Source organism: Streptomyces sp. NPDC059092 (assembly GCF_042756365.1).
In the GTDB taxonomy this organism is placed as follows: Bacteria; Actinomycetota; Actinomycetes; order Streptomycetales; family Streptomycetaceae; genus Streptomyces.
Window position 1 is genome coordinate 1 of the sequence record NZ_JBHZEJ010000075.1, and the last position, 42,036, is coordinate 42,036.

Genomic DNA, 42,036 nt, shown 5'->3' on the forward strand with positions numbered 1-42,036 from the left:
GGGCCGCCGGCGGCGCAGCCGGCCGAGACGGCGACGGCCGCGGCCCGCGACAAGGGCCACACACCGGCCTCGTAGGAACTCGTAGGAACTCGTAGCACGGTTGCGGGGCACGCCGTACGGAGGGAAACGGCGTGTCCCACCTCCGTCCGCGCGGCCCTACCCCTCCTGCCGAGGCGCGGGCCTGATGACGGCGAAGCGCGCGCCGAAGGGGTCGGCGAGGTGCGCGATGCGGCCGACGTCGGGCACATCGGCGGCGGGCAGGACGACGGAGCCGCCGTGGTCCCGTACCGCCGACACCAGCGCGTCGGTGTCGTCGACGCCGAAGTACGGCAGCCAGCGCGTCCCCTCCTCGCCCTCGGCCGCGACGACCCCGCCGAACGTGGCGTCCTCCTGGTCGCCCTCACCGGTGGCGAGCACGGTGTACGTCATGCCGGGCACCGGAAGCTCCTGGAAGCGCCAGCCGAAGACGGCCCGATAGAAGGCGAGCGCGCCCGCGGCGTCGGCCGTGTGCAGTTCGGTCCAGCAGAGGGCGCCGCGCTCGGAGGTGATTTCGAGCCCGCGCACGGAGACGGGCTGCCAGACGGCGAAGTCCGCGCCCTGGGGGTCGGTGAAGCACGCCATGCGTCCCGCGTCCATCACGTCCGCCGGGGGGACGCGTACGGTGCCGCCGTGGACGATGACGGAGCGGGCGGTGGAGTCGGCGTCCTGGCTCTTGAAATACACGGACCAGGCGGGGTCGGCGGCGCTGTCGGTGAGAGGCCCGAGGGCAGCGACCGTCCTGCCGTCCTGCTGGAAGAAGCCGTAGCCTCCCGCGTCCGGCCCGGCGGACCGGAAGGTCCAGCCGAAGACGGCGGTGTAGAAGGCGGCCGAGGCGTCGATGTCGGGTCCCGCGACGTCGAGCCAGTTGGGGGAGCCGGTCACGAAGTCGGTGCTGAGCACGTCGTGCACCCTGCCTTTCCTGCGTTCCTTTGTTCCGCACTCCGGAACTCCGGTACTCCGGAACTCCGGTATTCCTGGGGGTGAGGCCAGAGAATACGGCGGAACGGCCCGGAAAGGTGCCGCCGAAACGCCAGGGAGCCAGGTCGGGGCGGAGACCTCACGGATGCCTCTCAAGGGAGGGGTCTCTTGACGCCCGAAAGAAAGGTGTCGAATACACCGGCGCGGAAAACGAGTACGGGACCTTCGACGCTCTTGCTGTCACGAAGAGGGACGGATCCGGGGATACCGAGGCCTATTTCCACGCAGTTTCCGCCGTTGTTGCTGCTGTAACTGCTCTTGACCCACGCCGCCGCCGTCACATCGCGGTTCCTCATGGTGGCCATACCCTTCCATCGCGTCACGGATCAGCGCGGCAGAGTCGGAAGCGGACAACGCATCCGCCCTGAGCACATCATAGGACTGCGCATGACGGGCGGTAACCGCCGGATCGTCACTGAAGTGGCCGCGGTCGAGCGATTCCGAGTACACCCAGAACTGGCCGTCGGGCAGGGTGATGAGCGACATCGACGTACTGGGACGTACGACACCCCGGGAGCTGGCCGGGACGACTTGCACACGAATGTTGGGCAGCTTTCCCACCCGCAGCAGATGTGCGCACTGATTGCGCATGACGGTGTCGCTGAAGACCGCGTTCCGGATACAGCTTTCGTCCAGGACGGCGATGAGAAGCGGCCCTCCGGTCGAAAGGAACCGGTGCTGCCGGCTGAGGCGCGCGCGGACCATCTCCTCCAATTCTTCGCCGGTGGCGACCTGGCCGAAAAGGTCGCGCGCGTAGTCCTCGGTCTGCAACAGTCCGGGCATCACCTGGTTCTGGTACTCCCGCAGGGCGACCGCCTGGGCATCCATCGCGGCGCGGCGCTTGAACCAGTCCGGGTGCTCCACCTCCGGATACCAGTCGATCCTTTCCCAGAGCTTGCGCAGGATCCCGCCGGTCCGCAGCACCACGTCACACGTGTCGGTGAACTTGTCGTCGGGAACGCGCGTCCCCGCCTCCACCCGTGCTACGAACGATCTGTCACATGGGACTCGCTCCGCGAGCCCTGCCTGGGTGAGGCCAATGGAGTCCCGTGAATGCTTCAGCACTTCACCGAATACGGCCGCCGTACCGGCCGTCTTCTCCCCGCCTTCCGCATTGCGCCGCCCCATTGGGCCTTCCTTCCTCAGGTGACAGATCCCGTCTGGCACGCACACGCCGTTGCGCGCACGCCTGGCGCAGAGCAACGCTGGTCACACGCAATGTAGTTGTATCGCCCCGAGGACGACAATGCGCAGTGATTCGAACTCAATCCCTATCCCCACGCCGGAATTGGGCCCTGCCGCGGCGAAGCCGCTCGTGCCTCTCCCGCCCCTTCACGCCTCCGGCACCTCCCCCGGCGTCCCGGCCGCCCCCACGGCCCGCACCGCCCCTCTCTGACCGTTCGGACCGTTCGGGCCCCTTCACGTTCGGGCCGCTTTACGAAATACCGTTTCTTCGGAAACGGTACGAACTCCGTCGAGGAAAGGGGACCCTCTTGCCCAGGGCGACCGTGTTGCTGTCGAAAATGGATTGCTGGTACTGCGAGGCCTGCTGGAGAAACAGCGTCGAGGCGGTACGCACCACACCGGACGGCACACGAGATCTTCTCTGCCTCGAATGCGCGCAGGGGAACTATCCGAGACGGGTCGACCTGTTTCCGCCGCTGGGAATCTACGGGCTCATGCCACGCCGGGTGAGAGTGAAAGTGCCGGCGCGTGACGGCAGACACGGCCGCCCGGGCCGCCCGCCCCTCTCCCCGCACCCGGGCCCGCACCTTCCGCCCCACCCGCACCGCCAGTCCCCGCCGGGCACACCGCCGGTCTAGGACTCGACGGCGGACGCCACTGTCCGGATCTCCACGACAGGTCTCCACGGTGGGCCTCCACGGCGAGGCGGACCCGGCGCGCCCGGGAAGCGGGCCGGAGGGACCGATTCCGCTCTGGCTTCGCTCCCCCTTTGGCGTTGAATGCGACCTTTGCGCTCCTGCGCCATGGCTGCGCCCGGAGCCGCTTGCCCGGTAGGCTTTCCGTGTGATCTTCAAGCGCATCGGTAACGGAAAGCCGTATCCCGACCACGGCCGGGAAAGCACCCGGCAGTGGGCGGACGTCGCGCCGCGCCCGGTCCGCCTCGATCAGCTCGTGACGACGAAGGGTCAGCTCGACCTGGAGACGCTGCTCGCCGAGGACTCCACCTTCTACGGGGACCTGTTCGCGCATGTCGTGAAGTGGCAGGGCGACCTCTACCTGGAGGACGGTCTGCACCGCGCCGTACGCGCCGCGCTCCAGCAGCGTCAGGTGCTGCACGCGCGCGTGCTGGAGCTGGACATGGGCTGACAGGGGGCCGAGTGCCGTACCCCCTGGCGCGGCCCGCGCTGAGCCTTTCGGGCCCTTTCCCGCCCCTTGATCGCCCAAACGGTTGATCATTTAGTAGGAAACGCTCACGGCGCGCACTACGCTGCGCCCATGAGCATGCTCACTCCCCCCGGCATGGGCGGAAAGTACCGCATCACGGGGTCCAAGTACCCACGTATGCGCCGCCCCCGTCACCGCCGCAGGATCGTGCTCGCGGCCGTCGCCGCCGTCGTCGCCCTCGGCCTGGCCGGCTGGGGAACACTCCAGCTCATCGACGTCTTCTCCGGTGACAGCACGAAGAACACGACCGCCGGCGAGCGGAACAGACCCGACTGCGAGCCGTCCCCCTCCCCCACCGCGCCCGCGCACGCGCTCCCCAAGCCGGGCGAGATCACGGTCAACGTCTACAACGCGACCCCGCAGGACGGACTCGCCAAGACCACCGCCGACGAGCTGAGGAAACGCGGCTTCGCCATCGGCAAGGTGGGCAACGCCCCGGAGACGTACGACAAGAAGGTCCCGGGCGCCGGGATACTCCTCGGCGCGACGAGCGCCTCGGACAGTGCGCTCACCGTCCTCGGGACCCAGCTCAGGGGCGCCACGCCGAAGGCCGACACCCGTACGACGAAGGACGTCGACCTGATCATCGGCTCGGCCTTCAAGGCCCTGGACGTCCAGAAGGACGCGGACCTGGCGCTGGCCACGCTGAGCGCCCCGGCGGCCCCGTCCTGCTGACCCCGTGATCGTGCCCTCCCCCGGGGGAGGGCACGACCCGGACACCATCCTGTGGAACGGTCCTAGTCGACGGTGCCGTACATCCGGTCGCCCGCGTCGCCCAGACCGGGAACGATGTAGCCGTTCTCGTTGAGCCGCTCGTCGACCGCCGCCGTCACCACCGTCACCGGCGTGCCCGCCAGCTCGCGCTCCATCACTTCGACGCCCTCGGGCGCCGCGAGCAGCACCACCGCGGTCACATCGTCGGCGCCGCGCTTGATCAGCTCCCGGATCGCCGCGACGAGCGTGCCGCCGGTCGCGAGCATCGGGTCCAGCACGTACACCTGACGGCCGGAGAGGTCCTCGGGCATCCGGGTCGCGTACGTGGACGCCTGGAGCGTCTGCTCGTCGCGGATCATCCCGAGGAAGCCCACCTCCGCGGTCGGGAGCAGCCGCACCATGCCGTCCAGCATGCCGAGACCGGCCCGGAGGATCGGCACGACCAGCGGACGCGGGTACGAGAGCTTCACCCCCGTCGTCCGCGTCACCGGGGTCTCGATGTCGACCTGTTCGGTCCGTACGTCCCTGGTGGCCTCGTACGCGAGCAGGGTGACCAGCTCGTCGGCGAGCCGCCGGAAGGTCGGTGAGTCGGTGCGCCGGTCGCGCAGGGTGGTGAGTTTGTGCGCGACCAGAGGGTGGTCGACGACGTGAATCCGCATGGCGTCCACAGTAACCGGGGGCCAAGGCGTTACGCGCTGCCAGGAACGTACGGAATGCCGGGAACGGGCGGGAACCGGCAGGAACCGGCTGGCATCAACCCCCGGGAGCGCGGGAAGGTAGAAGGGCCCAGGACACGGCCTTGAGGCGGTGAGGCATCGATGAGTTCCGAGTCACCCCCGGATCGGGAGCCCGAGGGCACGGGCGACGGCGAGAGCGAGACCGAGGCGGCCCGCCGCCGGCGCCGTGCGCAGTTCCTGCGGGAGCTGAACGAGGCCAAGGCTCTGCGCGAGCGGGTGAAACCCCGGCAGGCGCGCGCGGCACGGATGCGCCAGCAGATGCGGATGCGCACGTTCCGCTGGTAGCCGCACCGGCACCCCGGTAGCCCGCGGCACCCCGGTCGGCCGCACCGGCACCCCGGCGGCCGCGCGGAGCCACGCCCGGCCCTCCGGGAGCCACGCCCGGCCACGACACCGGATCCCGACGGCCCCCGGGCAGCCCCTGAGCCCGGAGGAAGCCATCCCGCGAACGGGTCCGAACAGGGGCCCAATAAAATGGCGCCACGACGCAACGGCGGAAGACCTCTCGCGAAGCGCCGGTTTCTGCCACGATTCCGAGTAGGCGGCGCCGAGCAGCGCACCGCCGGACCGTCACACCTCTGACCAGTGGGAGAGTCACGGTGTACTTCGCCGCACTGCTCGCGCGCACCGAAGACGGGTGGGAAGCGAGCGATACAGAGCTCGACGACGTGGAGACCTTGTCGGACCTCACCGACCTGGCCCGCGAAGCCTCGGTGGACGAGGACACGGTGCTCGTCTTCATCGAGCAGGAGGACGCCTGGTTCGGCATCCTCCGCGTGGAGGGCGAGGAAGATCCTCGTATCTACGTCTCCGACGCGGCCGCGGCCGCACGCTCCTCGTACGGGGAGATCCTCATGGACGAACTGCTCGGCAGGGACGACGACGACCCGGCCGACGACCTCGACACGCTGGACCTCGACGGTACGGAGGACGGCGAACCGGACGAGTACGAAGGAACCGATACCGATACCGACACCGACCCCTCCGCCAAGGCCGCGGACACCGTGCCCACGGGCGCCGTCGGCGACCGCGAGATCCTGACCGACCTGGGCCTCTCCGAGGCCGATCTGCTGGCGCTGGACACCGACGCGATGGCCGAGATCGCGGAGGCCCTGGGCGCCGCCGAGGTACTGGAGACCGTGCGCTAGATGCTGTCCCCGCACGATCCGCACCAGCACGATCAGCCCGACCCGGTACGCGCACCGTGGCCGGCGCCCATGCGCCTCGCGCTGGACGAGGCCGTACGGGCGGGCAGGTCCGGTGACGTACCGGTCGGCGCCGTCGTGCTGTCCCCGGACGGCACGACGCTGGCCACGGCCCACAACGAACGTGAGGCGACGGGCGACCCGACGGCCCACGCGGAGATCCTGGCGATCCGCAGGGCCGCCGGACAGCTCGGCGCGTGGCGTCTGACGGGCTGCACGCTGGTGGTGACGCTGGAACCCTGCACGATGTGCGCGGGCGCCATCGTCCAGTCGCGGCTGGACCGGGTGGTGTTCGGCGCGCTCGACGAGAAGGCGGGCGCGGCCGGCTCCCTCTGGGACGTCGTACGCGACCGCCGCCTGAACCACCGCCCGGAAGTGATCCACGGCGTACTCGCCGAGGAGTGCGCCACGCTCCTGACCACCTTCTTCCGTACCCGCTGACCCCCGACCGCCTATCGATTTCAAAGCACGGCCCACTGTGGGCTAAGCTCTCTCTCGGTAGCGTGTCCGAGCGGCCGAAGGAGCTCGCCTCGAAAGCGAGTGTGGGGAAACTCACCGAGGGTTCAAATCCCTCCGCTACCGCTCTCACACCCTTCTGAACTGCGGAAACGTGGTCAGGAGGGTGTTTTGCGTGCGGACGCGTCCGCCGCACCGTCCTTCGGAGGGGTTCATCGGTAACGAGCAGGTGCTCGCCAACTGGACCGCGATCTTCAGCCGCCTCCCCGACATACGGGGCCGGGTGCTGCACCGTGCCACCGCGGGCCCGGAATTCTGGGCGGAGTTCGAGTATGTGGGTACCGGACCGGACGGCGCGACCGCTGTGCTGGCCGGGCCCGCCATCATGTGGGCCCAGGACGGACTGATCTCCCGGTCACGGTTCCACCTGGCTCCGGTCACGGCTCCGGAGCCCGCGCCGACGGCGGGCTGATCGACGGCGCGGGTGTCCGTGTCCGAACACGGCAACCCCGCGACGATGCCCCGGGCTGCGGCATCGCCTACCCGAACCTGATCCGGCACGTGCTGCTGTCCGCGTTCACCGAACCGGCCTGTTCCGGGTCAAGGCCCATGGCGAACCGGCAGACAGCCCCGAAGGCTCCGGTCGAACGCATCAACAGATGACTTGGGTCTGTCAGGGCAGACGGCTCGACGGGGTGATTTTCCTCAGGTGGTAGTAGTCGGCGACGCAGCGGGCCGGCCAGTTCTTTTTCCCGTGGTGGGCAAATGGTTCTCCCATGCCGCTGACCGACAGGGACTTGTAGGGAAGCACCCGTGCCCCGCTCGCCGACCGGGTGCGCAGCCACTGGTCCTGGCGGTCCCAGTCCCGCGCCCGTGCGCTCATGCTCTCCCCGAGGTGGGCGAGGGGTAGAGCGAGCCCGAGGCAACAGGCGGCGCATACGGCCGCGCTGGTCACCTTCGCCGCGCCGACAGGCCGGGCACGCCGGCGCAGTACGCGTCCCAGGAGGGCGCCGGCGCCGACGAGCAGAACGATGTACAGGAAGCGGTAGTCGTTCCACATCCGCGAGACCGTCGCCACCCGTGAGCCGAAGACGGGATACGCGACGACGGTGCAGAGGTAGCCGGAGACGAAGAAGGCGAAAGCGCCTGTAGCGGCGAGGAGCGCCCGGTGGGTCAGTACCACCGTCGTCGGCCGCGTCCCGCTGTTCCGGACCAGGAGGCCCAGCAGGATCCCCGTCGCCACCGCTCCGAGGTACTGCCATGTCGTGAGGAGGGTGATCAGGATGTGTGCGAAGGCCCGTAGTGAGCCGATCAGCGTCTCGGGTTCGAACATGAACGCGGTCCGAGCGCCGTACCGCTCACGCCGGATGTGTGAGCCCGGAGAGGTGAACAGCACGAGTGTTCCGATCCCGATGCCGGCGATGCCCGCCAGGCACCAGAACCGCGCGTAGGCGCGCCGGCGTTCGGCGAACATCCAGCGGCTGAGCACAAGGACACAGAGGAGAACGACGAGGCTGACCAGCGACGTCTCTTCGGACAGCGTGCCCATGAAGCATCCGGCCACGCCCACGGTGACCAGCGCGGTCGTCCTCCCCGCGCGTGTCCGCGCCAGCAGCAGTGGTACGACCGCGACGCATGCCAGCACCGGAGCCACGGTGTGCGACACGGATGAGGCGGGCCAGTAGAACGTCTTATAGATGTTGGGCGTCGCGAAGAGGAAGACGACCGTCACCATGGACGCCACGAACAACGGGACTCCGCGCGGCGCTCTCAGACCCGCCTTGCCCAGCGCCAGGGCGGTCACCGCCCAGAGGGCCCCCAGAATGAGAAGGGCGCTGAACACACCGAACCATTGGTGCCCCGCGACCCCGAACCTCGCGTACACCCCGACCAGCAGGGCATTCGCGATCCGTCCGTTGTCCTGGAAATAGAACTTCCCGATCAGCCCGGTCATGCCGTCGTCACGCGTGACAGGCAGGAAGCACCAGTCGTCCCCGCTGGGCCGGACATGCCGCCCGATCCACGCGGCCGCCCCGAGAAGGCCGAGAGGCACCAGGGAGAGCGTCACCGTCCAGAAGGCCGGCCACGGTGGTCCGGCTCGCTTCTCATCGTCACCGCGGCCGGGCCGTGTTCCTTCGCCCGCCGGCTCCGGAGAGCCCGCCCCCGACGAGTTGACAGTCATACGCGCCTCCGCCTTTCGCCTCCGCCAGGCCTTTCCGCCGAGGTCAGTCCCGCTGTCGGACGGTGTCGGGTTCATCCGCCGGGAGCCCGGGAGGGTTCGCGCTCGTCGGCGCGTACGGCGACGACGCGACGGCGCCTGAGGTGATGGCCCACCGGGCAAGCAGGAAGGAGAGCGGCGTGACGAGGACTCCGGCCCCCAGCGCGGCGACATTCTTGTTCACGCCGAGGACGCTGACCGCGAGGTAGAGAAGGCCTCCGGCTGCCACCAGGCCGGACAGGCTCGACAGCGGGTACCGGACAAAGGCCCGCCAGGTCGGCTTCGTCCGGCACGTGATGTACGAGTTGAGGAGGAACGATCCGACCACACTGACCGTGTAGCCCAGGACATGGGCTGTCAGGTACGGAATCCACCTGTTCAGGGAAGCGTAGACGGCGAGGTAGACGGCCGTGTTGACGAGTCCGATCACCGCGAAAACGGCGAACTGGCGGACGCTCCGGGGCCTGTCCCGGCCGATCGCGCTGGAACTGGGCACGCTCGCGGGAAGGCCCGCGGGGAGGCCGGCGTGGGTTTCGCTCGTTGCGCGCACTACGTAGTGAGGGCGGTTTTTCGCTTCGTGGTAGGTGCGCCCCACGTATTCGCCGATGACACCGAGAGTGATCAGCTGGATTCCGCTGAGCGCCACCATGGCGGTGAGCAAGGAGGTGTATCCGGGGACGTCGGCGCCATGCAGTGCCGCACGCAGAACAACCCACAGCGCGTAGGCCACCGCGGCCAGAAAGAGCGAAAGGCCGGCATAGATGGCCAGGCGCAGTGGGCGGCTGTTGAAGGAGATCACTCCGTCGATTCCGTAGTTGAGCAGATTCCTGCCGCCCCACTTCGACTTCCCCGCCGCGCGCGGGATGTTCTCGTAGGTGAAGCTCACGGTCGCGAAGCCGATCCAGGAGAATATTCCCTTGGAGAATCGGTTGCTCTCGGGCAGTGCCAGTACGCTGTCCACCGCCCGGCGTGACAGCAGTCTGAAGTCGCCCGCCCCGTCGACGACAGCGACATCCATGCAGTGCCCCATCGCCCGGTAGTAGGCCGCGCTGACAGCGGCGCGCAGGACACCTTCGCCCCTGCGGTCGCGCCGTGCGACCACCTGGTCGTATCCGCGTCGTCGCAACTCCAGCATTCTGGGGAGGAGTTCCGGCGGGTGCTGGAGGTCGGCGTCCATGAGGACCACCACATCCCCCCGGGTCATGCGCAGTCCGGCGAGCATGGCCGCCTCCTTGCCGAAGTTCCGGCTGAAGGAGGTGTAGCGCACCCGCCGGTCAGCCTCGGCGAGCGCGGTCAACCGCATCGGCGTGCCGTCACTGCTGCCGTCATCGACATAACAAATTTCAAAGGATTGCCGAGTCGGCACAAGTACGGCGATCAATGCCGCATGAAAAGCTTCAAGCACGTCGGACTCGTTGAAACACGGCACGACCACTGAAATCTGGCACGCTTTCATTTCAGATCCCGAATCATTTTCTCGGCAGGGTGTGACTTCAAGCGCGAAATCTGCATACCGATTTCCATGACCTTCGCCCGGGTCGCCCGGCGGGTACGCACTCCTCTCAGTCATTATTCGTCGCACCCGGTCCGTTCGGCGATCCGAAGCGCGTTCGGCTGCGCCGTTGGGATGAGGCTGCCGGGACGGTGGAACCGCGCGCCGCGCTGTGTCCGTGTGCGGAGGTGGCTACGGACCGGTTCCGTCCGAGGTGTGTCCGTAGACGCTCCGCACGTTGTCGTGCGCCGTCGGCGTGCTTTTCGTGGCAGGGCCGGCCGCGAAGGCGCGGAGTACGTTCTCGGTCGTACGGGTGACGAAGGCTCCGGTGCGCGCGTCCATGCCGTGGTCGCGGCCGTTCTCCCTCGTTCCGGCCATGAGGGCCTCGACCCATCGCATCGTCCCCGAGGCGAAGACGCCCGCGCCGCTCGGCACGGTGTAGTACGCGGAGTCGGAATAGCTGCTCCGGCCCTTGCAGACCAGCGGGGAGTGGGCGACGATCTCGATCGGCCTCGGCGTGGGCGCCCCCGGCATGACACGGTCGTACTCCGTCCCCACGAGGTGGTCGAAGGAGTCCCCCTTCCTCACCCCTGTCCCCGCGAAGATCCAGTGGTCCGCGCCATGGACGAGGTACGGGGCGTCCGTCGGATAGCCCTCGTACAGAACACCGGTCATGGCGGATTCCGGCTGGGCGGCGGGCGGCGATCTGAAGTCGTCGGTCGGCATGGAGGGGTGGTCCGCGAGGTACGGATCGTGCCGGTAGTCGGTTTTGTAGCAGACCACCGTGCGGACGGCACCGGGGCCCGTCGGCTCCAGCCTGACCCGGCGGAAGCAGCTGTTGGCGCCCAGAAACGCCAGGTTGGTCCCCGCGTCGCGCGCCCGGGTGACGTACCGCCGCTGCTCCGGGGTCCAGTACTCGTCGTGGCCGAGCGCGACGGCGGTGGTGGCGTCCCGCAGCACCGACGGGGCGAGGTGGATGTCCACACCCGTGGTGTACGCCAGGGGAATGCGCAGTCGCTCCGCGAGAACCACCGCGGCCCGCTCGTAGACCAGGAACTTCTCGGCGCCGTTCTTGTCGTACGGCCGGTCGAAGGAGACGGCGAGCGAGCGGTTCCCGTACGTTCCGTCCTTGCCCTCGTAGAGGCTGTAGCCGCCCCACCGGTTGTACGCCTGCCAGGTCGCGACGGCGTGCATCAGGAGGGTCGCGCCCGAGGCGCTCGCGGAGCGGACGATCACCGGCACGTACCGCTGGTGGCCGCTCTCCGCGTCCAGCCGCAGCAGATACGCGCCCTCCGGCCAGCCGTCGGTGCGGACCACCGCCGTACGTTCCCAGTCGGCCTGTACGGTCCGGGTGCCGCTTTCCAGGCGCGGCGGGTGCTGGCGCCGGCCCGCCACCCGGCCGGATCTCCAGACGAGCCGGGCCTCAGCACCGCCGTACCAGCCGACCCGGTACGCCGAGACACGGAAGCCGGGCGCGGTGGTCGAGACGTGCAGCCCGAACGCCTCTCCCGGCAGAACGCTCACCTTGTCGGCGTAACCCTCGATCGCGTCGGGAGGACCCACGGACCGGATACGCCAGTCCGGGCTCCCGGGGCGGCGCCTCTCCTCGGCGGCCGACCGCTCGGTCTCGGTGCGGCCGGGCGCGGCGCCGGGACTCACGTCCGTCGTGGAGTCACAGCCGGTCACCCCGCCTGCGGTGAGAGAGACGGCCCCTGCCGCCGCCACCCCGAGGAACCGCCTCCGGTCGAAGTCGCCCGGGGCAGCGCCGCTCCGGTCCCGGCCCGCCACGTCGTCATCCATCGAGTCCGTCCCGTGCTGCCCGCCGTGCTGTCAGGACGATCCTGATGCGGCGCCCTATGCCGGGCGACCGCACGAGGGCCAATCGCGGCCACGGGGCACACGCTCGTCGAAACCGCCTCCGCCCCGGGTGCCGGTGAGTCGCTGGCGGTTTCCCGTGCCCGCCCACCCGGTACGCCACGCACATGCGGGGCGTGCGCCGGGGCACGACAGTGGGAGAGGGGGCCGGCGGCCGTTCCGTGGGAGGCGGGAGACGTGAGCGACGACCTCAGCGGGAAACTGACCACGTACCGGGGCAGGCGTCACTTCGACCGTACGCGTGAACCGCGCGGCGAGGGCGTGGAGGACGGGCGGGAGCCGGTCTTCGTGGTGCAGATCCATGACGCCACCTCGACGCACTTCGACTTCCGGCTGGAGGTCGACGGGGTCCTCAAGTCCTGGTCCGTCCCGAAGGGCCCCTCCGCCGACGCGCACGACAAGAGGCTCGCGGTGCCCACCGAGGACCATCCGCTGGAGTACCGCGCCTTCGAGGGCGTCATCGCCGGTGGCGAGTACGGGGCGGGGACCGTGATCGTCTGGGACGAGGGTACGTACGTACCCCTGGCGGGCAGCACCGACGACAAGGGCCGCACGTTCGCCGAGGCGCTGGAGCACGGCCACGCGACCTTCCGCCTCGACGGGTCCAAACTGCACGGCGCCTACGCGCTCACCCGTTTCCGCGAGGGCGAGGAGTCCGGCGGGCGCGCGTCCTGGCTGCTGGTCAAGAAGAAGGACGACCGTGCCGACGGCAGGCCCGCCCCCGACCCGCGGCGGGCCCGGTCGGTACGCAGCGGCCGGACCCTGCGGCAGGTCGCCGAGGAGGATCGGGAGGGCGCCGGATGAACGAACTGCTCCGGGCCCTGCCCGAGGCCCAGCAGCGGCTGCTGGCCGTCGCGCCGGGCGCGGTCGAGTCGGCGGCCGATCCGATGCTCGCCGTCCTCAGCGACCGGCGCGACTTCGGCTCCGACTGGCTCTTCGAGCGCAAGCTCGACGGGATGCGGGCGCTGGCCACCCGGGACGCGGACCGGGTACGCCTGCTCTCCCGCACCGGCCGTGCCGTGCGCGGGAGTTTCCCGGAGATCGCCGAGGCGCTCGCCACGCAACCGGGCGACGGGTTCACCGTGGACGGCGAGATCGTCGCCTTCGCCCACGGCCGGACCGACTTCGCCCGCCTCCAGCAGCGCATGCAGCTCACCGACCCGCGCCGGGTACGGGCCAGTGAGGTGGCCGTCACCTACTACGTCTTCGACCTGCTCCGGCTGGACGGGATCGACCTGACCCGGCTTCCGCTGCGCACCCGTAAGTCCCTGCTGCGGCGCGCGCTCGACTTCCGGCCGCCCGTGCGCTTCACCCCGCACCGCAACGAGGGCGGGCGGCAACGGCTCGACGAGGCCTGCGCGCACGGCTGGGAAGGACTCATCGCCAAACGCGCCGACAGCCGCTACCTGCGCCGCCGCTCCCCGGACTGGCTCAAGCTCAAGTGCGCGAGCGGCCAGGAACTGGTGATCGGCGGCTTCACGGAACCGGCCGGCGCGCGCACCGGGTTCGGCGCGCTGCTCGTCGGCCACTACGACCACGGGCGCCTCGCCTACGCGGGCAAGGTCGGCACCGGCTTCGACCGCACGACCCTGGTCCGGCTCCGCGCCGGGCTCGACGCGCTGGAGGTCGCCGCCTCCCCCTTCGGCGCACCCGTACGGGAGCCGGGCGTCCACTGGGTCGAGCCCGTCCTCGTGGCGGAGATCGGCTTCACCGAATGGACCCGCGACGGACTGCTGCGCCACCCCCGCTTCCTGGGGCTCCGGCAGGACAAGGCCGCCGCGGATGTCGTACGGGAAGGGTGAGAGCCGTCGTACGGGAGGGGTGAGAGCCTAAGCTGGCGCGGCGGCGCCTGTCCGTTTCCGTACGTCGTCCACCACCGACCTGTCGAGCGCCGCCCGTACCAGGGCCGCCGCGAAGACCGCCAGCTCGGGCGCGGTCACCAGCTTCGCCAGTTCGCCGGCGCTCGTGGGCAGCCCGAGGCGCCGCGCCCCCTGGGCCGCCTTGCCGTCGAGGTAGGGCTCCAGCTCGGGCCAGACCCCCTGGACCTCGCGCAGGAAGATGTCCGCGCCCGCGGGGCCGATCCCGGGCAGCTCCTGGAGGAGGTCCCGCATGCGTCCGGGGTCGCCGGCGGCCTCCTCGCGCAGCCGCCGCAGGTCGCCGCCGTACCGCTCGCGGACGAACGCCGCGCCCTTGCCGAGGGTGGTGGACGTGCTCTCGTCGTAGCGCCGGTAGTGGCCCGCGCCCAGCGCGTCCACCCGCCGCTGCCAGGTGGCGTCCTGCATCCGGCGCGGGGTGCGCAGGTCCGCCTCGAAGAGTTCGTGGGCCGCGTCGACGGCGACCGAGGCGCGGATACGGGCGCTGAGCAGGCAGGCGAGGACGAGCAGTTGGTAGAGCGGCTGAGGAGTGTCCCTGAGCCGGATTCCGGCCTGGGCCGCGTAGGTCTGTCCATGGGTGTCGAGCAGTGCGCGGGCGGTTTCGCGGCGCGTGACCGTGGCGCTCATGGCGTCCTCCCTGAGCCGGTGGGGCGGCGCTTCGGACTCCGTACGACTGAATTGTCCCAAATCGCCTGGACGGGCGCAGAAGCGGAGCCTGGACGGGCGGAGACCGGGCCGTGGAGCTACGCCGACCGCCGGTGGTAGCGGCGTTCATGCCGGCCGCGCCGTAGCGCGGGGACACCTCGACGCTGCCGACCGTCGTCAGGTGTTCGAGGCAGTGGCGGGCGGACCGCACTCTTCTGTTCACCCCTCGGACCCTGTGTTCGGCGCGCGGGCTACGTGTTCGGCGCGCGGGCCGTGCGCCACTCGGGCCATGCGCCGCTCGGGCCGTGCGCCGCTCGGGCCGTGCGTGCGCCGCTCACCCGCGGTCCCGGCGGGTGAGCGGCGTCCCACGGCCCCGGGGGCGTCACGTCCGCGTGCGCATCGCCTCCAGGGGGTGGGCCCGCAGGACGCGGCCCGCCGGGATACGGATGGCCAGGACCGCCGTCAGGACCGTGACCGTCACGATCGCCGCGAAGACCCAGGCCGGGCCGGCCGGGATCGGGTTCGCGGTGAGGCGCAGGGAGAGGACGGCCAGGGGGACGGCCGCCGTGACCGTGCCCAGGAATACCGCCGTCGCCGCCAGGAACGTGGTCTCCGCCGTCAGCATGCGGGCGATCTGGGCGCGGGTGCCGCCCGAGAGGCGGAGCAGGGCGAGTTCGCGGGTCCGGGCCGTCGTGGTGGTGACCAGCGTCGTCGCCGACGAGAGGGCCACGTACCCGAGGATCACCGCGAGCAGCAGGCGGTTCAGCCAGTCCTGGGAGCGGGTCTGCGCGTCCTGGGCCGCCTGGAGTGCCGTACGGTCGCCGACGACCAGGCCCGGGTGGTCCTTCGACAGGGCGCCCAGGGCCGCGGCCACCGCCGCCCGGTCGTTCCCGGTGGAGGCGGCCGTGGCGACGAGGACCGTGTCCGCGAGGCGGTCCGTCGTGTGCGGGAGGACGGTGGCCGCCGGGAGCAGGACGTCGCCGAAGCCCAGGTTGGGGCGGAACACGGCGACCACCCGGGGCTTCACGCGCGTGCCGTCGCCGAGGACGAGGTCCACCCGGTCCCCGACACCCTTGCCCAGCCAGCGCGCCTCCGTGCCGCTCAGCGCGACGGTGTCACCGCGCAGGTCGTCCAGGGTGCCCGAGGCGACCGGCAGGTCCAGCGTGCCGCGGAGGCCCGCCGCGTCGACCCCGTACGCCGTCGAGCGGGACAACGGCTCGTCGAACAGGGTGGGTCCGACCGCCACCACCTCGGTGGCGACCAGCGGGGTCACCGCCGTCACGCCCGGTACGCGGCGGGCCGCCGCCGCGACGTCCGGGGAGACCCCGCCCGCGCCCGTCACCACGTACGGCGCGACCGTCGCCGCCCGCGCCTGGTACCCCGTCGCCTCCGACAGCGTGGTCTGGCTGTAGAACTGGCTGCTCGCGAAGCCGATCGTCAGCGCCAGCGGGGTCACCGCCGCCGCCAGCCGCCGCGAACCCGCCGCGCTGTTGGCCGCCGCGAGGTAGCCCGCCACCCGGAAGTGCCGCAGCAGCCCCGCCCCGGCGATCCGGGCGAGCGCGGCCGTCAGGCGCGGGCCGAGCATCGAGAGGGCGATCAGGGCGAGCATCGAGCAGAGCACGGCGGGCACCGCGGCCAGACTCTGCGGTACGGCCACCACCGCGCCCAGCGACACGACCGCGAGACCCAGCACGGCGTACCCGCCGACGATCCGGCCGCGCCCGATGTCGGGGCGCTCCACCACGGACTCCCGCAGCGCCGCCACCGGACGGATCCGCACCTGCTTACGGGCCGCGGCCCACACCGCGAGCCGCGCCGTACCCAGGCAGAGCAGTACGGCGGCCACCGCGGGCACCGGGCCGACCGACAGCGCGAAGCCCTCCTCGATCACGCCGATCCTGGCGAACCCGTCGCGCAGCGCCTGTGCCGCGAGATATCCCGGCGCCACGCCGAGCAGCGCCGCCGCGCCCGTCACCAGCAGCACCTCGGCCGCGAGCATCCGGTGGATCTGCCGGGGCGTGGCCGCCACCGCGCGCAGCAGGGCGACCTCGCGCCGCCGCTGGTGCACCACCAGCGAGAGCGTGCCTGCCACGACGAGCAGGACGATCATCAGGACGAAGCCGCCGAACGAGCCGGAGACCAGGGTCAGTACGGAGCGCGACCGCGCCGCCCCCAGGAACTCGACCTCGCCGCGCTCCACGCCCGAGCGCACCACCGCCCGGCCGTCGCCGTACCCCTGTTCCTTCAGGGCGTCCGCCACGCGCTGGGCGAGCGTGCCGTCCTCGGACGTGAGCAGCCCGGCCAGGCCGGCCGGCGCGTCCGTCCGTACGCCCGGCTCCGCGAGGATCCCGACCGCCACGACCTCCCGGGGGTGCCCGGACAGGACGCGCGCGCGGTCGTCGGTGAAGAACAGGGCCGACCGGTGCGGCGGTCCGTCGCCCTTCGGCGGCGCCGCCACCCCGGCGACCCGGTACGGTACGGTGCCGTCCGCCGTCGCGATCCTTACCGTCGAGCCGACACCGGCGCCCGCGCGCTCCGCGGTGTCCGCGTCCAGCACCACCTCGCCGGGGCCGCGCGGCGGCGCGCCGGCGCGCAGCGTGTACGGGGTGAGCGCGGCCGAGCCCCAGCCGTGGCCGAGCATCGCGCCGCCGGACGGGGCGGGGACCGTACGGTCGTCCGCGGCCACCAGGGTGACGGGGAAGCTGAGTTCCCCGATCGCCTCGCGGACGCCCTGGACGGCCGCGACCGTCTCCACCAGTCTCACCGGCAGCATCGCCCGCTCCGGCAGCGTCTCCACGAGGTCCGGGCCTTCCTTCACCTCCGCCCTGACCGACTGGGCGGCGCCGACGACGACCGGGGCCGCCGCGTACCGCTGCGGGGCGATCCCGGCGAACAGGCCCGACTGGAGCAGGACCCCGCAGGCCGTCACGAGGATCGCGCCGCCGAGGACCGCGAGGAACGACGCGGTGAACTCGGTGCGCCGGGCGCGGATGGACTGCCGGGCGAAGGCGAGGGCGGAACTCCTGGGGTTCTTCACCTCTCCCCCAGTCGCGTCATCCGGGCCGCCACCGACTCCGGTGTGGGCGCGTCGAGTTCGCCGACGATCCGGCCGTCGGCGAGGAAGACGACGTGGTGCGCGTACGAGGCGGCGACCGGGTCGTGGGTGACCATCACCACCGTCTGGCCGAGCGTGTCGACCAGCCCGCGCAGCAGCCGCAGCACCTGCGCCCCGGTGTTGGTGTCGAGCGCGCCCGTCGGCTCGTCGGCGAAGACGACGTCGGGGCCGGTCACCAGGGCGCGGGCGATGGCCACGCGCTGCTGCTGGCCGCCGGAGAGTTCGTTCGGCCGCCGGTCCAGCAGCCCGTCCAGCCCGACCGCGGAGACGATCTGGGCCAGCCGGGCGGGGTCGGCGGTACGTCCCGCGAAGCGCAGCGGCAGGGTGATGTTGTCGGTGATGCCGAGCGCGGGGATCAGGTTGTACGCCTGGAAGACGAAGCCGATCCGGTCGCGCCGCAGCTCGGTCAGGGCGGTCTCGTTCAGCGTGGACAGGTCGGTGTCGCCGAGCAGCACCCGTCCCGACGCGGGCCGTTCCAGGCCGGCCGCCAGGTGCAGGAACGTGCTCTTGCCCGATCCGGAGGGGCCCATGACGGCGGTGAACGCGCCGCGCCGGATCCCGGCCGTCACCTCGCGCAGCGCGGTGACCTCGGCGGAACCGCCGGAGCCGCCCACGCCCTTCGCACCCCCGGAACCGCCCGTGCGCCCCGTGCGGCCCGAGCCGCGGGAGCCGCCGGAACCACCGGCGCCGCCCCGGCCGTACACCGCCGTCGCCGCCTCCAGCCGTACGGCGAAGTGCGGCCTCGCCTCCGGGGCACGCGCCCCTCCCGGCTCCTTGAGCCACCCCTTCATCCCCATGACCCGACCCTTCACCCGTGCATCCGGCAGTGGAGTCGAGCGCTGGACCGCGTCGACGCCCTGACGGTAGGTCGGAGCCATTGACACGAACCATCCCGCGCGTGCCATGATCGAAGGTAGAGCCAACTCCACCATGCGCGTGCCAGGGAGCAGCCCCGACGTGACCGACCCCGCCCCGGGCCGACAGCGGCCCCGGTTCCAGACGTGGGCGCGGGAGTCATTCCGGCAGCTGAAGTTCCTCGCGATCGGCGCCGGTTCCGGCATCGCCTCCTGGTTCGCCCTCATCGCGCTCGTCCTGAGCGTGGCGCCGCTCGTCACGCTGCCGCTGCTGCCCCGTACCGCCAGGGGCATCCGCCGTCTCGCCGCGTTCGAGCGCCGCCGCACCGGCGACTTCCTCGGTACGCCGGTCCCCCCGCCCGCGCGGGAGGCGGCCGACGACCACGCCGACCTCGCCACCGTACTGACCAGCCCCGGCACCCGCCGCGACATCGGCTGGCTGACCCTCCAGGCCACGCTCGGCACGCTGACCGGCCTGGTGGGCGTCGGGGCGCCGGCGGGCGTGGTGCAGAACGTGGTGGTCGCCGCGCTCTGGCCCGTCATCCCAGGCGCCGAAACCACGCTGGGCGCCCCGGTCGGCTCGTGGGTAGACGCCGGCCTCGCACTGGCCACCGCCGCCGGGTACGGCGCGCTCGGCGTGCTCCTCGCGCCCCCGCTGGCCCGCTGGTACGCGCGGCTCAGCGCGGCGCGGCTCGCGCCCCCGAGGACCACGCTCGTGGAGCGCCTGGCCGAGGTCACCGCCACCCGGGCCGGCGCGCTCGAAGCGCACGGCACCGAGCTGCGGCGCATCGAACGCGACCTCCACGACGGGACGCAGAACCGTCTCGTCGCCGTCGTCATGCACCTCGGCATGGTCGAGCGCGCCCTGCTCCGCGACCCGGCGTCCGCCCTGCCCATGGTGCTCACCGCCCAGAACGCGGCCACCGAGGCGCTCGGCGAGCTGCGTGGGGTGGTCCGCTCCATCTATCCGCCCGTCCTGACCGACCGCGGGCTCTCCGGCGCGGTGGCGGCGCTGGTCTCGCACTGCGCGATCGACTGCACCCTCGACACGGGGGAGCTGCCGCGCGCGCCCGCCGCGGTCGAGGCCGCCGCCTACTTCGTGGTGGCCGAAGCGCTCACCAACGCCGTCAAGCACAGCGGGGCGCGGCGGATCGCCGTATCGCTCCACGCCGAGGACGGCCTGCTCACCGTCGAGGTCACGGACGACGGCAGCGGCGGCGCGGACGAAGCCCTCGGCACCGGGCTCGTCGGGATCGAGCGCCGCGTCGCCGCGTTCGACGGGACGACCCGGCTGAGCAGCCCGCGCGGCGGCCCCACCGCGCTGCGCGCCACCATCCCCCTAGGAGTGTGAACCCGTGCGGATCGTGATCGCCGAGGACGACGCCCTGCTGCGGGCGGGCCTCACCCACCTGCTGCGCGCCGAGGGCATCGAGGTCAGCTCCGCCGTCGGCAACGGCACCGACCTGCTGGCCGCCGTCGCCGCCGACCGGCCAGACGTCGCGCTCGTGGACGTACGGATGCCGCCGACCTACCGCGACGAGGGGCTGCGCGCCGCCGTGGAGGCACGGCGCAGGCAGCCGGGGCTCGCGGTGCTCGTCCTGTCGGCGCACGTCGAGGACAGTTACGCCACCGAGCTGCTGGCCGACGGCAGCGGCGGGGTGGGGTATCTGCTCAAGGAGCGGGTGGGGAAGGTCACCGACTTCCTGGAAGCGCTCCAGCGGGTGGCCGACGGCGGTACGGCGATGGACCCGGAGGTCGTCGCCCAGTTGCTGGTACGCCGCCGGGCCGACGACCCGCTGCACAGCCTGACCCCCCGCGAGCGCGAGGTGCTGGGGCTGATGGCGGAAGGCCACTCGAACGCGACGATCGCCGGTCTGCTGACCGTCTCCGCGGGCGCGGTGCACAAGCACATCGGCAACATCTTCAACAAGCTGGGGCTGCCGACGACGGACGCCGGCCACCGGCGCGTGCTGGCCGTGCTCGCCTACCTGCGGGCGTAGGGCATGGGGCACAGGCCTGTCCGACATCCCGAAGGGCCGGCCGGGGGGTGTACTCAGCACCACCCTCCGTACGCCTGCAAGCCGGATTACGCCCGCACAGGGGCGGCGGGCAGACTTGGATGCCTGCCCGGTCGCCACGACCCGGCCGACCGCCCTGGAGGAGTTTCCGCATGTCCGAGCACGTCCCCACCCCCGCCGTCCGCCGCCGCGGCCCCCGCCGTCGGATCACCGCGCTGACCGCGATCACGCTGGTGGCCGCCCTGGGGCTGCACACCGCGTACGCGGTGGCCGACACGGGCGGCGGCGACGGTGACACGAGCCGGAGCGGCCCTCAGGACAAGCAGGGCGAGCAGGACACCCAGGAGACCGGTGTGATGCGGGGGCTGGTGGACGAGCTCGTGCGCGACGGCGTACGCCCCGGCGCCCTGGTCGCCACACAGGAACGGGACGGCCGCACGCGGACGTACGCCGCCGGGACCGCCGACCTCGCGACCCCGACCCCGGTCCCGGCCGACGGGCAGATACGGATCGGCAGCAACACGAAGACGTTCACCGCGGTGGTGGTGCTGCAACTGGTCGGCGAGGGAAGGATCGGCCTCGACGAGCCGGTCGAGACGTATCTGCCGGGCCTGCTCCGCGGCGAGGGGATCGACGGCCGCGGGATCACCGTACGCCAGCTCCTCCAGCACACCAGCGGCCTGCCGGAGTACGTCCAGGCCGTCGCGGGCGACTACGCCGCGTTCCAGCACCGCTACACGGAGCCGCGCGAACTGATCGACATGGCCCTGGAGGGGAAGGCGTCCTTCCAGCCCGGCGAGCGGTGGGAGTACAGCAACACCAACTACATCGTCGCGGGGCTGATCGTGCAGAAGGTCACCGGCCGGCCGCTCGGCGAGGAGATCACCCAGCGGATCATCCGGCGGATCGGGCTCCGGCACACGTACTTCCCGCGGCCCGGCGAGATGACGATCCGCGAGGAGCACCCCAAGGGCTACCACGCGGACCAGCCGGGCAAGCCGCTGCGCGACGTCTCGGTGTCCGACCCCAGCTCGGCGTGGGCGGCGGGGGCGATGGTCTCCACCAACGAGGAGCTGAACCGGTTCTTCACCGCGCTGCTCGACGGGGAGCTGCTGGAGCCGGAGCAGCTCAAGGCGATGCGCACCACCGTCGAGGCCACCGGGCACCCGTCGGCCGGCGCCCGCTACGGACTCGGCCTGAAGAGCCAGCCGCTGTCCTGCGGCGGCGTCTACTGGGGGCACGGCGGGGACATCCCGGGGTACGAGACCCGCGGCGGCGTCACGGACGAGGGCCGGGCCGTCAGCTTCGCGGTCACCGTTCTGCCCGGCGGGCTCTCCGACCTTCAGCAGATCGACGACGCGGTGGACAGCGCGCTCTGCCGCTGAGACCGGGGAACGCGGAGACCGCGGGACGCGGAGCCCCGAGGAGACCTGGCGGGGGGAGCGGCATCGGGGGGGATGAAGCCGCTCCCCCCGGGGAACCGGCCCCTTGGGCCCGCACCGCGTCAGGGGGGAGTGCGCGGCACGGGCCCCGCAGAGGGGGGCCGGTTCGTCGCCCGCGGACTCTTGCCGGATCCGCGGGGCGCCACTCCATCGTGCGGCCCTCCCGCATCCGCGCCACCCGGCAAAGGACCCGGACTTCCGGGCCCTTGGTCCATAAATGCCGTGTCAAGGGAAAAGCAGCCTGAGGCCATTGCCGTTCATACGGTTAGACTCTCGCGACCGCACGTGGGGAGACCGGGAAGGAAGCGGCCGATGGGGCAAGCGAAGAAGATCGTGCTGTACGGGCTCGCCGTCTTCGTGCTGTACACGATCATCACCTCCCCCGACCGGGCCGCGGACCTCGTCCAGGTAGGGTTCGAGGGCATTTCGAGCGCCGCGCAGGGCGTCGGGGACTTCATGTCGGCGCTCATCGACTGACGCCGCGACCGGCGAAGCCTGCCGGGAGGGGCGCCAGGCGCTCATCGCCCAGACGCCGTGCGGGACGCGGCGCCGTCCGCCCCAAGGAGTGCCCCTTGATCCGCCACCTGGTCCTCTTCAAACTCGACGAGGGCGTCCCGCGCGACGAGCCGCGGGTGGCCGCCGGCGCCAAGGCCCTCACGGAGCTGGGCGGGCAGGTCCCTGACGTGGAGTTCTGGGAGTGCGCCTGGAACATCACCGACCGGCCGATCGCCTACGACTTCGCCGTCAACTCGGCCGTCCCCGACCGCGACGCGCTCCAGCGCTACCTCGACCACCCGGCGCATCAGGCGGTCGTCGCACAGTGGCGCGAATTCGCCACCTGGGTGATCGCCGACTACGAGTTCTGAGCCGTTCACCCGCCTGCCCCACACCTCCCCGGTGTGGGGTTTTTGGGTTTATTACCCCATCCCACCGTCAACACGGTTTTTCCGGGTGCTTGCACACAGTGGACATGTCTTGTGATGCTATGACCGCTTTTGACGGATGAGTTGACGTAGTCGACCGCAAAGGGGTGGCGTCACCGTGCCGGCCAGTACTACGCCTCAAGTGCCGCCCCAGATCGAAACCGAACGCCGGACCGAGCCCGAGCAGCGGACCACGGCACAGAGCCGCGGCGCGGACACCCGGGCGCTCACCCAGGTCCTCTTCGGCGAACTGAAAGGGCTGGAGCCCGGCACCAGGGAGCACGCCCGCGTGCGCGGGGCGCTCATCGAGGCGAACCTGCCGCTCGTGCGCTACGCCGCCGCCCGCTTCCGCAGCCGTAACGAGCCGATGGAGGACGTCGTCCAGGTCGGCACGATCGGGCTGATCAACGCCATCGACCGGTTCGATCCGGAGCGCGGCGTCCAGTTCCCCACCTTCGCGATGCCGACCGTCGTCGGCGAGATCAAACGCTACTTTCGGGACAATGTGCGGACGGTCCATGTGCCGCGCCGGCTGCACGAGCTGTGGGTCCAGGTCACCGGCGCCACCGAGGACCTGACGACGGCTCACGGCCGCTCCCCCACGACCGCCGAGATCGCCGAGCGGCTGAAGATCTCCGAGGAGGAGGTGCTCGCCTGCATCGAGGCCGGCCGCTCGTACCACGCGACCTCCCTGGAGGCCGCGCAGGAGGGCGACGGACTCCCCGGGCTGCTGGACCGGCTCGGCTACGAGGACCCCGCGCTGGCCGGGGTGGAGCACCGCGACCTGGTCCGGCATCTGCTGGTGCAACTGCCGGAACGCGAGCAGCGGATCCTGATGCTCCGGTACTACAACAATCTGACGCAGTCACAGATCAGCCAGGAGCTGGGCGTATCCCAGATGCATGTGTCAAGGCTTCTCGCCCGCAGCTTCGCCAGGTTGCGATCCGCAAATCGGATCGAGGCTTAACCCCCAGGGGTAGAACCCCGGACCTTCCTCCCCCGTGACGAAATACCGCATAGCACCCCTTTACCGGACGTACCCAGCACTCACATGTCGACTTGTCACTACAGCGTGTTGCCGACATGTGACATTCTGCTGGAACCGCGTTTGCCGCAGCCTCGGCACCGGTATTCAGGTGGAGGCTGCGTTCCTCCGACGGGAGCGGCCGACGCGACCGTCCGCGACCTCAAGGGGGTGGCATGTCCGTAGAACAGGGCAGCTCGAAGGTGCTCACGCTCACAAAGAGCGCTCCCGCGCCCAATGCTCTCGACCATGTGGACCAGGACCGTGTGGTCCGGCCACGGGCGTCCCAGCCGGAAGCCATCGACACCCGTACTCTGTCCCGCTCCCTGTTCCTGCGGCTCGCCGTGCTCGACCAGGACAGCCCGGAGCGCACCTACGTACGCGACACCCTCATCGAGCTGAACCTGCCGCTGGTGCGGTACGCGGCGGCCCGGTTCCGCAGCCGTAACGAGCCGATGGAGGACATCGTCCAGGTCGGCACGATCGGCCTGATCAAGGCGATCGACCGGTTCGACTGCGAACGGGGCGTGGAATTCCCGACGTTCGCGATGCCGACCGTCGTCGGCGAGATCAAGCGCTTCTTCCGGGACACGTCCTGGTCGGTACGGGTGCCGAGGCGGCTCCAGGAGCTGCGCCTCGCGCTCACCAAGGCCAGCGACGAGCTGGCGCAGAAGCTGGACCGCTCGCCGACCGTGCCCGAACTCGCCGCCGTACTGGGCGTGTCCGAGGAGGACGTGGTCGACGGCCTCGCGGTCGGCAACGCGTACACGGCGTCCTCGCTGGACTCGCCCTCGCCGGAGGACGACGGCGGGGAGGGCTCGCTCGCGGACCGGCTCGGTTACGAGGACATGGCGCTGGAGGGTGTCGAGTACCGCGAGTCGCTGAAGCCGCTGCTCGCCAAACTCCCGCCCCGCGAGCGGCAGATCATCATGCTGCGGTTCTTCGCGAACATGACCCAGTCGCAGATCGGCGAGGAGGTCGGCATCTCCCAGATGCACGTCTCGCGACTGCTGACCCGTACGCTCGCGCAGCTGCGGGAAGGCCTGATCTCGGACTGAGGCACGCGGACCCCGCCCACCGTCCCGCCTTCGGGAAAGCCCGGCTTTCCGGAGAAGGCGCCGGACGACGACGCGGGCGGGGTTCCGGCATGACGAGCCTGCCGGGTCCGCGGAGTCCCGCGTGACCCTCGGTGCCACAGGTCCCGCTATCAGACGAAGGCCAGCCAGGCCACCACGGCCAGGACCACGACGGCCGCGACCACACCGATGATCACTCCGGTCTTCGGCCCGCTCTGCTGCGGAGGCGCCTGCCGGCGCTGCGGCTCTCCGTCGTCGACAAACGCACGGAACATCTGGGTGCTGCCCGCCGGGTCAGGAGTTCCCTCGGGTCCCTGCGGGGCTTGGGGGTTGTGTGCCATACGGCAGGACCCTAGCGAACCCGTGCGCCCCGCCCAACCCCGGGCCCGGGACGGATGGCCGGCCGTGGCCGTTCCGTATCCCTTGATCGTCCCGGATCCCCTCCGCGATCTTCCCGGATCCGCTCCGCACCCTCCCGCGGCCCTCCCCGCGATATCACCCATCTCACCCATGACCTTCCGCATGACCTTCCGCATGCGAAGCCTTTTGGGTTCCTTTACCGCGAAGAGCCCGATTTAGTTTGCCTTCAGCAACCAACTGATCCTATGGTCTTATGGTTGCCCTAAGCAACAAGATGTCGGGAGGGGCCATGGCGGCCGCACACAGTCAGTACGCCGAACTTTCCCGGCAGATCAGTGCCGTCGGGGCCGTCAAACGCAGCCTCGCGCGGATTCTGCCCGCCGACTGCCCGGGTGGCTCCGCCGCCGTACTGACCCTGCTGGAACGGCACGGCGGGATGCGCATGAGCAGACTCGCCGAGCTGCTGGCCGTCGACATGTCGGTGACCAGCAGACATGTCGCGCACGCCGCGGAACGTGGCTGGATCGAGCGGTTGCCCGACCCCGCCGACAAGCGTTCGCGCATCCTGCGGCTCACGCCCCCCGGGCGGGAACTGCTCGGTGAGCTGGACCGGCGGGTGACCGACATGTTCGCCCGGACGCTCGACGACTGGACGGACGACGAGGTCGGACAGCTCAACGCGCTGCTCGCCAGGTTGCGCAGCAGCTTCGGCGACTGCCGCGACCGGCACGAAGGCCGGTACGACAGTCGGTACGACAACCGATACGAAGGCCGGCCCGACAGCGAGCGCGACAACGAGCGCGATCGCCGGGAGGACCAGCACGACAGCCGGCCCGAGGGCCGGCCCGACACACAAGACTCATACGCCCGTACACCCATGCGGCAAGAGACGTAAGACAAGGAATCACATGGCTACGACCACACCAACGGGTGTGCGGGGCGGCCACGCCAAGCGCGGCGGCGACCCCGCCCCCGCGAACGGCACGCCGATGTCACACCGTCAGATCATGGAGGCGCTTTCCGGACTCCTGCTGGGCATGTTCGTCGCGATCCTCTCGTCGACGATCGTCTCCAACGCCCTTCCGGAGATCATCTCCGACCTCGGCGGCGGCCAGAGCGCCTACACATGGGTGGTGACCGCGTCGCTGCTGGCGATGACCGCGTCCACCCCGCTGTGGGGCAAGCTCTCCGACATCTTCAGCAAGAAGCTGCTGGTCCAGATAGCCCTGGTCATCTATGTCCTGGGCTCCGTGGTGGCCGGCCTCTCGCAGAACGCGGCGATGCTGATCGTCTGCCGGGTCTTCCAGGGCATCGGGGTCGGCGGGCTCTCCGCCCTCGCCCAGATCGTCATGGCCGCGATGATCGCCCCGCGCGAGCGCGGCCGGTACAGCGGCTACCTCGGCGCGACCTTCGCCGTCGCGACCGTCGGCGGCCCGCTCCTCGGCGGTGTCATCACCGACACCTCGTGGCTGGGCTGGCGCTGGTGCTTCTACGTCGGCGTGCCGTTCGCGATCATCGCGCTGATCGTCCTGCAGAAGACCCTGAAGCTCCCCGTCGTCAAGCGCGAGGTCAAGGTCGACTGGGGCGGCGCCTTCTTCATCAGCGCGGCCGTCTCCCTGCTGCTCCTCTGGGTGACCTTCGCGGGCGACAAGTACGACTGGATCTCGTGGCAGACGTACGCCATGGTCGGCGGCTCGGTGGTGCTCGGCGCGCTCTTCGTGCTCATCGAGTCGAAGGTCAAGGAACCGATCATCCCGCTGCGGCTGTTCCGTAACCGCACCATCACCCTCGCCTCGCTCGCCTCGCTCTTCGTCGGGGTCGCAATGTTCGCGGGCACCATCTTCTTCAGCCAGTACTTCCAGCTCGCCCGGGGCAAGTCGCCGACGATGTCCGGCGTCATGACCATCCCGATGATCGCCGGACTGTTCCTGTCGTCCACGATCTCCGGACAGGTCATCACCAAGACGGGCCGCTGGAAGATCTGGCTGGTCAGCGGCGGCGCGCTCACCACGGCGGGGCTGGCGCTGCTCGGCACGATCCGGTACGACACCCCGTACTGGCACGTGGCCGTCTACATGGCGGTCATGGGCCTCGGCGTCGGCATGATGATGCAGAACCTGGTCCTCGCCACACAGAACCAGGTGGCCCCGCAGGACCTCGGCTCCGCCTCCTCCACCGTCACCTTCTTCCGCTCGCTGGGCGGCGCGGTCGGCGTCTCGGTGCTGGGCGCGGTGCTCGGCAACCGGATCACGCACTACGTGAAGGAGGGCCTGGCCGACCTCGGCCCGCAGGGCGCCGCCCTGGGCCACGCCGGTACGGGCGGCGGCGGCATCCCCGACCTCGCCGCGCTCCCCGCGCCGCTGCGGCCCGTCATCGAGGCCGCGTACGGCCACGGTGTCGCGAACGTCTTCCTGTACGCGGCTCCGGCGGCGCTGGTCGCGTTCATCCTGACGCTCTTCATCAAGGAGGTCGCGCTGAAGACCCGGGCCGGCGACGACAGCACCGGGAACACCGCGGCCACCGCCGAGATCGTGCCCGAGCCGATCGCGGCGAGCGCCGGAGCGACCGCGGCGGCGGCGGTGCCCGCCGCCTCCGTGGCCCCGATGGCGTCCCTGAGCGCCGGAGCCGCCCCCGGGGCGGCCCCGGCAGCGGCCACCGCGACGGCCACGACCGCGTTGATCACCGCGTCGGCCGGAACCCCCGGCTCCGCCGTGCGCGGTGCGGTGCTCGGCTCCGAGGGCGCCCCGGTGCCCCGCGCCGCCGTCACCCTGATCTCCCTGGCCGGACGCCAGTTGGCCCGCTCGGTCGCGCAGGCCGACGGCGGCTACTCCCTGGACGCGCCGGGCGCGGGCTCGTACGTCCTGATCGCCTCCGCCGACGGCTTCCAGCCGCAGGCGTCCACGGTGGTCGTCGGGGACGAGCCGCTCGCGTACGACATCCTGCTCTCCGGTACGAGCGGCCTCAGCGGGACCGTTCGGGCGCTGGAAGGCGGCGCCACCGTCGAGGGCGCGATGGTCATCGTCACCGATGTACGCGGCGACGTGCTGGCCACGGGGAAGTCCACCGAGCGGGGCGAGTTCGCGTTCGGTGAGCTGATCCCCGGCGCGGTGACGGTCGCGGTGAACGCGGCGGGCTTCCGTCCGCAGGCGCTGCCGGTGGAGATCGGCGGCCAGGGCGTCACCCGTGTCGACGTCGCGCTCCAGGCCGGCGCCCTGATCCAGGGCACGGTCCGGGCGGGCGCCGACCGGCGGCCCGCGCAGGACGCGCGGGTGACGCTGGTCGACGCGGCCGGGAACGTCGTCGCCACGGCGACGACCGGGGACGACGGGGCGTACGCCTTCGCCGACCTGGACTCGGGCGAGTACACGGTGATCGCGACCGGATACCCCCCGGTGGCCGGTGCGTTGACGGTCGCGGGCCGCGGGATCGACGGCCACGACATCGAACTCGCGCACCCCGGAGCGTAGTTGTTTCCCCGGTGTGGGGGTGTCAGGCCGTACCCTGCCCGACACCCCCGCACCGGGGCCCTGTTGAGGGTGGGCATCGGGATCCGCATGATCGAGGAGAGAACAGGGATGGGACTTCGCGGACAGGTACGGACGCGCGACGGCTGGGCGGTCCAGCACGCGATCGTGACCATGACCGACATGACGGGCACGCAGGTGCTGCGGACGGGGGCGGACGAGGAAGGGGCCGTACGGGACGACTCGCCGCTCGCGCCCGGCCCGTACACGGTGGTCGTCACGGCCGTCGGCTACGCGCCGGTCGCCTCCACCGCACTGGTCACCAGGACCGGACGGGCGGACCTCGGCACGGTGACGCTGGCCAGGCAGGGCGGCGTCGAGCTGCCGCCGCCGGGGGTGTGGAGCATCGACCCGGCGCACTCGTCGGTGGGCGCGGTGGCCCAGCACCTCGGGATCTCCAGCGTGCGCGGGCGGTTCACCGAGTTCGGCGGCCGGATCGAGATCCTGGACACCGGCGGCGGGCCCGAGCAGGCGCGCGTCGAGGCGGTCATCAGCGCGGCGAGCATCGACACGGGCAGCAAACTGCGCGACAAGCACCTCAGGTCGCCGGACTTCCTGGACGTGGAGCGCTTCCCGGAGATCACGTACAGCGGTACGGGGGTGACCCCGGCGGGCCCGGACCGCTGGAAGGTGCACGGCCGGCTGGCGCTGCACGGCGTCGTACGGGAGCTGGACCTGGACCTGAGCTACCTGGGTACGGGACCCGACCCGTGGGGCGGCGTACGGGCGGCGTTCCACGCCACGACGGAGCTGCACCGCGCGGACTTCGCCATGAACTACAACCAAGTGGTACAGGCGGGGATCGCGGCGATCGGGACCACGCTCCGTGTCGAGCTGGAGATCCAGGCGGTGCGGGGGGAGAGCCTCCCGGACGTGTAGGACGTGCGGGCACCCGCGGGGACGCGGGGATACACGGCCCCGGAGGTCCGCCTCCGGGGCCGTCGACGTCATAGGCTGCGGCCCATGGCACCGAACATCGCAACGAACACGACCGTGGATCTCGCCGGACTGCTGGAGTTCGTACGGCCCCGGCACCGCGCGATCCTGCTGACCACCCGCGCCGACGGCCGCCCCCAGGGCTCCCCGCTCTCCTGCGGGGTGGACGACTCGGGGCGGATCGTCGTCTCCACTTACCCCGGGCGCGCGAAGACGCGCAACGCCAAGCGTGACGAGCGGGTGAGCGTGATCGTCCTGTCGGACGACTGGAACGGCGCGTGGGTGCAGGTCGACGGTACGGCCGAGGTCATCGACTCCCCCGAGTCGGTCGAACCGCTGGTGGAGTACTACCGGAACATCGCCGGGGAGCACCCGGACTGGGACGAGTACCGGGCGGCGATGGTGAAGCAGGGCAAGTCGATCATCCGCATCACCCCGGAGCGCTGGAGCCCGCTCGCGACGGGCGGCTTCCCGGCGCACCTGGCGCCGTAGGGACCGCTGTGCGCGGGACCCGGGGCCGGGCCGGGGCCGGGGCCGCCGTGTGCGGATCCCGGGCCGGGGGCCAGGGCCGGGCCCCTGCTTTCTGTTCGCTCCGCCGCGTGGGACTCCCGGTACGTACAGGCCCTGGCGGGAGGCCGTCCCACGGTCCCCATCAGGGCTTCCTGCGGCTCCGCCCGGAACACCGGGAGGGTTCGCCGGCGTGTGAACGTGAGCGCCGGCAGCCATCCGGCCGCCGCGCAGGCGGCGAGCGTGGAGGCGACGACGAGTGTGGTCCGTACCGCGCGCATGGCCCGTGCGGCATCAGCGGGGCGCATGTCGTCGCCGGGCCCGTCGCCGCGACCGGAACGGGAACGGAAGCCGGAGCCGTAACCGGTCGTACCAGCGGGGTTTGCGGTGTCTCCGGCGGTGACTCCGGCGGCGGGGGCGTGGCGTCTGGCGCGGTAGTGCGTACGCGGGTACGGGCGCGGGCAGTGCCCTGGTCAGTCAGGTGAGAAAGGGCTTCCTGCGACAACCGATTCGCTCCGCTGGTTCAAGTCCTCCTACAGCTCCAACGGCGGCCAGTGCCTTGAGGTCGCCGCCGATCTGATCGCCTCGCACGGCACCGTCCGACCTTGCGGTACAGCGCCTACTGGTTCACCGGGCCCCCATCACCCTCCCCCGGAGTGATGGGGGCCGGCCCGTCCTCGGCCGGGAGTCGAGCGTGGTCCGCCCGGCCCGCGCACCACGCCCGCCCCGGGCGCATCGCCGGCAGCCCTGAGCGCTGTCCGCGAGCGCCGAATCGTCTACGCGGCAAGTTCGAAGCGGCGGAGGAGCGCCCGGAAGCACGGTGCGGCAGCGGCCGCTCGGGGCTTGAGCTTCGGGGGTCGGGGCGAGGGGGCGCGAGGCGTTGAGCTGGGGGGTTGAGGGTGGCGGGTGGCCCGGGGCTTGAGCTTCGGGGGTCGAGCCCTGCTTGTAAGGAATGGTTGGTTCTTGTTTCCCACCCACCCTCCCTGCCCCGGTCGTTGACGTTTTGCGACCGGTTTGCCACGCAGGGTGATATCCGTCTACCGTGCCCTGAACGGAAGACGGTCCCCGCCCGGTGTTGTCGCACCTGACGGAGACCTCACCAACCAGATCAAAGGGTTGATCTTTATGGCTGCTCCGCAGTTTAGTGTTGCGCCGCCGCGCGTGCACTCCCCTTCCTGTTCGATGGCCAGTGCCGGGTACGGCAAGCGTTCGGTTGCCGGTCAACCGGGCCCCTCCGCACACGACTTCGCGCTCCTGCCTGGACGTGAGGCGGCCATCGCCGGGTTCATCGACGGGCTGCCCGACGGGGCCGACATCTCGGTGAAGGCGCTGGCCAAGGTGATGGAGTACGGGCAGTGCGCCTTACGGACGGCCCTGAACTTCCTTGAGCGGGCAGGGCATTTGTTGCGGCGACGGGAGTTCCTGGTGGGGGCGGGTGGCGGGCAGTGGGTCACCCGTACGTGGTTCTCCCGCACCGCCCGAGAAGATGACGCCTGGGGTGTGCCCGTCGACGCGGGCGAGCCGACCACGGGGACGGCGACCGTCACGGCCCCGCCCCAGGCACCGGCCCCGGTTCCCCTCGCGGTGCCCGGCAGGCGGCCGACGCGTTCGCGCGGCTACCTCCTGCTCGCCTCGGTCGGTCGGCGGTGTCCCGCCCTGTCGTTGTCCGCCGCCGACTGCGCGGCGCTGGAACCGCTGGCCGCCGAGTGGTTCGTACGCGGGGCCGGTGAGGAAGATGTGCTGCGCGCCCTCACCGACGGGCTGCCCTCGCCCGTACACCACGCGGCCGGGCTCGTACGGTCCCGGCTCACCGCCAAGCTGCCGCCCGAACCGGTGGACATGCCGGTCGCGCCGGGGCCGGTGGCGGCCGTGGCGGAGTGCGGCACCTGTCGGGCACCGGCGCGGCCCGCGGCGCTGGTCGACGGGGAGTGCGGGGCCTGCCGGGGCGCGCCGGCGCCCGTACGCCATCCCGCCGCGCTGCCACCGAACCGGGTCCGAGCCCGCGCCGCCGAAGTACGGAAAGCCGCCACCCGCGCGTAGGTGGCGCGCCGGACGAGGGGCCCGCACAGCGGTGGCGAGGGCGGGCGCGCCAACTGATGGACGGACTGACGGGCCGGGGTCGTATATCAGGCCCGGTCCCGGTCGGCGGCGCGGTCCCGCATCGCCTCGATGCCCGCGATGAGGAGTTCCAGCGCGAAGACGAAGTCGCGCTCGCGCATCTCCTCGACCGTGTCGCCGCCGCGCGCCGCCATCATCTCGCCCGCGTTGTCGAACGACCCCTCGTAACCCGGCTGTTCTCCGATGGCTCCCATCGCCTGCCGGAAGTACGCGTCCTGGGAGAGCCCGGCGTCCGCGCAGCGCTGGACGAAGTGGCCCTCGATGGTGCCGAATCCGTACACGAACTGGAAGACCGCGGCCAGCCCGCCCATCTGGTCCTGGCGCGCCAGTCCCGTACGGCCGAGGACCGCCTGGACGGCCGCCGAGAACTCCATCGACCGCGGGCCGATGTTCAGGAACCTGCCGACGAGCGGCGAGACCCAGTGGTGGCGGACGAGCACCGTCCGGTAGCTGGCGGCGAGTTCACGGAGCTGGTCGCGCCAGTCGGCGTCCCCGTCGGACGGATCGGGGACGCCGACCTCGCCGAAGACCGCGTCGAGGGCGAGTTCGAGGAGGTCGTCCTTGGTGTCCACGTACCAGTAGAGGGACATCGCGGTCACGCCCAGCTCGGCGGCGAGCCGGCGCATGGAGAACTTCGCCGGGCCCTCCGCGTCGAGCAGCGTCACGGAGACCGCGGTGATGCGGTCGCGGTCGAGCCCGGTGGGGTGGTCCGTGCCCGTACTCGCGTGCTTGCGGCCACGGCCCGCCGGCTTCCCCTCCAGCCATACGCTGGTACGGACGGGGCGCTGGGCGCTGTCGGTCTCCGACACCATGGGTGAGCCTCCTCGTTTCCTCATGCTAGTGCGGCGACCACGTGCTAGGCCGCCTCGGGCGGAGCGCCCGACGGAGCCCCTGACGGTGCGTCCGTACTCCCGTCCCTGCCCCCGTTCGCGCGCTCCGCCCTGCGCAGCAGCAGCGCCGCCAGCAGCCCGCCCGCGAGGACGGCCACGGCGCCGACGAGCTGGCTCGTCTCCAGCCCCCTGGCGAACGCGTCCGAGATCCGCAGCCGCTCCGCCGCGCCGTCCGCCGCCGCGAGCGCCGCGGGCAGCGAGGCGGCGCCCACAGCCGCTGGTACGAGGGCGGCGAAGCGGGCGTTGAGGACCGCGCCCAGCACCGCGACGCCGAGGCCGTTGCCGAACTCGGCCAGCGTGCCGTTGATGCCCGCGCCGACCCCGGCCTTCTCCGGCGGGATCGCGCTCATGATGGCGTTGGCCATGGCCGGCATGGAGAGCGACACGCCCGCGCCCATCACGACCAGCCCGAGCAGCATTCCGCCGTACCCGTGGGCGCCGAGCAGCGCGATCGAGGCGAGTCCGGCGGCCACCAGCGACATGCCGGTGGCGATCAGCCCCGGGGTGCCGATCCTCGGCAGCAGCCACGCCGCGACGCCGAGGAGGTTGAGGACGATGACGGTGAGCGCGAGCGGCGCCGTCCGCAGACCGGCGTCGAGCGGCCCGTACCCCAGGACGAACTGGAGGTGCTGGGTCAGCAGGAAGAGCGAGCCGGTCATGCCGAAGGCGACGAGGACGGCGCCGCCGACCGCCCCGACGAAGCGCTGGTCGCGGAAGAAGCGCATGTCCAGCATGGGGTACGGGGTCCGTAGCTCCCAGAGGACGAAGGCGCCGAGGACCAGCACCCCGACGGTGGCGGCGAGCAGGACCTGGCCGGACGCCCAGCCGTGGTCGGGGCCCGAGATGATCGCGTACACGACGGCGGTCATCCCGATGGTGGAGAGCAGCGCGCCGAGCAGGTCGGGGCGGTCGCCCTCCTTGGTCCTCGACTCGGGTACGAGGGCGACGACGGCGATCAGACCGATCACGGCCACGGGGATGTTGATCAGGAAGATCGCGCCCCACCAGAAGTGTTCGAGCATGACCCCGCCGAGCAGCGGACCGGCCGCGAACCCGAGGGAGTTGACGGTCGACCAGAGGCCGATCGCCTTGACCCGTTCGGTGTCGTCGAAGATCTGGACGACGACGGCGAGCGTCGTGGTGATCAGCAGCGCGCCGCCGACACCCATCCCGGCGCGGGCGGCGATCAACTGCGCGCTGGTCTGCGAGAGTCCGGCCGCCAGGGAGCCGATTCCGAACAGCGCGAGCCCCGCGATCAGCAGCTTCTTGCGGCCGTAGCGGTCGGCGGCGTTGCCCGCGGTGAGCAGCAGGCCCGACTGGACGAGGGAGTAGGCGTTGACCATCCACTGGATGTCGGCGGTGGAGGCGCCCAGCTCGCGGGTGAGGGAGGGGATCGCGACGCTGAGGATGGTGTTGTCCAGCAGCACGGTGATCTGGGCGAGGCAGATGACACCGAGGATGAGCCAGCGCTGGGGGTGCCGGGCGGGGGCGGTCTGGTTCTCGGCGGCCGTCGCCGGCATGGGGACTCCTTGAACGCCTTGTACGGTGTATGGGACTCGCGTCGCCATACACCGTACAAGAGACTCCCTTACGCCGTACAGAGAGTTCTCCGGGCCGTCCCTCCGACGGGTGTTTCCCGGGGTTACGCCTTCTGCGTCAGGTCGTAGAGCGTGGTGCCGTCCACGGTGACCTTCTTGAAGGTGGCCTCCACCCAGGTGGTGAGGGAGGAGCTGCCGTTGCCGCCGGGGCCGCCGCCGCTGCCCGAGAGGAAGTAGTGGATCTTCCCGTCGGCCACGTACTTCTTGAACTGGGCGAGGGTCGGGGACGGGTCGCTGCCGTTGAAGCCGCCGATCGCCATGACGGGCTTCCCGGTGGCGAGCTGGTAACTGGCGGCGTTCTGGGAGCCGATGGCCGCGGCGACCCAGGTGTAGTCGGAGGCGTTCTTCTTGAGGGCCGCCTCGACCTCGGTGGAGACGTTCTGGCCGTTGAGGAGGCCGCCCATGCCGCCACCGCCGCCCATGCCACCGCGCTCGCCCATGGCACCGCCGCCGGGCATACCGCCCGGCATGCCCCCGGCCTGCTGGCCGTTCCGGCTGTTCTGCTGCTGGCCGGTCTGGCCCGTCTGGCCGTTCTGGCCGTTCTGCGTGGGGGGCTGACCCATGCCCTGGCCGCCGCCACCGGTCGGGGGCTGCCCCATGGCCTGACCGCCGGTGCCGGTGCCCGTGCCCTGGCCGGGCATCCTCATCCCGCCGCCGTCGCCACCGCCGGGACCGCCGCCCCCGGGACCGCCGCGTCCGCCGCCCCCGCCGAAGCCGCCCATCGAGGCCGGGCCCGCCGTGACGATCGAGCCGGTGTGCGCGCTGTTGACCGTGTTCAGGGTGTACGCGAAGGGCGCCGCCAGCGAGGCCACGACGGCGAGACCGGCCGCGCCGAGCGCGAGCCGCCGCCCCAGCCGCCCCACGCACAGCAGCCCGACCGCCGCCACCAGACCGCCGATCAGCACCGCCCAGCGCAGCCACGGCAGGTACTCCGAGACCCGGCCGAGCAGGACGAAGGCCCAGACCGCGGTCCCCGCGGCCGTCACCGCCAGGGTCGCCGACGCCGCGATGTGCGCCCGCTCCTCCCACAGCACCGCGACGCCCATCCCGATGACGGCGGCGATGTACGGGGCCAGGGCGACCGTGTAGTACTGGTGGAAGATGCCGGCCATGAAGCTGAAGACGCCCATGGTCATCAGCAGCGCGCCGCCCCACACGAGGAAGGCCGAGCGCGCCGTGTCCGTACGCGGGCTCCTGCGGGTGATGACGAGTCCGGCGACGAGCAGGATCAGCGCGGCGGGCAGCAGCCAGGAGATCTGGCCGCCGACCTCGGAGTTGAACATCCGGCCGAGTCCGGTCTCGCCCCACATGCCGCCACCGGCGCCGCCGCCGCCCCCTCCACCGCCGCCGACGCTGCCGGCCTCGTCGCCGTTGATGCGGCCGAGACCGTTGTAGCCGAAGGTCAGTTCGAGGAAGGAGTTGTTCTGCGAACCGCCGATGTACGGGCGGGAGGACGCGGGCCACAGCTCCACGATCGCGACCCACCAGCCGCCGGCCACCACCATCGCGCCCGCCGACAGGGCGAGCTGGCCGAGCCTGCGCCGTACGGACGTGGGCGCGCGGACCGCGTACACCAGCGCCAGCGGCGGCAGGATCAGGAACGCCTGGAGCGTCTTCGTCAGGAAGGCGAGGCCGACCGCTACGCCCGCCCACACCAGCCACTTCGTCCGGCCGGCCTCCAGCGCGCGCAGCACGCAGTGGACGGTGACGGTCATCAGCAGCGCGAGCAGCGCGTCCGGGTTGTTGAAGCGGAACATCAGCGCGGCGACCGGCGTCAGCGCCAGCACGACGCCGGCGACGAGCCCGGCGGCCGGGCTGAAGCGGCGGCGTACGGCGGCGTACAGCACCGCGATCGTCCCGACGCCCATCAGCACCTCGGGCACCAGGATCTGCCACGACCCGAGGCCGAAGAGCCGTACGGACAGGGCCATCGGCCAGAGCGCGGCCGGCGGCTTGTCGACGGTGATCGAGTTCGCGGCGTCGGAGGAGCCGAAGAAGAACGCCTTCCAGCTCTCGCTGCCCGCCTGGACCGCCGCGGAGTAGAAGGAGTTGGCGTACCCGGAGGCGCTCAGGTTCCAGAGCTGGAGGAGCGCGGTGGCCAGCAGGAGGGCGAGCAGGGCCGGGCGCACCCAGGCCGGGTCCTCCCGCCTGCCCCGCCAGAAGCGGGCGGCGCGGCCGGCGCCGGCGCGGTGGGCGTGGCCGTCCGCCGCCGGCGCGAGCCCGTCGGGCTGAAGGGTCGTGGTCATCGGGCGTTCCTTGAGTAGAGGGCGGCGGAGTCGGCGTGGCTGTCGGTGGAGCCGTCGCCGGGAAGGTCGCCGGAGAGGGCCCCGGAGAGGGCGGTGGAGGGATCGGTGGAGGGGTCGGTGGGACCGTCGGTACGGAGGAGATCGTCGGCGCGCCGGTCCGGGAAGACCCAGGCACGCAGGAGCAGGAAGCGCAGCACCGTCGCGGCGAGGTTGGCGGCGATCAGCACGGCCAGCTCGGTGGAGTGCGCGGGGCTGCCGCTGGCCGCGTCCAGGGCCGCCAGCGAACCGCTGGTCAGAGCGAGACCGATGGCGAAGACGACCAGCCCCTGGGCCTGGTGGCGGACGGCGCCGTCCCGACCGCGCACCCCGAAGGTGAGCCTCCGGTTGGCGGCGGTGTTGGCGATCGCCGAGACCAGCAGCGCGGCGGCGTTGGCGAGTTGTGGACTCGCTGTGGCGCGGAAGAGGGAGTACAGGAGAAGATAGAAGAGCGTGGACAGGGCGCCCACGACACAGAAGCCGACCAGTTGCCTGGCGAGACCGCCGGGAACCCCAGGAAGCCGGCGGTCCCTCGGGTCGTCCCCGAAGGGCCTCGCCAGCCGGTCCAGAGGCAGCGCGCCCACCGCCAGCGCACGCCCCACCCGCCAGACGCCCTTCAGGTCCTCGGTCGCGGTGCTGATGATGTTCACCGTGGAGTCGGGGTCGTCGATCCAGTCGACCGGCACCTCATGGATCCGCAGTCCGGCGCGCTCGGCGAGCACGAGCAGCTCCGTGTCGAAGAACCAGCCGGTGTCCTCGACCATCGGCAGCAGCCGCTGGGCGACATCGCGCCGTATCGCCTTGAAGCCGCACTGGGCGTCACTGAACCGGGCCGACAGAGAGGACTTGAGGATGAGGTTGTAGGCCCGCGAGATGAACTCGCGCTTGGGCCCCCGCACGACCCGCGAGGACCGGGACAGCCGGGACCCGATCGCCAGCTCGGAGTGCCCGGAGATCAGGGGGGCGACCAGCGGCAGCAGCGCGTTGAGGTCGGTGGAGAGGTCCACGTCCATGTAGGCGAGGACGGGTGAGTCGGAGTGCGACCAGACGGTACGGAGCGCCCTCCCGCGCCCCTTCTGCTCCAGCCGGTACGCCCGTACCTCCGGCAGCTCCGCGTCCAGCCGGGCGGAGACCTCTGGAGTGCGGTCGGTGCTCGCGTTGTCCGCGATCGTGATGCGGAAGCTGTACGGGAAGGTACGGGCGAGATGGCCGTGCAGGCGCCGCACACATGGTTCGAGGTCCCGCTCCTCGTTGTAGACGGGAATGGTCACGTCGAGTACGGGGGCCTCGGTCACCTCGACCGGGAGATGCTCCCGGGCCGGGAGGGTGCCCCATGAAGTGTCGGTTCGCATGGTGGAACACTCGCGAGACGGGCTGTCACGGCCGTGTGGTGAGCCTGTGCCCTGTCTGTGAGTCGTACACGGACCCCTGTACGGAGCCCTGGGCGGGTCCCTGTGGGGGTACTTGGGCGGGTCCCTGCGCGGGCGGCCGCGGGCACGGTGCCGTCTGCGCCGGCACCTGCGGCAGCCGTACGGAGAAGACGGTCCTGCCGGGCACGCTCTCGACCGTCACGGTCCCGCCGTGCGCGGTGACGACCGCCTGCACGATCGCGAGACCGAGCCCGGTGGACCCGGCCGCGCGGGAGCGGGAGGCGTCGCCGCGCGCGAAGCGTTCGAAGACATGGGGGAGCAGCGTGGCGGGGATCCCAGGACCGTCGTCCTGCACGTCGAGAACGACACAGGAGCCGCGCCCCGGCTGCCCGGACCGCCCCGCCTGCCCCGGCTGCCCCGCCTGCCCGGACTGCCCCGGGGGCCCGTCGGGGCTTCTGCGCACGCGCGCGACGACGGTGGTGCCGGGCGGCGTGTGTGTACGGGCGTTGGCGAGGAGGTTGACGAGGACCTGGTGAAGCCGGGAGCCGTCGCCGTGCACGGTGGCGGGCGGCTCCTCGGGCCCCGGCAGCTCCAGCCGCCAGTGGTGGCCCTGCCCGGCGGCGTGCGCGTCGCTCAGCGCGTCCACCACCAGCGGGGAGAGATCGGTGGTCCCGTACGAGAGCGGGCGTCCCGCGTCGAGCCGCGCCAGCAGCAGCAGGTCCTCGACCAGCCCGGTCATCCGCTGCGCCTCGGCCTCGATCCGGCCGAGCGCGTACCGGGTGTCGGGGCCGGTCTCCTCCCGGCCGCGCCGGGTCAGTTCGGCGTACCCGCGGATGGAGGCCAGCGGCGTACGCAGCTCATGGCCCGCGTCCGCGACGAACTGCCGTACCCGCGTCTCGCTCTCCTGCCGGGCGGCGAGCGCCGAACCGACGTGCCCCAGCATCCGGTTGAGGGCGGCGCCGACCTGCCCGACCTCGGTCCGGGGATCGGCCTCGGCGGTGGGCACCCTGACGAGCGGGGCCACCTCGCCGCTGTGCAGCGGCAGTTCGGAGACCTGGGTGGCGGTGGTGGCGACGCGACGCAGCGGACGCAGGGCGACCCCGACGAGGGTGCCACCGGCGATCCCGGCCGCGACGAGGCCCGCGAGGGTGACGCAGACCTCCACGAGGACCAGGATGTTGAGGTTGTCCTGGACGTCCTTGAGGGGGACACCGACGAGGAAGTCGCCCCGGGGACCCTCGATGTACGTGACCCGGTAGTCGCCGAGTCCGGGCAGCGTGACCGAGTGCGGCTTGCCGTCCCGTGCGACGGTGGCGAGGCCGGCGCTCTGCGCCGAGGTCAGGTCCTTGTTCGAGACGGGAGGCCAGGTGGTCGCGCTCTTCTGCTCGTCGCTGACCAGCCCCCGGCCGACCGCGCCGTCGGCCGACACCACCGCGCCGACCGTCCCGAGCGGCGCGCCACCACCGGTGACCACCTCCAGCGGGTCCTTCTCCATCGGGTCCTTGGAGCCGCCGGGAAGCGCGCCGGGCGGTGGACTGCCGTTGGCGGCCCCGCCCCGGGGCCCCGCCGCGCGTTCCGCGACGGACTGCACCTGCGCGTCCAACTGGTTGTACAGATACGAGCGGAAGGCGATCGTCGTGACCGCGCCGATCACCGAGCCGACGACGGCGATCAGCGCGACCGCCGACACCACGAGCCGGGTCCGCAGCGACCAGCGCCGCCCCTTCATCCCCCGGCTGCCCCGCGCACTCCTCGGACCGCTCATCGCGGGGCGTCACCCGGTTCACCGGGCTTGATCAGATAGCCGGCGCCGCGCCGCGTGTGGATCATCGGAGGGCGCCCGGCGTCGATCTTCCGGCGCAGGTAGGAGATGTACAGCTCGACGACGTTGGCCTGGCCGCCGAAGTCGTACGACCACACCCGGTCGAGGATCTGGGCCTTGCTCAGCACCCGGCGCGGGTTGCGCATCAGATAGCGCAGCAACTCGAACTCGGTCGCCGTGAGGTGGATGGAGTGCCCGTCGCGGGTGACGTCGTGGCTGTCCTCGTCGAGCGTCAGATCCCCGACCACCAGCAGCGACTCGCTCCGTACGGCCGCCGCCCCGGAACGCCGGATCAGCCCGCGCAGCCGAGCCACGACCTCCTCCAGGCTGAACGGCTTGGTGACGTAGTCGTCGCCGCCCGCGGTCAGCCCGGCGATACGGTCCTCGACGGAGTCCTTCGCGGTGAGGAAGAGCACGGGCACCTGCGGCATCTCACGGCGCAGCCGGCCGAGGACGGCGAGACCGTCCATGTCCGGCAGCATCACGTCCAGCACCACGGCGTCGGGCCGGAACTCCCGCGCACCGCGCACGGCGCCGGCCCCGTCCCCGGCGCTGCGCACCTCCCAGCCCTCGTACCGCAGGGCCATGGAGAGCAGCTCGGTGAGCGACGCCTCGTCGTCGACGACGAGCACGCGGACGGGGCTCCCGTCCGGCCTGAGCATTTCGGTACGCCCGCGGGGCGAGGTGATGGTCATGGTGCTCACCTTGGGCAGGCCCTCTGAGAGAGGGCTTTCCGCATCCTGTGAATTCCCTGAGAATGCGTACTCAGCGGCGCGCGCCGTCGTCTTCGGGCTGGTGGGGCCCCAGCCCGAAGAGCCGCGCCCCGTTCCCGTGGCAGACGGCGCGCAGCCAGTCGTCGCCGAGCCCGAGCCGCTCCAGGGCTTCGAGCTGGTGCGCGTACGGGTACGGCAGGTTCGGGAAGTCCGTCCCCAGCAGGATCCGGTCGCCCAGACCGGCGAGCCGCGCCCGCGCCCCGGCGGGGAAGGGCGCGAACCGTTCGCTGAAGTCCGTGCAGGCCATCGTGGTGTCGAGCCGTACCTCGCCGTACCGTTCCGCGAGGTCCAGGAAGTCGGCGTACTCCGGCATCCCCAGGTGCGCGACGACCAGCCGCAGCCGGGGATGCGCCGCCAGCAGCCGCCCCACCGGCCCGGGCCCGGTGTGCTTCCCGGGCACGGGCCCCGAGCCGCAGTGGGTCACCACCGGGACACCGGCCTCGGCGAGGAGTCCCCAGGCGGGACGGAGCAGCGGATCGTTCGGGTCGTACGCCCCCACCTGGACGTGCGCCTTGAAGATCCGCGCACCGCCCTCGACGGCTTCCCGTACGTACGCCTCCACGCCCTCCTCCGGGAAGAGCGTGGCGGTCCGCAGACAGCCGGGCGTACGGTCGGCGAACCCGGCGGCCCAGCCGTTCAGCCAGCGGGCCATGCCCGGCTTGTGCGTATAGACCATCGACGTGAACGCGCGCACGCCGAACGCCCTGAGCAGGGCGAGCCGTTCGGCCTCGTCGTGGCGGTAGGTGATGGGCCAGTCCCGGC

37 protein-coding genes, 1 tRNA gene and 2 pseudogenes are annotated in these 42,036 nt (G+C 71.6%); 22 read left to right on the forward strand and 18 right to left on the reverse strand.

Annotated elements, in window-relative coordinates:
- Positions 1-156: 156 nt before the first annotated feature.
- The 3 genes from ACFXPL_RS31205 to ACFXPL_RS31215 all read right to left on the reverse strand — a co-directional run bounded on the left by ACFXPL_RS31205 (position 157) and on the right by ACFXPL_RS31215 (position 2,145).
- Positions 157-939, reverse strand: coding sequence for a VOC family protein (locus ACFXPL_RS31205; protein ID WP_384925984.1), 783 nt, complete (start codon positions 937-939; stop codon positions 157-159).
- 170 nt (positions 940-1,109) lie between these two features.
- Complete coding sequence (locus ACFXPL_RS31210) at positions 1,110-1,241, reverse strand: DUF397 domain-containing protein (RefSeq protein WP_384925916.1); 132 nt, start codon at positions 1,239-1,241, stop codon at positions 1,110-1,112.
- A complete protein-coding gene (locus ACFXPL_RS31215; RefSeq protein WP_384925918.1) occupies positions 1,198-2,145 on the reverse strand; it encodes a Scr1 family TA system antitoxin-like transcriptional regulator in 948 nt (315 codons plus the stop codon). The genes ACFXPL_RS31210 and ACFXPL_RS31215 overlap by 44 nt, the downstream gene beginning before the upstream one ends.
- Positions 2,146-3,045: 900 nt before the next feature.
- Between ACFXPL_RS31215 and ACFXPL_RS31220 the strand changes: the two genes are divergently transcribed.
- The gene (locus ACFXPL_RS31220) at positions 3,046-3,348 is read left to right on the forward strand and encodes a type II toxin-antitoxin system VapB family antitoxin (protein WP_384925920.1); all 303 of its coding nucleotides are present in this window, start codon (positions 3,046-3,048) and stop codon (positions 3,346-3,348) included.
- A gap of 129 nt (positions 3,349-3,477) precedes the next feature.
- Positions 3,478-4,101 carry a LytR C-terminal domain-containing protein gene (locus tag ACFXPL_RS31225; RefSeq protein WP_384925922.1) on the forward strand — a complete coding sequence of 208 codons (624 nt, stop codon included), beginning with the start codon at positions 3,478-3,480 and terminating at the stop codon, positions 4,099-4,101.
- 62 nt (positions 4,102-4,163) lie between these two features.
- On the opposite strand, the gene upp is transcribed toward ACFXPL_RS31225, so the two are convergent.
- Positions 4,164-4,799 (reverse strand): uracil phosphoribosyltransferase, encoded by a 636-nt coding sequence (upp, locus tag ACFXPL_RS31230; RefSeq protein WP_384925924.1) that lies wholly within the window; start codon positions 4,797-4,799, stop codon positions 4,164-4,166.
- Between the two features lie 159 nt (positions 4,800-4,958).
- On the opposite strand from upp, the gene ACFXPL_RS31235 reads away from it, so the two are divergent.
- The 5 genes from ACFXPL_RS31235 (at position 4,959) to ACFXPL_RS31255 (ending at position 7,010) form a co-directional block, all read left to right on the forward strand.
- The gene (locus ACFXPL_RS31235) at positions 4,959-5,162 is read left to right on the forward strand and encodes a hypothetical protein (protein WP_384925926.1); all 204 of its coding nucleotides are present in this window, start codon (positions 4,959-4,961) and stop codon (positions 5,160-5,162) included.
- Positions 5,163-5,476: 314 nt separating this feature from the next.
- A complete protein-coding gene (locus ACFXPL_RS31240; protein WP_384925928.1) occupies positions 5,477-6,025 on the forward strand; it encodes a hypothetical protein in 549 nt (182 codons plus the stop codon).
- Positions 6,026-6,523, forward strand: a complete 498-nt coding sequence (tadA, locus tag ACFXPL_RS31245; protein ID WP_384925930.1) for a tRNA adenosine(34) deaminase TadA — start codon at positions 6,026-6,028, stop codon at positions 6,521-6,523. It abuts the gene before it with no gap.
- A gap of 56 nt (positions 6,524-6,579) precedes the next feature.
- Positions 6,580-6,664, forward strand: a tRNA-Ser gene (locus ACFXPL_RS31250).
- Positions 6,665-6,713: 49 nt separating this feature from the next.
- On the forward strand, positions 6,714-7,010 hold the full coding sequence (locus ACFXPL_RS31255; RefSeq protein WP_384925932.1) for a nuclear transport factor 2 family protein: 297 nt from the start codon (positions 6,714-6,716) through the stop codon (positions 7,008-7,010).
- 201 nt (positions 7,011-7,211) lie between these two features.
- Here ACFXPL_RS31255 and ACFXPL_RS31260 read toward each other — a convergent pair whose 3' ends face one another.
- The 3 genes from ACFXPL_RS31260 to ACFXPL_RS31270 form a co-directional block, all read right to left on the reverse strand.
- Entirely contained in the window at positions 7,212-8,591 is a 1,380-nt protein-coding gene (locus ACFXPL_RS31260) for a DUF6056 family protein (protein ID WP_384925934.1), read from the reverse strand.
- A gap of 172 nt (positions 8,592-8,763) precedes the next feature.
- Positions 8,764-10,212 carry a glycosyltransferase gene (locus ACFXPL_RS31265; protein ID WP_384925936.1) on the reverse strand — a complete coding sequence of 483 codons (1,449 nt, stop codon included), beginning with the start codon at positions 10,210-10,212 and terminating at the stop codon, positions 8,764-8,766.
- Between the two features lie 228 nt (positions 10,213-10,440).
- Positions 10,441-12,048 (reverse strand): N,N-dimethylformamidase beta subunit family domain-containing protein, encoded by a 1,608-nt coding sequence (locus ACFXPL_RS31270; protein ID WP_384925938.1) that lies wholly within the window; start codon positions 12,046-12,048, stop codon positions 10,441-10,443.
- Between the two features lie 252 nt (positions 12,049-12,300).
- On the opposite strand from ACFXPL_RS31270, the gene ACFXPL_RS31275 reads away from it, so the two are divergent.
- Both ACFXPL_RS31275 and ligD read left to right on the forward strand, forming a co-directional pair.
- Positions 12,301-12,927, forward strand: coding sequence for a DNA polymerase ligase N-terminal domain-containing protein (locus ACFXPL_RS31275; RefSeq protein WP_384925940.1), 627 nt, complete (start codon positions 12,301-12,303; stop codon positions 12,925-12,927).
- Positions 12,924-13,925 carry a non-homologous end-joining DNA ligase gene (gene ligD / locus ACFXPL_RS31280; protein ID WP_384925942.1) on the forward strand — a complete coding sequence of 334 codons (1,002 nt, stop codon included), beginning with the start codon at positions 12,924-12,926 and terminating at the stop codon, positions 13,923-13,925. Before ACFXPL_RS31275 ends, ligD begins: the two co-directional genes overlap by 4 nt.
- A 27-nt stretch (positions 13,926-13,952) precedes the next feature.
- On the opposite strand, the gene ACFXPL_RS31285 is transcribed toward ligD, so the two are convergent.
- The 3 genes from ACFXPL_RS31285 to ACFXPL_RS31295 form a co-directional block, all read right to left on the reverse strand.
- The gene (locus ACFXPL_RS31285) at positions 13,953-14,624 is read right to left on the reverse strand and encodes an endonuclease (protein WP_384925944.1); all 672 of its coding nucleotides are present in this window, start codon (positions 14,622-14,624) and stop codon (positions 13,953-13,955) included.
- A 400-nt stretch (positions 14,625-15,024) separates the two neighbouring features.
- On the reverse strand, positions 15,025-17,679 hold the full coding sequence (locus tag ACFXPL_RS31290) for an FtsX-like permease family protein (RefSeq protein ID WP_384925946.1): 2,655 nt from the start codon (positions 17,677-17,679) through the stop codon (positions 15,025-15,027).
- Complete coding sequence (locus ACFXPL_RS31295; protein WP_384925986.1) at positions 17,676-18,548, reverse strand: ABC transporter ATP-binding protein; 873 nt, start codon at positions 18,546-18,548, stop codon at positions 17,676-17,678. The genes ACFXPL_RS31290 and ACFXPL_RS31295 overlap by 4 nt, the downstream gene beginning before the upstream one ends.
- Before the next feature lie 166 nt (positions 18,549-18,714).
- Here ACFXPL_RS31295 and ACFXPL_RS31300 point away from each other — a divergent pair, with 166 nt between their 5' ends.
- The 7 genes from ACFXPL_RS31300 (at position 18,715) to ACFXPL_RS31330 (ending at position 25,076) form a co-directional block, all read left to right on the forward strand.
- Positions 18,715-19,962: a sensor histidine kinase gene (locus tag ACFXPL_RS31300; protein WP_384925948.1), complete on the forward strand. Its 1,248-nt coding sequence runs from the start codon at positions 18,715-18,717 to the stop codon at positions 19,960-19,962.
- A 4-nt stretch (positions 19,963-19,966) separates the two neighbouring features.
- Entirely contained in the window at positions 19,967-20,611 is a 645-nt protein-coding gene (locus ACFXPL_RS31305) for a response regulator (protein WP_384925950.1), read from the forward strand.
- Positions 20,612-20,781: 170 nt separating this feature from the next.
- Entirely contained in the window at positions 20,782-22,014 is a 1,233-nt protein-coding gene (locus ACFXPL_RS31310; protein WP_384925952.1) for a serine hydrolase domain-containing protein, read from the forward strand.
- Positions 22,015-22,383: 369 nt separating this feature from the next.
- Complete coding sequence (locus ACFXPL_RS31315; RefSeq protein ID WP_384925954.1) at positions 22,384-22,548, forward strand: hypothetical protein; 165 nt, start codon at positions 22,384-22,386, stop codon at positions 22,546-22,548.
- Between the two features lie 95 nt (positions 22,549-22,643).
- The gene (locus tag ACFXPL_RS31320) at positions 22,644-22,937 is read left to right on the forward strand and encodes a Dabb family protein (RefSeq protein WP_384925955.1); all 294 of its coding nucleotides are present in this window, start codon (positions 22,644-22,646) and stop codon (positions 22,935-22,937) included.
- A gap of 175 nt (positions 22,938-23,112) precedes the next feature.
- Positions 23,113-23,961: an RNA polymerase sigma factor SigF gene (locus ACFXPL_RS31325; protein ID WP_384925957.1), complete on the forward strand. Its 849-nt coding sequence runs from the start codon at positions 23,113-23,115 to the stop codon at positions 23,959-23,961.
- 233 nt (positions 23,962-24,194) lie between these two features.
- Positions 24,195-25,076: an RNA polymerase sigma factor SigF gene (locus ACFXPL_RS31330; RefSeq protein WP_384925959.1), complete on the forward strand. Its 882-nt coding sequence runs from the start codon at positions 24,195-24,197 to the stop codon at positions 25,074-25,076.
- 149 nt (positions 25,077-25,225) lie between these two features.
- Here ACFXPL_RS31330 and ACFXPL_RS31335 read toward each other — a convergent pair whose 3' ends face one another.
- A complete protein-coding gene (locus ACFXPL_RS31335; RefSeq protein WP_384925960.1) occupies positions 25,226-25,435 on the reverse strand; it encodes a hypothetical protein in 210 nt (69 codons plus the stop codon).
- A gap of 308 nt (positions 25,436-25,743) precedes the next feature.
- Between ACFXPL_RS31335 and ACFXPL_RS31340 the strand changes: the two are divergent.
- The 6 genes and pseudogenes from ACFXPL_RS31340 to ACFXPL_RS31365 form a co-directional block, all read left to right on the forward strand.
- A pseudogene (locus tag ACFXPL_RS31340) lies at positions 25,744-26,205 on the forward strand (MarR family winged helix-turn-helix transcriptional regulator); the annotation flags it as partial.
- Positions 26,206-26,362: 157 nt separating this feature from the next.
- Positions 26,363-28,921 carry an MFS transporter gene (locus ACFXPL_RS31345; RefSeq protein ID WP_384925962.1) on the forward strand — a complete coding sequence of 853 codons (2,559 nt, stop codon included), beginning with the start codon at positions 26,363-26,365 and terminating at the stop codon, positions 28,919-28,921.
- Between the two features lie 108 nt (positions 28,922-29,029).
- Positions 29,030-29,857, forward strand: coding sequence for a YceI family protein (locus tag ACFXPL_RS31350; protein WP_384925964.1), 828 nt, complete (start codon positions 29,030-29,032; stop codon positions 29,855-29,857).
- Positions 29,858-29,941: 84 nt separating this feature from the next.
- On the forward strand, positions 29,942-30,406 hold the full coding sequence (locus ACFXPL_RS31355) for a PPOX class F420-dependent oxidoreductase (protein ID WP_384925966.1): 465 nt from the start codon (positions 29,942-29,944) through the stop codon (positions 30,404-30,406).
- A gap of 516 nt (positions 30,407-30,922) precedes the next feature.
- Positions 30,923-31,081: pseudogene (locus tag ACFXPL_RS31360) on the forward strand (DUF397 domain-containing protein); the annotation flags it as partial.
- Positions 31,082-31,603: 522 nt separating this feature from the next.
- A complete protein-coding gene (locus ACFXPL_RS31365) occupies positions 31,604-32,461 on the forward strand; it encodes a hypothetical protein (RefSeq protein ID WP_384925968.1) in 858 nt (285 codons plus the stop codon).
- Positions 32,462-32,547: 86 nt separating this feature from the next.
- Here the strand turns inward: ACFXPL_RS31365 and ACFXPL_RS31370 are convergent, their stop codons facing one another.
- From ACFXPL_RS31370 to ACFXPL_RS31400, 7 genes are all read right to left on the reverse strand, one after another.
- Complete coding sequence (locus ACFXPL_RS31370) at positions 32,548-33,351, reverse strand: TetR/AcrR family transcriptional regulator (RefSeq protein WP_384925970.1); 804 nt, start codon at positions 33,349-33,351, stop codon at positions 32,548-32,550.
- A 44-nt stretch (positions 33,352-33,395) separates the two neighbouring features.
- Positions 33,396-34,949, reverse strand: coding sequence for an MFS transporter (locus tag ACFXPL_RS31375; protein WP_384925972.1), 1,554 nt, complete (start codon positions 34,947-34,949; stop codon positions 33,396-33,398).
- Between the two features lie 122 nt (positions 34,950-35,071).
- On the reverse strand, positions 35,072-37,273 hold the full coding sequence (locus ACFXPL_RS31380; RefSeq protein WP_384925974.1) for a glycosyltransferase family 39 protein: 2,202 nt from the start codon (positions 37,271-37,273) through the stop codon (positions 35,072-35,074).
- Positions 37,270-38,661, reverse strand: coding sequence for a glycosyltransferase (locus ACFXPL_RS31385; RefSeq protein ID WP_384925976.1), 1,392 nt, complete (start codon positions 38,659-38,661; stop codon positions 37,270-37,272). The genes ACFXPL_RS31380 and ACFXPL_RS31385 overlap by 4 nt, the downstream gene beginning before the upstream one ends.
- Before the next feature lie 25 nt (positions 38,662-38,686).
- Positions 38,687-40,444, reverse strand: coding sequence for a sensor histidine kinase (locus tag ACFXPL_RS31390; protein ID WP_384925978.1), 1,758 nt, complete (start codon positions 40,442-40,444; stop codon positions 38,687-38,689).
- Positions 40,441-41,196, reverse strand: a complete 756-nt coding sequence (locus tag ACFXPL_RS31395; RefSeq protein ID WP_384925980.1) for a response regulator transcription factor — start codon at positions 41,194-41,196, stop codon at positions 40,441-40,443. The genes ACFXPL_RS31390 and ACFXPL_RS31395 overlap by 4 nt, the downstream gene beginning before the upstream one ends.
- 70 nt (positions 41,197-41,266) lie before the next feature.
- The coding region (locus tag ACFXPL_RS31400; RefSeq protein WP_384925982.1) for an amidohydrolase family protein at positions 41,267-42,036 on the reverse strand (770 nt) is incomplete at its 5' end.

Coding starts and splice junctions, on each gene's coding strand:
- ACFXPL_RS31215 (WP_384925918.1), bottom strand. CDS start 2,145: ATGGGGCGGCGCAATGCGGAAGGCGGGGAGAAGACGGCCGGTACGGCG.
- ACFXPL_RS31225 (WP_384925922.1), top strand. CDS start 3,478: ATGAGCATGCTCACTCCCCCCGGCATGGGCGGAAAGTACCGCATCACG.
- upp (WP_384925924.1), bottom strand. CDS start 4,799: ATGCGGATTCACGTCGTCGACCACCCTCTGGTCGCGCACAAACTCACC.
- ACFXPL_RS31235 (WP_384925926.1), top strand. CDS start 4,959: ATGAGTTCCGAGTCACCCCCGGATCGGGAGCCCGAGGGCACGGGCGAC.
- tadA (WP_384925930.1), top strand. CDS start 6,026: ATGCTGTCCCCGCACGATCCGCACCAGCACGATCAGCCCGACCCGGTA.
- ACFXPL_RS31265 (WP_384925936.1), bottom strand. CDS start 10,212: ATGAAAGCGTGCCAGATTTCAGTGGTCGTGCCGTGTTTCAACGAGTCC.
- ACFXPL_RS31270 (WP_384925938.1), bottom strand. CDS start 12,048: ATGGATGACGACGTGGCGGGCCGGGACCGGAGCGGCGCTGCCCCGGGC.
- ligD (WP_384925942.1), top strand. CDS start 12,924: ATGAACGAACTGCTCCGGGCCCTGCCCGAGGCCCAGCAGCGGCTGCTG.
- ACFXPL_RS31285 (WP_384925944.1), bottom strand. CDS start 14,624: ATGAGCGCCACGGTCACGCGCCGCGAAACCGCCCGCGCACTGCTCGAC.
- ACFXPL_RS31295 (WP_384925986.1), bottom strand. CDS start 18,548: ATGAAGGGGTGGCTCAAGGAGCCGGGAGGGGCGCGTGCCCCGGAGGCG.
- ACFXPL_RS31310 (WP_384925952.1), top strand. CDS start 20,782: ATGTCCGAGCACGTCCCCACCCCCGCCGTCCGCCGCCGCGGCCCCCGC.
- ACFXPL_RS31315 (WP_384925954.1), top strand. CDS start 22,384: ATGGGGCAAGCGAAGAAGATCGTGCTGTACGGGCTCGCCGTCTTCGTG.
- ACFXPL_RS31330 (WP_384925959.1), top strand. CDS start 24,195: ATGTCCGTAGAACAGGGCAGCTCGAAGGTGCTCACGCTCACAAAGAGC.
- ACFXPL_RS31335 (WP_384925960.1), bottom strand. CDS start 25,435: ATGGCACACAACCCCCAAGCCCCGCAGGGACCCGAGGGAACTCCTGAC.
- ACFXPL_RS31345 (WP_384925962.1), top strand. CDS start 26,363: ATGGCTACGACCACACCAACGGGTGTGCGGGGCGGCCACGCCAAGCGC.
- ACFXPL_RS31350 (WP_384925964.1), top strand. CDS start 29,030: ATGGGACTTCGCGGACAGGTACGGACGCGCGACGGCTGGGCGGTCCAG.
- ACFXPL_RS31355 (WP_384925966.1), top strand. CDS start 29,942: ATGGCACCGAACATCGCAACGAACACGACCGTGGATCTCGCCGGACTG.
- ACFXPL_RS31365 (WP_384925968.1), top strand. CDS start 31,604: ATGGCCAGTGCCGGGTACGGCAAGCGTTCGGTTGCCGGTCAACCGGGC.
- ACFXPL_RS31370 (WP_384925970.1), bottom strand. CDS start 33,351: ATGGTGTCGGAGACCGACAGCGCCCAGCGCCCCGTCCGTACCAGCGTA.
- ACFXPL_RS31375 (WP_384925972.1), bottom strand. CDS start 34,949: ATGCCGGCGACGGCCGCCGAGAACCAGACCGCCCCCGCCCGGCACCCC.
- ACFXPL_RS31380 (WP_384925974.1), bottom strand. CDS start 37,273: ATGACCACGACCCTTCAGCCCGACGGGCTCGCGCCGGCGGCGGACGGC.
- ACFXPL_RS31385 (WP_384925976.1), bottom strand. CDS start 38,661: ATGCGAACCGACACTTCATGGGGCACCCTCCCGGCCCGGGAGCATCTC.
- ACFXPL_RS31390 (WP_384925978.1), bottom strand. CDS start 40,444: ATGAGCGGTCCGAGGAGTGCGCGGGGCAGCCGGGGGATGAAGGGGCGG.
- ACFXPL_RS31395 (WP_384925980.1), bottom strand. CDS start 41,196: ATGACCATCACCTCGCCCCGCGGGCGTACCGAAATGCTCAGGCCGGAC.